At 41.5% G+C, this 55,428-nt stretch carries 40 protein-coding genes and 1 pseudogene; 21 read left to right on the forward strand and 20 right to left on the reverse strand.

All coding sequences use genetic code 11. The annotated features are described in order from the left end of the window. The first annotated feature begins 84 nt into the window (after positions 1 to 84). The 3 genes from IQ274_RS29910 to IQ274_RS29915 all read left to right on the forward strand — a co-directional run bounded on the left by IQ274_RS29910 (position 85) and on the right by IQ274_RS29915 (position 3,647). The gene (locus IQ274_RS29910; RefSeq protein ID WP_194144426.1) at positions 85 to 459 is read left to right on the forward strand and encodes a glycoside hydrolase 100 family protein; all 375 of its coding nucleotides are present in this window, start codon (positions 85 to 87) and stop codon (positions 457 to 459) included. A gap of 504 nt (positions 460 to 963) precedes the next feature. Beyond that, a complete protein-coding gene (locus IQ274_RS37540; RefSeq protein ID WP_265578581.1) occupies positions 964 to 1,092 on the forward strand; it encodes a hypothetical protein in 129 nt (42 codons plus the stop codon). A 179-nt stretch (positions 1,093 to 1,271) separates the two neighbouring features. After that, positions 1,272 to 3,647, forward strand: a complete 2,376-nt coding sequence (locus tag IQ274_RS29915; protein WP_194144390.1) for a hybrid sensor histidine kinase/response regulator — start codon at positions 1,272 to 1,274, stop codon at positions 3,645 to 3,647. Between the two features lie 255 nt (positions 3,648 to 3,902). Here the strand turns inward: IQ274_RS29915 and IQ274_RS29920 are convergent, their stop codons facing one another. Next, a complete protein-coding gene (locus tag IQ274_RS29920) occupies positions 3,903 to 4,169 on the reverse strand; it encodes a hypothetical protein (RefSeq protein ID WP_194144391.1) in 267 nt (88 codons plus the stop codon). Positions 4,170 to 4,512: 343 nt separating this feature from the next. Between IQ274_RS29920 and IQ274_RS29925 the strand changes: the two genes are divergently transcribed. Beyond that, on the forward strand, positions 4,513 to 7,209 hold the full coding sequence (locus tag IQ274_RS29925; RefSeq protein ID WP_194144392.1) for a PAS domain S-box protein: 2,697 nt from the start codon (positions 4,513 to 4,515) through the stop codon (positions 7,207 to 7,209). A gap of 90 nt (positions 7,210 to 7,299) precedes the next feature. After that, positions 7,300 to 7,977 carry a CRISPR-associated endonuclease Cas1 gene (gene cas1 / locus IQ274_RS29930; protein WP_228058445.1) on the forward strand — a complete coding sequence of 226 codons (678 nt, stop codon included), beginning with the start codon at positions 7,300 to 7,302 and terminating at the stop codon, positions 7,975 to 7,977. A gap of 159 nt (positions 7,978 to 8,136) precedes the next feature. Here the strand turns inward: cas1 and IQ274_RS29935 are convergent, their stop codons facing one another. After that, positions 8,137 to 8,658: a hypothetical protein gene (locus IQ274_RS29935; RefSeq protein ID WP_194144394.1), complete on the reverse strand. Its 522-nt coding sequence runs from the start codon at positions 8,656 to 8,658 to the stop codon at positions 8,137 to 8,139. 2,810 nt (positions 8,659 to 11,468) lie between these two features. Here IQ274_RS29935 and IQ274_RS29940 point away from each other — a divergent pair. The 13 genes from IQ274_RS29940 (at position 11,469) to IQ274_RS30000 (ending at position 38,318) form a co-directional block, all read left to right on the forward strand. Next, entirely contained in the window at positions 11,469 to 13,325 is a 1,857-nt protein-coding gene (locus IQ274_RS29940; RefSeq protein ID WP_194144395.1) for a fatty acyl-AMP ligase, read from the forward strand. Positions 13,326 to 13,467: 142 nt separating this feature from the next. After that, positions 13,468 to 13,785 (forward strand): acyl carrier protein, encoded by a 318-nt coding sequence (locus tag IQ274_RS29945; protein WP_194144396.1) that lies wholly within the window; start codon positions 13,468 to 13,470, stop codon positions 13,783 to 13,785. Positions 13,786 to 13,848: 63 nt separating this feature from the next. Then, the gene (locus IQ274_RS29950) at positions 13,849 to 15,213 is read left to right on the forward strand and encodes a hypothetical protein (protein WP_322745370.1); all 1,365 of its coding nucleotides are present in this window, start codon (positions 13,849 to 13,851) and stop codon (positions 15,211 to 15,213) included. Between the two features lie 79 nt (positions 15,214 to 15,292). Then, a complete protein-coding gene (locus tag IQ274_RS29955; protein WP_194144397.1) occupies positions 15,293 to 20,176 on the forward strand; it encodes a type I polyketide synthase in 4,884 nt (1,627 codons plus the stop codon). 1 nt (position 20,177) lies between these two features. Further along, the gene (locus IQ274_RS29960) at positions 20,178 to 24,869 is read left to right on the forward strand and encodes a type I polyketide synthase (protein WP_194144398.1); all 4,692 of its coding nucleotides are present in this window, start codon (positions 20,178 to 20,180) and stop codon (positions 24,867 to 24,869) included. 5 nt (positions 24,870 to 24,874) lie between these two features. Then, positions 24,875 to 27,880: a type I polyketide synthase gene (locus IQ274_RS29965; protein WP_194144399.1), complete on the forward strand. Its 3,006-nt coding sequence runs from the start codon at positions 24,875 to 24,877 to the stop codon at positions 27,878 to 27,880. Between the two features lie 49 nt (positions 27,881 to 27,929). Then, complete coding sequence (locus IQ274_RS29970) at positions 27,930 to 29,798, forward strand: hypothetical protein (RefSeq protein ID WP_194144400.1); 1,869 nt, start codon at positions 27,930 to 27,932, stop codon at positions 29,796 to 29,798. Positions 29,799 to 29,836: 38 nt separating this feature from the next. Continuing rightward, positions 29,837 to 30,724 carry an SDR family NAD(P)-dependent oxidoreductase gene (locus IQ274_RS29975; RefSeq protein ID WP_194144401.1) on the forward strand — a complete coding sequence of 296 codons (888 nt, stop codon included), beginning with the start codon at positions 29,837 to 29,839 and terminating at the stop codon, positions 30,722 to 30,724. A gap of 50 nt (positions 30,725 to 30,774) precedes the next feature. Beyond that, a complete protein-coding gene (locus IQ274_RS29980; protein ID WP_194144402.1) occupies positions 30,775 to 31,944 on the forward strand; it encodes an MGDG synthase family glycosyltransferase in 1,170 nt (389 codons plus the stop codon). Positions 31,945 to 31,991: 47 nt separating this feature from the next. Continuing rightward, positions 31,992 to 33,146: a UDP-galactopyranose mutase gene (glf, locus tag IQ274_RS29985; RefSeq protein ID WP_194144403.1), complete on the forward strand. Its 1,155-nt coding sequence runs from the start codon at positions 31,992 to 31,994 to the stop codon at positions 33,144 to 33,146. Between the two features lie 97 nt (positions 33,147 to 33,243). Then, positions 33,244 to 34,467 (forward strand): glycosyltransferase, encoded by a 1,224-nt coding sequence (locus IQ274_RS29990; protein WP_194144404.1) that lies wholly within the window; start codon positions 33,244 to 33,246, stop codon positions 34,465 to 34,467. 8 nt (positions 34,468 to 34,475) lie between these two features. After that, positions 34,476 to 36,050, forward strand: a complete 1,575-nt coding sequence (locus IQ274_RS29995; RefSeq protein ID WP_194144405.1) for an MFS transporter — start codon at positions 34,476 to 34,478, stop codon at positions 36,048 to 36,050. Between the two features lie 51 nt (positions 36,051 to 36,101). Then, positions 36,102 to 38,318 (forward strand): SBBP repeat-containing protein, encoded by a 2,217-nt coding sequence (locus IQ274_RS30000; protein ID WP_194144406.1) that lies wholly within the window; start codon positions 36,102 to 36,104, stop codon positions 38,316 to 38,318. Positions 38,319 to 38,511: 193 nt separating this feature from the next. On the opposite strand, the gene IQ274_RS30005 is transcribed toward IQ274_RS30000, so the two are convergent. From IQ274_RS30005 to IQ274_RS30065, 13 genes are all read right to left on the reverse strand, one after another. Continuing rightward, on the reverse strand, positions 38,512 to 39,072 hold the full coding sequence (locus IQ274_RS30005; protein ID WP_194144407.1) for a WGR domain-containing protein: 561 nt from the start codon (positions 39,070 to 39,072) through the stop codon (positions 38,512 to 38,514). Positions 39,073 to 39,085: 13 nt separating this feature from the next. Then, positions 39,086 to 39,433 carry a hypothetical protein gene (locus IQ274_RS30010; RefSeq protein WP_194144408.1) on the reverse strand — a complete coding sequence of 116 codons (348 nt, stop codon included), beginning with the start codon at positions 39,431 to 39,433 and terminating at the stop codon, positions 39,086 to 39,088. A 123-nt stretch (positions 39,434 to 39,556) separates the two neighbouring features. Next, on the reverse strand, positions 39,557 to 41,179 hold the full coding sequence (locus IQ274_RS30015) for an AAA family ATPase (protein ID WP_194144409.1): 1,623 nt from the start codon (positions 41,177 to 41,179) through the stop codon (positions 39,557 to 39,559). A gap of 313 nt (positions 41,180 to 41,492) precedes the next feature. After that, the gene (locus IQ274_RS30020) at positions 41,493 to 41,699 is read right to left on the reverse strand and encodes a DUF2997 domain-containing protein (RefSeq protein WP_194144410.1); all 207 of its coding nucleotides are present in this window, start codon (positions 41,697 to 41,699) and stop codon (positions 41,493 to 41,495) included. A gap of 2 nt (positions 41,700 to 41,701) precedes the next feature. Further along, positions 41,702 to 42,151 (reverse strand): DUF1257 domain-containing protein, encoded by a 450-nt coding sequence (locus tag IQ274_RS30025; protein WP_194144411.1) that lies wholly within the window; start codon positions 42,149 to 42,151, stop codon positions 41,702 to 41,704. A gap of 114 nt (positions 42,152 to 42,265) precedes the next feature. Continuing rightward, positions 42,266 to 43,339 carry a hypothetical protein gene (locus IQ274_RS30030; protein WP_194144412.1) on the reverse strand — a complete coding sequence of 358 codons (1,074 nt, stop codon included), beginning with the start codon at positions 43,337 to 43,339 and terminating at the stop codon, positions 42,266 to 42,268. Positions 43,340 to 43,496: 157 nt separating this feature from the next. Next, positions 43,497 to 43,766: a hypothetical protein gene (locus tag IQ274_RS30035; RefSeq protein ID WP_194144413.1), complete on the reverse strand. Its 270-nt coding sequence runs from the start codon at positions 43,764 to 43,766 to the stop codon at positions 43,497 to 43,499. Positions 43,767 to 43,884: 118 nt separating this feature from the next. Next, the gene (locus IQ274_RS30040) at positions 43,885 to 44,301 is read right to left on the reverse strand and encodes a hypothetical protein (RefSeq protein ID WP_194144414.1); all 417 of its coding nucleotides are present in this window, start codon (positions 44,299 to 44,301) and stop codon (positions 43,885 to 43,887) included. Between the two features lie 44 nt (positions 44,302 to 44,345). Next, a complete protein-coding gene (locus IQ274_RS30045) occupies positions 44,346 to 44,618 on the reverse strand; it encodes a hypothetical protein (RefSeq protein ID WP_194144415.1) in 273 nt (90 codons plus the stop codon). Between the two features lie 345 nt (positions 44,619 to 44,963). Next, positions 44,964 to 45,941 carry a DUF5895 domain-containing protein gene (locus tag IQ274_RS30050; RefSeq protein WP_194144416.1) on the reverse strand — a complete coding sequence of 326 codons (978 nt, stop codon included), beginning with the start codon at positions 45,939 to 45,941 and terminating at the stop codon, positions 44,964 to 44,966. A 236-nt stretch (positions 45,942 to 46,177) separates the two neighbouring features. Beyond that, on the reverse strand, positions 46,178 to 47,086 hold the full coding sequence (locus tag IQ274_RS30055) for a hypothetical protein (RefSeq protein ID WP_190938477.1): 909 nt from the start codon (positions 47,084 to 47,086) through the stop codon (positions 46,178 to 46,180). 80 nt (positions 47,087 to 47,166) lie between these two features. Continuing rightward, positions 47,167 to 47,964 (reverse strand): hypothetical protein, encoded by a 798-nt coding sequence (locus IQ274_RS30060; RefSeq protein WP_194144417.1) that lies wholly within the window; start codon positions 47,962 to 47,964, stop codon positions 47,167 to 47,169. 418 nt (positions 47,965 to 48,382) lie between these two features. Next, positions 48,383 to 48,646, reverse strand: coding sequence for a helix-turn-helix transcriptional regulator (locus IQ274_RS30065; protein ID WP_228058446.1), 264 nt, complete (start codon positions 48,644 to 48,646; stop codon positions 48,383 to 48,385). A 945-nt stretch (positions 48,647 to 49,591) separates the two neighbouring features. On the opposite strand from IQ274_RS30065, the gene IQ274_RS30070 reads away from it, so the two are divergent. The 3 genes from IQ274_RS30070 to IQ274_RS30080 all read left to right on the forward strand — a co-directional run bounded on the left by IQ274_RS30070 (position 49,592) and on the right by IQ274_RS30080 (position 52,262). Beyond that, entirely contained in the window at positions 49,592 to 50,569 is a 978-nt protein-coding gene (locus tag IQ274_RS30070; protein WP_194144419.1) for an ABC transporter ATP-binding protein, read from the forward strand. Then, the gene (locus IQ274_RS30075; RefSeq protein WP_194144420.1) at positions 50,566 to 51,363 is read left to right on the forward strand and encodes an ABC transporter permease; all 798 of its coding nucleotides are present in this window, start codon (positions 50,566 to 50,568) and stop codon (positions 51,361 to 51,363) included. The genes IQ274_RS30070 and IQ274_RS30075 overlap by 4 nt, the downstream gene beginning before the upstream one ends. 77 nt (positions 51,364 to 51,440) lie before the next feature. Continuing rightward, positions 51,441 to 52,262, forward strand: a complete 822-nt coding sequence (locus IQ274_RS30080) for an ABC transporter permease (RefSeq protein ID WP_228058447.1) — start codon at positions 51,441 to 51,443, stop codon at positions 52,260 to 52,262. A gap of 323 nt (positions 52,263 to 52,585) precedes the next feature. Here IQ274_RS30080 and IQ274_RS38135 read toward each other — a convergent pair whose 3' ends face one another. The 5 genes and pseudogenes from IQ274_RS38135 to IQ274_RS30110 form a co-directional block, all read right to left on the reverse strand. Further along, on the reverse strand, positions 52,586 to 52,819 hold the full coding sequence (locus IQ274_RS38135; RefSeq protein ID WP_228058449.1) for a Ycf66 family protein: 234 nt from the start codon (positions 52,817 to 52,819) through the stop codon (positions 52,586 to 52,588). 95 nt (positions 52,820 to 52,914) lie between these two features. Beyond that, complete coding sequence (locus IQ274_RS30090; protein ID WP_228058450.1) at positions 52,915 to 53,484, reverse strand: IS630 family transposase; 570 nt, start codon at positions 53,482 to 53,484, stop codon at positions 52,915 to 52,917. Further along, entirely contained in the window at positions 53,481 to 53,987 is a 507-nt protein-coding gene (locus tag IQ274_RS30095) for a helix-turn-helix domain-containing protein (RefSeq protein WP_194144424.1), read from the reverse strand. Before IQ274_RS30095 ends, IQ274_RS30090 begins: the two co-directional genes overlap by 4 nt. Before the next feature lie 144 nt (positions 53,988 to 54,131). Beyond that, positions 54,132 to 54,821 carry a thermonuclease family protein gene (locus IQ274_RS30100; protein ID WP_228058448.1) on the reverse strand — a complete coding sequence of 230 codons (690 nt, stop codon included), beginning with the start codon at positions 54,819 to 54,821 and terminating at the stop codon, positions 54,132 to 54,134. 294 nt (positions 54,822 to 55,115) lie between these two features. Beyond that, a pseudogene (locus IQ274_RS30110) lies at positions 55,116 to 55,219 on the reverse strand (HU family DNA-binding protein); the annotation flags it as partial. Between the last annotated feature and the right edge of the window lie 209 nt (positions 55,220 to 55,428).

Below are 55,428 nucleotides of genomic sequence, written 5' to 3' on the forward strand. Positions count from 1 at the left end.
TTTCATTTTTAGAAATCTTTCAGGATGCTATAAGCATTATTTATAGTTTTAGTATTATATAGCACCTTAAAATACGTAAACTAAATTAGCGATCACTCTTTGGGAAAAACTTTTTGGTTTACTGTTACTGGCTCAGATCCCAAAAATCGACCCTGGTCTTACCATAATGGTGGTCATTGGCCAGTTTTGCTTTGGTTTTTGGTGGCTGCGGCTATTAAAACAGATCGCTTAGAACTCGCGAGTAAAGCTCTCGAACTCGCTCAAAGCCGTCTCCCCAAAGACCAATGGCCTGAATACTATGACAGTAGGAACGGTCGATTAATAGGCAAAGAAGCTAGAAGATACCAAACTTGGACGGTCTGCGGTTTTTTAATGGCGAAAGAATTAATCGCCAACCCAGATCATTTAAGCTTGATTAGTTTTGAGAAAGAACCTCAAGTGATTCACTGTGTTAGTTAAAGCCCTAGCCTCAAAATCTTAATTCAAATTCATTGTTCAATACCTTCACCAATTTACGAGGGTCAAGAAGAAGTATGTAGGGGGTAGGGGCTATTTCTTCCTGACAGGTGTAGGTTTTTTATTTGTGCATGAGTGGGCACTCTCAAACAGAGTTCTAAACGTGGTTCAAATAACGAAATTTCGTTCTTGGGTGGGAAATCAGAAATTAATATTTGAGTTCTCAACCAACGGAAAAACCCTATTTCAGTCACATTTGTTAAATACCTACACCTGTGAGAGCTTCAGCCTATAGAATTCCGAGTCTATTCACTGTGGGCAGATAGGGAGTCACTTGTCTCTTCAAGGGTAGGGTTTGCTTTTCTAGCATACTTAGCTCACCTACATCGAAAGAACAGTTATACATTTTGAAAGTGTCTTTCAAAATAGACCTTGCTCATACCCCTCTAGAGACTAGAGGGGTATGAGCAAGAACGAATTGCACCACCCGCCAATCATCCTGCATTTATGCAACGCCGGAATTTTTATCAAAGTGAGGCAATGGCTATAATGTATCCAGCAATTCTTCGTCGCATCGTGCAGTCCATTGCCACAGGTAACTCTTCCTCCTTTTCTTCCACACCCTCGATAGTCTGAAGCGACGCGCCTCTAAAGAGGCATCATCTGTCTCATCACTATGCAAAGTTTGTATGGAACACAATTAGTTTGAAAAGCTGCCCAACTAATTCAGCCCAAAAGATAACTAACTGGTATTATTTGGATTAGGTTAAATTGCTCAAAAACAATTTTTGCGAGCAGCACTTTTGGGAAGACTTATGGAAAGCGAAGAAAACTCTATTTCTTCAGAACAGATAGAACTAATAAATAAAGTCTTGGCAGCTTCCACAGATCATATATATATTAGTGATCGCCAGCAACGCTATCTTTATGCCAGTCCAGCAGCACTAGCAGCTTTAGGATTACAACAAGATCAATTGCTAGGTAAAACTTGGCAAGAGTTAGGATTTCCGGTTGACATCATGGAAGTATATGATGCTCAACGCAAATGGGTATTTCAGATGGGAAAATCTCTTAGAAGTGAAATGAGTTTCCCAACAGTGAATGGTATCAGGTACTACGAATACGTAGTTGCCCCTATCTGGGGAAATGATGGAGAAATTGGGGCAGTCATCAATACTGGTAGAGACATTACTGAACGCAAGCAGGCTCAAGAGGCATTGCGTTTGCTGACGGAGGAACTGGAAGCTAGAGTAGCGGCAAGAACTCAGGAGTTAACTGATCTTAACCAATCTCTGCGTCTAGAAATTGCACAACGCCAACAAGCACAACAGGCATTAGAAGAAAGCGAAATGCGATTTCAGACTTTGGTGGATGCCATGTTTGAAGGCATTGTTATTCAGGAACAGGGGAAAATTATTGATGCCAATCCTGGATTTGCTAGAATGCTTGGTTATACTTTAGAGGAAGTGATTGGCAAATCAGCAGTCGATTTTCTTACGCCCGAATCGCTAGCAACTTTTGTGCATCACATTGAGAATGAATATGAATTGCCTTATGAAATAACTGGCAAAAAAAAAGATGGCTCGTTGATTTCATTAGAGGTAGTGGGTAAGCAAAGCATTTATCAAGGACGAAGTGTACGAGTCTCGGCAGCAAGAGATATTACAGAACGCAAACAAGCACAAGAAAAGATTCACGAACAGGCTGCCTTAATTGATGTTTCTACCGATGCCATTTTTGTCTGTGATTTGAAAAAGCATATTCTTTTTTGGAATCAAGGGGCTGAGAATTTGTATGGTTGGACAGCAGATGAAAATTCTGGGAAAAAAGCCGATGAAATATTTTATAGAGAAAGGTTATCCCAACTCGATCTAGGTCTTGCCGCTACTATCGAACATGGTTTTTGGCAAGGTGAGTTAAAGCAATTTACCAAAACGGGCAAAGAAATTATTGTTGCTAGTCGCTGGACACTGGTACAAAATCAATTTGGACAAACCCAATCTATCCTCATAGTTAACACCGATATTACGGAGAAAAAACAGCTAGAGCAACAATTTCTCCGCGCTCAACGATTGGAAAGTATTGGAACATTAGCTAGTGGAATCGCTCATGACCTAAACAATCTTCTCTCACCCATATTAATGTCCTTAGAATTGTTAGAGAAGAAATTTTCCGATCCGCAAACTCAGCCATTGCTCAAGATGTTATATACTAATGTTCAGCGTGGGGCTGATTTAATTAAACAAGTATTATCTTTTGCTAAAGGTGTATCGAGCAAGCGCATCATTTTCCAGCTCAAGCACATAGTCGCTGAAATTCAGTACATTATCCAACAGACATTTCCCAAGTCAATTGAATTTACTACTGAATTCCCTCTAGATTTATGGTCTGTCTATGCAGACCCCACCCAATTACAACAAGTACTGATGAATTTGTGCATTAACGCTCGTGATGCTATGCCTTATGGCGGTTCTTTGAAAATTTCTGCTGCCAATCAGTTTATTGACGAATTCTCTGCTCAAAAGTATTTTGAGGCAAAAGTTGGTTATTATGTTACGGTTTCCGTTATCGATACTGGTATTGGAATTGCCCCCGAAGTATTAGAACGAATTTTTGAGCCATTTTTTACAACTAAAGAAATTGGTAAAGGAACAGGTTTAGGGCTGTCAACAGTTATGGGAATTGTCAAAACTTATGGCGGATTCATAAATGTTGAAAGCTCAGTGGGTCAAGGTAGCAGATTTCAAATATATTTTCCAGCATTCACAGATACACAACAGCAACAACCATTAACAGAGGATTATGAACTACTTAAGGGGAATGGAGAGGTTGTTTTAGTTGTAGATGATGAACTCTCACTTCAACAAATTATTCAAACATCGCTTTTAAATTATAACTATCAAATGTTAAGTGCTAATAATGGTGTTGAGGCAATCTCAGTATATGTTGAACATAAAAATAAAATTAGTGCAGCGTTAATAGATTTAATGATGCCTGATATGGATGGCATCATAACTATTTGCACTTTACAAAAAATTAATCCACATCTCAAAATTATTGCTATGAGTGGCCTAGCTACCAATGAAAAAATAGCTGAGGCTACTAGCGCTGGTATCAAAGCGTTTTTACCGAAACCCTTTACATTATCAGAGTTGTTAAGAACTTTATCTTTGCTATTAAATCAAGATTGAATTAGACGTGTCCAAAAACTCCAAAGCCAGAGTGTTCAAAGCTTTGAGACAAAACTTTGATATTTTTGCAAAAACGTAGTTATAAGGGTTTGAGATAGTTAGTGATAGTTTAGAAACATAAAAATAAACTCCTTATTTTTTAAAGCTAGGATTATTGCTAGCATCTAATTTCTGGACTTTAGACTAAGAAGCACAAAATGACTCAGGGAAGCTGAGTTGAGAAGAAGCAAAGTAAAAAAGTAGAAAAATTACAAATCAAGCAGATTTCGGCTTGGCTTGAGGTGAAGATGAAGTACGTTTTTTAACAATTGGATAGCTAGTTCTACGTTGGCGAGACAGTCCAGTCTTCCAGCCTGGAGATTTACCTCGTGGTTTGGGCGGAATGGATGGAGTAGAAACTCTGACCATAATCCCTGGCATCGCTTGTGCAACCCGTCCAGGCGTAAATTGAGTCATTTGTTTCTGCCAAGGAAGCGGGTTGTCATTGACAATATCACAAGCCAGCCATAATTCCCAAGTCATGAGGTTTAAAGAATTGATGCTGTTAAGCAACAGATAGTACCTTTACGTAACACTTCTTATCTCTAATTCAAAATATAAATGTTTACTTTACACCTTTTTTGGGAAACCTTTGTTTAGTAGGGAATTAAGTTAAAACTAGCTTTTTCAGTAAAAACTAGTAGACAGTTATTGCCTTTACTATTAAGTTGATTACGTATTTACTCGTAAATTAAACAGGCTTTTTAGGAGCTGATATTAAACAGTTTTTAGCTCGTTAATATCCTATTAAGACAGTTATTAAATTTGTGAAAAATACATTAACTTATTTTACCTTTAACAAAAAAGATTTATACCAAAATATCTGATGAAATTAGTAGAATCTGGGTACAACCAATCTGAAGAAAAATACTCTCGATTTTTCTCCCTTTCTATAGATTTATTGTGTATTGCTAACTTTGACGGTTATTTTAAGTATTTAAACCCAAAATGGACACAAACATTAGGTTGGTCAGATGAAGAACTTATTAGCAAACCCTTTATCGAATTTGTTCACTGTGAAGACCGTGAATCCACTATAATTGCAGCCCAAAAAATTACACAATCTGTAGATGCAATCAGCTTTGAAAATCGGTATCTTTGTCGGGATGGTTCTTACAAATGGCTATCGTGGAATGCAACTGGCTTCAGTGAAGAAAACTTGATTTATGCAGTAGCTCGTGACATTACTCTTAATAAACAGAATGAGATAGAGTTACAGAAGTCTATCCAAGAGCTAGAAGCTTTTAAATTTGCCTTAAATGCCCATTCACTGGTAGCTATAACTGATAGTAGTGGAAGAATAACTTATGTTAATAACCAATTTTGTGAAATTTCTAAATATTCTAGAGAAGAACTTTTAGGGCAAGATCATCGTATTATCAATTCTGGACATCATACAAAAGAATTTTTTGCAATTTTATGGAAAACTATTGTTCAAGGAAAAATATGGAAAGGAGAAATTAAAAATAAAGCCAAGGATGGCAGTTTTTATTGGGTAGATACTTTGATTGCCCCAATGTTGAACCCAAATGGAAAATCCTATCAATATGTGTCTATTCGTACAGATATTACACAGCGCAAGCTTTCAGAGTTAGCTTTATTGGAGCGATCACGCTTGTCAGTTTTGAGTGCAGAAGTCAGTTTAGCTTTATCTCAAAGTGGCGCACTTCCAGAAATTCTGCAAAACTGTACAAATGCTATTTGCCAACATCTTGATATAGCCTTTGTTTGTATCTGGACATTTGAAAGACAGACAAACCAGCTACAATTGCAGGCTGGTGTTCATTGTACAGATGTCGCTTGTAGTGCTTTGAGCGATACCCAAGATTTCCCAAATCACATGGTTTTAGCTAATAACATTATTGGCTTAATGAATCAGAACCATCAAGCTATCTTTAATGAAGAACTATCAATTAATAACTCAGAAAACCTTCTTAATTCTACATTTTCAATTGTTCGATTTTCTGCTTATCCCTTGATAGTAGAGCAGCAATTAATCGGTATGATAGCTTTATTTAGCAAGCAGTTATTTACCGAGCCAACTCATAATTTATTAAATTGGATCGCCAACAATATTGCTGTGGCTATTGACCGCATCTTGGCACGAGAAGAACTCCTCAGTCGTCGGGAAGCCTTATTACTGCGTCTAGCTAGTCAAATCCGCAGTTCTCTTAACCTAGATATGATCCTAGAAACTGCTGTTAATGAAATTCGCAGCTTATTACAAATTGATCGTTGCTACTTTCTTTGTTACTTACCGCACCCATCTCAACCAAGCTTGACTATTACCTATGAAGCACGAAATCTTAACTTACCAACGATGTTAGGCAGCCTTTCACTGCAAAAAAATACTTTTTTAACAAAAATACTTCTTTCTCAAGAGCTAATTTGTATCGACAATATTAATAGCAATTCATATCTTGATTATGATATCCAAGAATTTTTAATTGAGTTTGGCATTACATCTCAATTACTGCTACCAGTTAAAAGTAATTCCGGAGAGATTGGGGCAATTGTGTGTAGTCATTGCAGTGGCGATCGCATTTGGACTAACAGTGAAATTAGCCTGCTACAAGCTGTTTGCGATCAACTAGCGATCGCCATCGATCATGCACAGCTTTATACCCAAAGTCGCTCTGCTACCTTAGCTGCTCAAACTCAAGCCACAAAACTCACTGAAACCTTGCATAAATTGCAGCAAACTCAATCTCAACTGATCCAGAATGAAAAAATGTCCAGCTTAGGACAATTAGTAGCTGGAGTTGCCCATGAAATTAACAATCCAGTTAACTTTATTCATGGCAACTTAACTTATGCTAACGAATACTTTCAAGAGATGTTAACCCTATTGCACCTTTATCAGCAATACTATCCCAACCCCCAGGCAGAAATTCACGATTTTGCTGAAAAAATTGATCTAGGATTTATTACCGATGACCTTTCTAAACTTCTGTATTCAATGAATATGGGTACTAATCGTATCCGTGAAATTGTTCTAGGATTGCGGAATTTTTCCCGTCACGATGAAGCAGAGAAAAAACTAGTTGACATTCATGAAGGAATCGAAAATACACTATTAATTTTGCATCATCGCTGGAAAAACAATGGTATTGGATTGGATATATCTATTGTTAAAGAGTATGGAGATTTACCCTTACTTGATTGTTATCCTGGGCAGCTTAATCAAGTATTTATGAATGTTTTGACTAATGCAATCGATGCTTTAGAAGAATCAATGAGCAATTTAAAAACAACTGATAAACAACCACAAATTATAATTCGCACTGAAATTTTAGATAAAAAACTTGTTGTGATCCGAATTGCTGATAACGGATTAGGGATGGAGGAAGACGTTAGAAAACGGTTATTTGATCCCTTTTTCACAACAAAACAGGTGGGTAAGGGAACAGGGCTAGGACTGTCAATTAGCTACCAAATTGTAGTAGAAAGACATGGTGGAATTTTGAATTGCTTATCAGAGCCAGGAAAAGGCACAGAGTTTTGGATTGAAATTCCAATTTAAACAGGATTGAATAAGCCAATCAGAAAAATTCTGGCAACTTTACTTTCATTGTTTTAGACTTTGAACCTCTAAAAATGCGATAGCGATGCCATGAGAATCAAGATTATGCAAGGTGCAGCTTGGGGTCGCCTCCGGCGGTTTCTACAACGCTCTGGGCGTGATGGTGCTGTAGAAATTAGTCAAGCTTCTAAAGATATTTTACATCTTAGTAATTGCATTACAAACCATGATTCCATTGCCTCATTGCAAGGGTTAATTGGGCAGGCAATGCTGATATTTTATCGTATACTTCCCCAGTGCATAAACCCGGATTGGAGATTTACTTCGCGGCATGATAATTCCCCTGTTTGTCGAATGCTTGACTTTAGCGAGAAGCTTTTGGAAGAATCAATCAAAAATGCTATTTTCTCAGTGGGGCTAAACCCTAATCTTGGTTACTGGCATCAAACCCATCACCAAACCAAGGGACTAATCACGGATCTAACTACAGAATTCCAAATCTTAGCGATCGCCTGCGTGAAGACTGTTTTGAATCGTGGCTATGTCACACCGAAGGATTTTAATAAATGCTGGGATGAAAACACACTGCCGCTCGTTGCAGCCCAAGCAATTACCCGTGCTTACCAAGTCAAGATGGCTACGGAAATCAGCTACCCCCAAATCAAAATTAAATGCACTTATGAAGACCTGTTTTACATCCAAGCAAAACAATTAATCTTGTATTTACAAGGGCAGATTCAAGAATATTACTCTCCTGACTTAAAATAATTAAAGATTATTTAGATCAGATGATAGCTCTAACTCTCACAAACTCTAAACGTCAAGCAGTCTCTACCAACATTAAAAATTACACTGTCTCAGAATAGCGTGCAGCTAAAGCGATTGCTGCCTGACGGTGTTTATCTACTTTTGTGCAGAAGGTGTAGATCAAGATTCCCTTGCATTGATACCGCGCAACGACGAATTACTTTCTGAAAACGGGGACGCATAATCTGCGACTCGATTCCATCCCCACTTATAAGCAGTGTCAACTAAAATTTCTTTACCATTTCGGAATTTAATAAATTCCTGCCCGTGGTCGTAAAATATATCTGCAACTAGTTGATTACGCTCGTCGTAACCCCACTTATCCACTGCTGCCCTCCACCAGCGCTTTCCGGGTGAGAGCAACTGTTCAAGTTCTAGATACTCCGGCTTCCAGTACTTGGTACGCCATTGATTTGCCAGTGCCTCAATTAGTATTGCAGTCGGGTAGATTGGCTTCAGGTTTTCTTCGAGCCAGAGTATATAAACGATTGCGCTCCTGAAAGCATCTTCTAAACCATAGCTTGCTGCTTCTAGAGTGTCTTGGAGTTGCTCGTCATTAAAATTTACGCCGAGCGATCGCAGGGCTGGAGCGTACAAATCAAATAATTCTTGTTCTACTGAATCGGCAGACCAGAACCACATAAGAAAAAGAAAACTCCTGCTGGGTGGCTAAATAAAATTTAGCATTTAGCGTGGGAAGTGTTGATGTAGGGACAAGTAGCGATCGCTAATCAAACACAGAGGCAAGTAGAACAGGATCACTCTGCTATGTTGTTGGTTCAAATTCAGCTTTAGGTGGAGAAATGAAAGCGGATCATGAAGGCGAAGGTTCCCCCGTGCCCGTGCCACAGCCTGAAAAATGGTCGCATGAGGCGATTGTTGCGAGGTCGAATCTGCGACCGGAGCGTATGCAGAAACTCAAGCTTGCAGGTAATTCAGCAGAATCCGGGGTTTGACTTTTTGCAGGAGTGTTGGAATGATGACCCTGCTTTGCAAATTGTGATTGTTTGCGAGAAATTCGCTTAGGTTTTGCCCTACCTATCTACTTACCCGCTTTGTTAAAGTACATCAAACATTGCTGTTTCTGTATTATTTATTACTTATAAGTTTAATATATTTTATACCTTTAGTTATAAAAGCAAACCTAACTTTGTACGTCTATAGATAGATAAATAAAATAATAATAGAAGTGTAGATATGTTAAAGATCAAAATAAGCTTGTGAAATATTGATGACACGCCCTAGATTTATCTTCTTACAACCTGTTCTGTATAACGTACTATTTGTCAACACTGAGAGGGCTGCTTTTTCAACTTTAGTAACCTCACTTAAGAGGTGTTGCATTAAGCGTTAAATAACTGTATATTTGAAGGTAGGTTTTCTAAAGGGCACTAACAATATATACGTAAGTAATAAGGATGGAAAATGATATCGCTTAATTAATCAATAGTACTAAATTGCGCTTTCCCAAATTCTCTTTTACGCATAAGTACTTGATTTACCTAATGTGCTGATTTTATGTGACCAAAGGTATTTATTCAGAGGTAGTCCTTATCAATCATGACATGCTATCCATAGATAGGATTTTTTGAATTTACAGAATATCCTTAGATAGAATTGTTGTAATCTTTACTCAAGATTAATAGCTTTGCTTCACAAATCAACTAAAAGCCATAGTAAATCTAGATTTCCCTTAAACATACAAAATGCTTACAAGGTAAAAGATGAGTTATGACTTAAACCAGGAATTTTCCCCCTAGAGTCTGAAAATACTAGAGGGATAATCCTAGTTTTAGTTGTTTATCAGGCTACTAACAAACTAACCTTTGCGGGTTAACTTGTTATTTATTTTTCTGCAAAATCTCGGGCAAGAGAAATTCAGAATTCAGCTGCTGCACTTTGTGCAACGGCTCTTTCCCATGAAATACAACTTACTTCAATTATGGCACATAAACTTTCTCAAAATCAAGCTGTAATCAAGCAATCATTTGTAGGCTACAACACTTGCAACAGCGATTTTCTGCCAAATAAAGCACTAAAACTACAATTTTGGCTTAATAACCAAAATTTGGGCTTAATATATAAATTTCTTTCTCTGTTAGTTAGAAAGTTGCAAATTCGCAAAAAAATTGGTCTCGTCAAATCCTAACATGCCAAGCTCATTTTATAGCTAAGGTAAGTTGCTAGCTACAATCTTTAAAACCTCAAAAATTGTTTATTTTGGGTTTTAATAGGCAAAATACGCCAATGTAAATTTTTATTTGGCAACATAATTTTGCTAAAAACGCGGAATGCAATAACTAGCTGCTTAGGTTTCCTAATTTGAATTCTGCAAATTATTGATAGCCTATGCACCTCCAATCAAGAGAAATAGGGACATGTGGGAATTGCTTGTTCAGCATTGATAGTTTCTTTTGAGTTAAAGTTGCATTCTAAGCAACATAGGTGCATAGAAAGCAGAAGCCAGGGATCAAATTTTTAATTCTGTAGCCCGTTTTTGAAGATGAGCAGGTACTATCTATATTTTCCAAGTATCAATCTATTCACGATCGCTTATTCCTTCGCTGAACTTTGGGATTTATTGCTGGCTTATTGTGGTAGTCCATGTCAGTATCCGATAGATAACTGTACCAAGTCTTTGCAATCATGATTTGTGATCCCAGACTGGTTTCCCATTCCAAGGCTTTACCAATATAGTCAAGACTGTAACATCGCCACAATGGATATTATTCACAAACTCGGATATCACTATTGTTCACTTCCAAATCCGCCTTAAGTTGATTGCAACCACTGCAATAAACCAGCACTTGTGGCTAATAAACCATTAAATCACAAACGAGCAAGTATAAATTGTCCTATGCTATAGGTGAAAATTTTGAGCTAAAAGAATATATCTTAAAAACAGCAAGCTATTTTAAATTCATCATTTAAGAGTAAATTTTATAATGGTGAGTAAAGCATGTTATTTAAATAGATTTTTAGCAAAATTCAAGAGTGATCCTATAGCAATTTTAAGTCAGAACTCAAAAATCAAAATAGGCTTTGTATATGGCTTTCAATGTGTAGAATGTTTTTGTCTGCTAAGTTTTAATCCCGAGTAAATTGATTAAATTACATTGAAGCATGACAGCATAAATTATTTGTACGCATATTTTATGCTGCAATTTTTTATTTTCTAATCAATGCAAAAAAAGTTTTCTTTAAAATATCTCAATACTTTAAAAATGTGTTGACTTATAAGAAAAATAACAGTAACCTAAATTTAGAAAACAAAAAACAAGTCTTGTAAAGAACATCTATAGATTAAACAAAATTTACAAAGTAAGATTAATTAAGTTACTGATCCAATTAATTTAAAAGTTGCTAAAGACACTGTAAAAACCCAGATTTTTAACACACATTTAATATGTCCACTTTGCAATGACATCTGTAATAGTGTAGAGGTACATTGAATGAGTAATTATTCCAATAGCTTGATAACCCATCACCATTTTTTAACGTTAGTTGAATTGCTGAGTTACAGAGCAGAAAATCAATCTGATCAAAAAGCTTATACTTTTTTACAAAGTACAGAGACAGAAGCAGTATCGTTGACTTATAAAGAGCTACATCTGCAAGCGCAAGCGATCGCAGCTAGTCTACAATCTTTAAATCTAGTTGGTGAACGTGCTTTGCTCCTATATCAACCGGGTATAGAGTTTATTGCTGCTTTCTTTGGATGTTTATATGCCGGCGTTGTTGCTATTCCTGCATATCCACCTAGACGAAATCAAAAGTTGTCCAGGTTGCAGGCTATAGCGGCAGATGCCCAAGCCAAGGTTGTACTTACTTCTCAACCTCTTTTGCGTAGCCTGCAAACCAGCTTCAATGAAGAGGATTTAGAGCTTTCTGGATTGCATTGGCTAGCTACCGATGACTTGAGTAACGATCTAGCTCAAGCATGGCAACCACCGGAACTGAACGGTAATACCTTAGCTTTCCTCCAATACACATCTGGCTCTACAGGAATACCAAAAGGCGTGATGATCACTCATGGGAATCTGCTACATAACGAGCGGATGATCGAGAAAGCCTTTGGACATACAGACAAAACTATTGTTGTTGGTTGGTTGCCTGTTTTCCATGACATGGGACTCATTGGAAATGTGTTGCAGCCCATATATTTAGGGGTTCCTTGCATTCTGATGTCTCCAGTTGAGTTTCTCCAAAAACCAATTCGCTGGTTGCAAGCAATATCCCGCTACAAAGCTACAACTAGTGGTGGGCCAAACTTTGCTTATGATCTTTGCATTCGCAAGGTGACACCCGAACAGTTAGCGACTCTCGATCTCAGCAGTTGGGAAGTAGCCTTTACTGGCGCTGAACCTGTCCGGGCTGAGACTTTGGAGCAGTTTGCTTCTACTTTTGCACCTTGTGGCTTCCGCAAGGAAGCATTTTATCCCTGCTACGGTATGGCAGAAACCACTCTGATAGTAACCGGGGGTGAGAAAACAGCTTTACCAATCACTTGCAACGTTGAAAAAGCAGCATTAGAGCAAAATCGAATTGTCAAGCAGCCCGATGGCCGCAAAGATAGCCAGACGATAGTAGGTTGTGGGCAAAGTCCTTCTGATCAGAAGGTGGTTATTGTTGATCCCCAATCATTAACCCTCTGTGCTCCTGAGCAAGTCGGAGAAATCTGGGTAGCAGGGCCGAGTGTTGCTCAAGGTTATTGGAATCAACCTGAAGAGACAGAAAAAACTTTCAATGCATACTTAGCAGATACAAATGTTAACAATAGTGCAGCGTCAGTCCCATTTCTTCGCACTGGAGACTTAGGATTTTTGCAAGATGGGGAGTTGTTTATCACAGGGCGGCTTAAAGATGTAATTATCGTCAGAGGGCAAAATCATTATCCCCAAGACATTGAACTGACTGTTGAAAAAAGTCATCCATCTCTGCGAGCCGGTTGTGGAGCAGCATTTGCTATTGATTTCAAGAATTCTGAACGACTAGTTGTTGTTCAAGAAGTAGAACGGAGTTATCTACGAAAGTTAAATGTTCAAGAAGTCATCGGACAACTTAGACAAGCAGTAGCCGCACATCACGGTTTAGAAGTTTTCGCTAGCGTACTCGTCAAGACTGGAAGTATTCCCAAAACCTCTAGTGGCAAGATTCGCCGCCAAGCTTGTCGGAGTGCATTTCTTTCTGGAACTTTAGACGTTGTAGAGGACTGGAGTGAGAATCCTCAGAATAAATCTAAGTTTATCAATCTCCAAGCTGATGTTGATTCTATCTTAGGGCAACTAACAGCTGGTAAACAGCTATGAACAAACTTACATCTTCACAAGTTCAGTTTTTAGGAACTCATATCAAAGGCTGAAAGTGGGAAATAAGTTACTTAATTCAACTTGTAACAATATTAATTGTACAAAGCATACATCCTCATCAATAGATAGAAAGGACTAAACAATGGAAACGCAAAATCTTCAGGTGAACACCATGCCTAGAGTTTCAGAGATTAACAAAGCTGATGTACCCAAACAGATACGGACAGCAGCAGAGATTCAAGCTTGGACAATCTCTTATCTAGGTGAACTGCTAGAAGTTGATCCCGAAGAAGTTGATATTACGATTCCCTTTGATCGCTATGGTTTAGATTCTTCAGCAGCAATTGGTTTAACTGGTGACTTAGAAGATTGGTTAGGATCTGAGGTTGATCCCACCCTCCTTTACGATTACCCAACTATCGAAGGTCTTGTTCAGCACTTGAGTGCCAATTTGAATTGAAGACTTGGAAATCTATCTTGCTTGATCTACTTGAAAGTACCTGATTTAAGAGGAAGGAAAATTGTGACTACAGCTAATCTATTGAATGAGAAACCCAAAGTTGTAAATGTCCCAGTGGACAAACAAAAGAAGCATTTTCAAGTCATCGATAAAACGTACCAGAACAATACAGAATCTGATTACACCGAGAAAATAGAATCTTTGGGCAAAAACTTTGACTATAGGCGCAACGGTGATCATTTATGGGGCGATCGCCAGCTTTCTACTCTATATGGGACTCCTCTCTACGAACAAGCTTCTCACGCCCAAAAACTAGCTCTTAACCACCTTTACTGGGTGGGACAGTATCAACATACTGCATCTTCTGAAGCAAACACCATGCTCTACAACCAAATTACATCTGGTGTTTTTGCTCACGTTGGCGGATATGAAACTCTTTGCCAAGAGCTAGACTTTGAAACCAGTCAAGAACGTTACCACATCAACACGTTCCATAAAATTGGTTATAAGACGAAGATTGCTTTACTGGGTAAAGAATCCCTTGGCAATCCTCTCCATAAAAAGTTGAATAATCAGACTAACAAAAATCTACTGCCAAAATTACCAGAACTTCCCAATAAAGAAGCACTTCAGAATTCCACCTTTCGCTTTCTCACCAAACTGATGCATCCAGGTAAGGGAGGCTACTATTCACAGTACTTGAACGAAAAAGGTGACACAATTCCGACAACCACTGGTGGACTGGCTGGACTCACTGCATCTCCATCGGCGTTTAAATACCTGAGTTTAAATTGGGGTAGCTCTCCCTTCTTAGCCGCTCAATATTACTCGGTGCGGATGGTTGCAAATATGTCGTTAAAAACATACGAGTACAACTACTACAAACAGTTTAGGGATTTAGATAAAAAAGGTGAGTTCATCCCAGATCCGATCGCTGTATCTTATTATCACTTGTTGGATGAAGCCTTCCACACCACAATGTCTCAAACCATTGCCCAAGAGGTGTATAAGGATTTTCCGAAGCCAACAGTATACGAGAAGTTGCTGTCTAACGCGGTTATCTTTTTGTTACAACGGGGACTTTTGAATGGACTGTCTGCGGCACTACCAGCCACATTCCGGGATGATGTAAATTTCATGCCTTCGTATTATCGCCTGCTGACATCTCCTCTATTTAATAAAATGTCCCAAGAAGACGCACTCCATTGGATGGAAAAGTGTTTGTGTCAAGAACACGAAGGTTTCCATGTCAATCTCAAGTATCAGCAAACTCTGCTGAATGATTTGAAACGCTTCTTCGGTCATCTTGAATACCTGTGGCCTGTTAACCGCGAAATGCGCGTGATGGCTGAGGGTGGATCGATAGAAAAGGCAATCAAACGCAATCAAATAGCCTTTAAGCAATTCGCTAGCTCTGTTGCTGCATAGAGCGATGGCTACGCCTGCCAAAGGCATCGCACCTTTAAGCATATAAAGCAGCAATACATCAGTATTGAGGACTTAATTAGTGGAACCCATTGCTATTGTCGGTATTGGCTGTCGCTTTCCTGGCGCTAGCAGTCCAGAGGCTTTCTGGCATCTTTTGCATCATGGTATTGATGCTATATCCGAAGTCCCTATGGAACGATGGGACATAGATAGTTTATACGATCCCGAACCTGCTACGCCGGGAAAAATGAGTACTCGTTATGGCGGATTTATCGAAGGCGTAGATAGTTTTGATCCGAGCTTTTTCGGTATTTCACCCCGCGAGGCAGAGCGGATAGATCCCCAACAGAGAGTGGTTCTGAAAGTTGCTTGGGAGGCTTTGGAAAATGCAGGAATTGCACCTTCGAGTCTCTCTGGTACTCAGGCAGGAGTCTTTATTGGAATTGGGAACTATGATTATGGAATTGTGGTTTCTAAGGATTTAGAACACATCAATGCTTATGATGGCACTGGTAATACACTTGGTATTGCTGCAAATCGCTTGTCTTATCTGCTCAATCTGCGGGGACCAAGTTTAGCGATTGAAACTTCCTGTTCTTCGTCTTTGGTAGCAATACATCTAGCCTGTCGCAGTCTGCAAAATGCAGAGTCCGATTTATGCTTGGTGGGAGCAGTTAGCTTAATGTTGTCGCCACAACAGACAATTATCTACTCCCAAGCTCGGATGATGGCATTGGATGGTCGTTGTAAGACCTTTGATGCTAGTGCTGATGGTTATGTTCGCGGCGAAGGATGCGGTATTGTTGTGCTGAAGCGTCTTAGCGATGCAATTAGAGATGGCGATCGCATTCAAGCTGTCATCCGAGGTTCGGCAATTAATCAAGATGGACTCAGTAATGGATTGACTGCTCCCAACGGCCCTTCCCAACAGGCTGTAATTCGTCAAGCTCTCGAAAATGCCGGAGTAGAGCCAGCGCAAATTAGTTATATTGAGGCTCACGGAACTGGTACATCCTTGGGAGATCCGATTGAAGTTAGATCCCTAAAAGCAGTATTGGCAGAGGGACGCAGCACCGATCAACCTTGTCTAATTGGCTCAGTCAAAACAAATATCGGTCATCTGGAAGCTGCGGCTGGGATGGCTAGCTTACTCAAAGTAGTACTGGCGTTACAGCACAAAGAAATTCCAGCACATCTGCATCTTAAGCAGTTGAATCCATATATTTCCTTAAGTGGCACATCTTTTGCGATTCCCACGGAACCTCAACCTTGGAATGTGAGTACAGAGCCTCGTTTGGCAGGCATTAGTTCCTTTGGTTTTGGTGGTACCAATGGCCATATCATTGTCGAGGAAGCACCCTTACAAATTCAAAATTCAAAAGATGGTATTGAAAGCAAAGGGGCAAATGACATTTCCCCTTTCTCCCTGCCTCTTGCTCCCTTGCCTCTTGTTGAGCGTCCTTTACACTTGTTGAGCCTTTCGGCAAAAAGTGAGCAGGCTTTGCAAGATTTAGCCCAGCGCTATGAAGCAAATCTGGCAACGCACTCAGAATTGTCTCTGGCAGATATTTGCTTTACTGCTAGTACAGGGCGATCGCATTTTGATCATCGCCTTGCTGTTACTGTTGAATCTAGGGAGCAATTACAACAGCAGTTGAGTGCTTTCGTTGCAGGGCAGCAGCCTCATGGATTAGTAACTCGTCAAGTTATCAATCGCAAACAACCGAAGATAGGCTTCTTGTTCACTGGGCAAGGTTCTCAATACGTGGACATGGGACGCGAGTTATACGAAACGCAGCCCACTTTCCGCCAAACTCTCCAGAAGTGTGATGAGATTCTACGTCCCCATCTCAAAAAATCACTCTTAAAAGTGATTTATCCCAGCAATAAAAATGCAGGTGTCTTAGTAGATGAAACTGCCTACACTCAACCAGCACTATTTGCTCTGGAATATGCCTTGTATAAACTGTGGCAATCTTGGGGCATTAAACCTGCTGTGTTGATGGGACATAGCGTTGGCGAATACGTTGCTGCTTGTGTGGCAGGCGTGTTTAGCCTAGAAGACGGATTGAAATTGATTACTGCACGGGGACGGCTGATGCAAGCCCTACCTGCCAATGGGATGATGGCGGCAGTCATGGCTAGCCCTGAACAAGTAGCAGAAAAGATTGCACCCTACTGTGCCGATAATTCGTTAGCAAAACGGGACACAGTAGTATCCATAGCCGCTATCAATGGCCCCCAGAGCGTCGTAATTTCTGGAAAGCGCAAGATGGTTGAGGCAATATGCCAATCCTTAACAGCATCTGGAGTGAAGACAAAACCATTAACGGTGTCTCACGCTTTCCACTCACCATTAATGGCCCCGATGATGGAAGAGTTTGCAGCAGTTGCCAAGACTGTCAGCTATTCCCTTCCTCAAATTAAGTTAATTTCTAATGTCACCGGGAAACTAGTTAGTGAAGAAGTAGCCAATCCTGATTATTGGTGTAATCATGTGCTACAACCTGTGCTATTTGCTGAGGGAATGCAGACTTTAGCACAGCAGAAGTGTGACGTATTACTAGAAATTGGCCCAAAACCAACACTGTTGGGTATGGGCAGACAGTGCTTGTCTGAAGCACAAATAAAACAACTCCTATGGTTGCCCAGTTTGCGCCCAGGCCAATCTGATTGGCAGCAATTACTCCAAAGTTTGGCAGAACTATATGTGCAAGGGGTTGCAATTGACTGGAAAGGATTTGACCGAGATTACATCCGTAAGCGTGTAGCACTACCGACTTATCCCTTTCAGGAACAACGCTACTGGGTTGAACTTGCTGATAATCAGTCTGCCCAGACAGAAATCCCTGCTGTGAATATTGCAGAGACTCCCATGTTGCATCTGTTACAGCAAGGAGAGATTCAACAGCTAACAGAACAAGTTACTAAAACGGCGAGTCTATCTACTGAGGAGCAAAAATTCCTTCCGAAGCTGTTAGAAGCATTGGTGAAGCAGCATAAACAGCAATCAATAGCTGCCTCAATTCAAGATTGGTTCCACAGTATTGAGTGGCAATCTAAGGCAAGAGAAATAACCGGAGTTGACAAAAAGCCACAAATCGGTACTTGGTTGATTCTGGCTGACATTGGAGGAGTAGGAAAGGCTCTCGTTGAAGACCTGCAAAAACAAGGTAACTCTTGTATTTTGGTTTATCCAGGAGATTTTTATCAGTCAAAAGGAGGCTCTACTTGGGTTATCAATCCTGCAAGTACAGCAGATTTTGAGAGGTTGCTGAATGAAATTCAAACAGTTACTCAAAGCCAGTTACAAGGTGTGATTCACCTGTGGAATTTAAATACAGCTAAATCTGAGGTAACAGTAGCAGAGTTAGAGAAGTCTCAGGTGTTGGGCTGTGGCAGCGTCCTATCTCTGGTGCAGGCTCTTGCTCGTCACAGTAATATTGATTTACCTCGGCTGTGGTTAGTGACTAGAGGCGCACAGCCAGTGCAAACTTTACCAGAAGTTACCCAAGCATCATTATGGGGTATGGGTAAGGTAGTAGCACTTGAGCATCCAGAACTATTCGGTGGCATGGTGGATTTATCTCCTGAGCCAACATTAGAAGAAATATCTTTGCTATTGTCAGATATTGCAGATGCTCAAGGTGAAGACCATTTTGCATATCGTGGCGGACAGCGTTATGTAGCTCGTTTGGTACGTAAACAACTACCAGCCAATGTTGAAAGTTGCTCAATATCCGCAAACAGCACTTATCTGATTACAGGTGGACTAGGTGCGTTAGGGCTGAAAGTAGCAGAATGGTTGGTGGGACAGGGAGCCAGACAACTGGTGCTAACTGGACGTAAACAACCTACTGCTGAAGCACAAACTGCGATCGCTCACCTAGAAAAAATGGGCGCTACAATCCTAGCAGCCCAGGCTGATGTCACCCAAGAGCAAGATTTATTGCAACTATTACATAAAGTACGGGCGACAATGCCACCTCTAGGTGGGATCATCCATGCAGCAGGAATTGTGGGATATGAAACATTGCAATCTCTGCAATGGGAGTCGCTAGAGGCAGTATTGCGTCCCAAAGCGATCGGCACTTGGCTTTTACACCAACTCACCCAGGATATAAAACTGGATTTCTTTGTTGTCTTCTCTTCTATTGCCTCAGTTTGGGGTTCTCGCGGACAAGCTCATTACGCGGCTGCCAATGCTTTCTTAGATAGTTTTGCTCACTATCGGCAAGGGCAAGGAATGCCTACCTTAAGTGTGAACTGGGGGCCGTGGGCTGATGGTGGCATGGCTTCTGATGAAGCTCAAACTTGGCTGGCTCAAATGGGAATTGGCATATTGCAGCCAGAACAAGCGCTCACGGCTTTGGGTTTGTTACTTGGTTCCAATACAGTGCAGGCGACTGTAGCTCAAGTTGACTGGGCGCTGTTCAAGGGGTTATACGAGGCCAGAGGACGGCGAACCTTACTTGAGGAAATGTCAGTTCAACCGTCCAATGACAACCAGCCGCAGTCAACTGCTACATCAGCACTGGTGGCAGAGTTAGAAGCAGCCCCAGTTAGCGATCGCCCAGCCATGTTAACTGCTTATCTCCAGTCAGAAGTCGGTAAAGTACTAGGCTTTGAACCATCACAACTACCTAACCCTGAGCAAGGCTTTTTTGATTTGGGTATGGATTCGCTGATGGCAATTGATTTAAAGAGCCGGCTAGATAAGAGACTAGGAACAACATTACCCTCAACAATTACATTTGAGTATCCCACAATTGCCGATTTGGTCAAATATTTGGGTCGAGAGGTATTTTTCTGGGACAGCACTGCCAGCGATGTCACAACTTCGCCAGATGAAGAGGAACGGGCTGCAACACTGGAAATAATTCAGCAACTATCAGAAACTGCACTTGAAGCCTCAATTGCAGAGGAACTGGCAGGGTTAGAATCTTTACTGCAAAGGACTTAACATGGGTGAGCATTCTCCAAAAGTAGACCAGTTAAATTCATCGCAGCGCTTGCTTTTGGCGTTAAAGGAAGCGCGGGCTAAACTTGAGGCGGTGGAGCGCTCCAAAGCGGAGCCGATCGCTATCATTGGCACGGCTTGCCGATTTCCAGGTGGGGCTAATGATCCAGAGGCATTTTGGCAACTGCTGACAAACGGAGTAGATGCGATCGCAAAGACACCCAGCGATCGCTGGGATGTTGATGCGTATTATGACCCCAATCCCGATACTCCAGGGAAAATGTATACCCGGTATGGGGGATTTTTACAGCAAGTAGATCAATTTGACGCTCAATTCTTTGGCATTTCTCCCCGCGAAGCTGTGAGAATTGATCCCCAGCAACGCTTGTTGTTAGAGGTGACTTGGGAAGCTCTGGAGAATGCAGGTTTAGTTAATAACAAGCAAGCAGCCAGTGAAACGGGGGTTTTTGTCGGAGTAACGACAAATGACTACGCACGCCTGTTGATGCCCTACGGGGATCTAAGCCAAATGGATGCTTATTACTTAACAGGTAATCCCCTAAATGCGATCGCTGGACGTTTGTCATACACTTTGGGGCTACAAGGCCCTTGTATGGCGATCGATACAGCTTGTTCATCGTCTCTAGTAGCCATTCACACGGCTTGCCAAAGTCTGCGGAATGAAGAATGCACCCATGCTCTAGCAGGTGGAGTCAACCTAATTCTCTCACCAGAAAACAATGTGGCGCTCTCCAAAGCCAAAATTCTTTCTGCTGACGGTCGCTGTAAAACTTTCGATGCCTCAGCTGATGGTATCGTCAGAGGTGAGGGTTGCGGAATCATAGTATTAAAGCGTCTGAGTGATGCGATCGCTGATGGAGATAATATTCTCGCTTTGATTCGAGGATCAGCAGTTAATCAAGATGGTGCTAGTAGTGGTTTTACAGTTCCCAATAAAGCGGCTCAGGAAATTTTGCTCCGCCAAGCCTTGGCAAGGGCAAGGGTAGAACCGTCAGAGGTGGACTATGTAGAAGCTCATGGCACAGGTACACCACTGGGAGATCCAATTGAAATTAGAGCATTGGCTGCTGTGTTTGGTGAAGGGCGATCGCTAGAAAACCCCCTGAAAGTTGGTTCAGTAAAAACCAATATAGGACACTTAGAATCAGCCGCCGGAGTCGCCAGTGTAATTAAAGTTGTATTATCTCTGCAACATCAGCAAATTCCTCAGCAGTTACACTTACAGCAACTCAATCCCTACGTTGACTGGAACGAATTGCCAATATCTGTAACAACAAATCTAACGGCTTGGACTGCAACCCAAAAGCGACGGATTGCTGGAGTCAGCGCTTTTGGAGCTAGTGGTACTAATGCTCATGTAGTCTTAGAAGAAGCGCCTTTATTACAGCCAAAGACAGAAACAACAACGCAGCGATCACTAAATTTATTAACTCTCTCAGCTAAGACAAACGAAGCTCTCAAGCAATTAGCAGCTAGTTATGAAACACATCTAGCTGCCAATCCTATAGCTTTAGAAGATATCTGCTTTAGTGCTAATACTGGACGCGGTGATTTCAAACATCGCCTAGCTGTGCTAGTATCTTCAACCACAGAAGCTTCTCAAAAGCTGTCTGCCTTTGCTCAAGGGCAAGAAGTTGCAGGAATTATTCAAGATCAGGTGGAAGCTGCAACTGTCCCAAGAATAGCTTTTCTATTCACCGGTCAGGGATCGCAGTATGTCGGTATGGGGCGGCAACTCTACGAAACCCAACCAACTTTTCGTGCAGCACTCGATCTCTGCGATGAAATATTGCGATCGCAATTCGATTTGCCTTTGCTGAAAGTTCTTTATCCGCAAACAGAAGATGCAGATAATTCCCACACTTTAGATGAGACAGCTTATACTCAACCCGCCTTATTTGCCTTAGAGTATGCCCTTTTCCAATTATGGAAATCCTGGGGTATAGAGCCAGCAGTCGTAATGGGGCATAGTGTCGGAGAATACGTTGCTGCTTGCGTAGCCGGAGTTTTTAGCTTAGAAGATGCTTTAAAGCTGATTGCTACACGGGGACGATTGATGCAAGCTTTGCCTCAAGATGGGGCAATGGTGGCGGTGCTAGCAAATCCAGAGCTAGTAAAGGCTGCTCTAGAACCTTTTAGCCAGCAGGTATCAATTGCTGCATTTAACGGACCTAAGAGTGTGGTGATTTCTGGTAAACGGGAAGCTGTAAAATCAGTTTGCGCTGTTTTGCAAGAGCAAAGAGCAAAAACAAAAGAACTGCAAGTTTCTCATGCTTTCCACTCGCCTCTGATGCAGCCAATGCTGGCAGAGTTTCGGCAGGTAGCAAACGAGGTTACTTTCTCGACTCCGCAATTGAAACTTATTTCCAATCTGACTGGAGAACTGATAACAGATGAAATAACTACTTCTGAGTATTGGTGCAATCATATTCTCAGTCCTGTGCAATTTGCAGCTAGCATGAAAACGCTGTTGCAGGAATATGAAGTATTTCTGGAAATCGGTTCCAAACCAACATTATTGGGAATGGGTCGCCAGTGTGCATCAGAGGAGGGACAAGTATGGCTGCCAAGTTTACGTCCTGGACAAGACGATTGGCAACAACTCCTGCAAAGCTTAGGAGAATTGTATGTCCGGGGAGTATCAGTAGACTGGAAGGTTTTTAATCAAGATTATCAGCCTCGCCGGGTATTATTACCAACCTACCCATTTCAACGGGAGCGATTTTGGGTAGAAACAGTTAATAAGGCAATAGAGGTAAAATTCCTCCCATCAAAAGAACAAAATACAGATTGGTTGTACGAAATCGCTTGGCAATCCAAAACCCTCAACTCTGTCCAAGCTGAAAAACCAGGTAGTTGGTTTATCTTTGCCGATCAAGGCGGGATGGGGCTAAAGCTAGCTCATCTGCTGGAGTCACAGGGTGAGTATTGTATCATCGTTACTGCCGGTTCAAGTTACGAAAGGTTACAAGAGGAGCATTATCAGATTGATCCGTCGAATCCTGAAGATTTCCAACGTTTGCTCCAGGAGAGTATAAGCCAATATCAACCGCTCTGCCGTGGTGTTGTCCATCTATGGAGTTTAAATAATCAACCATCAGCATTAGAAGTTTCCCAGGGAGAACACTGTGGTAACGTGTTGCACCTGCTGCAATCCCTGACTCAAACTGAATGGACTGAATCGCCCCGGTTGTGGTTGGTAACTCAGGGCGCACAAGCAGTAGACACATTAACACCACTGCAAGTGCAACAGTCTCCTTTGTGGGGTTTGGGACGGGTGATTGCTCTGGAGCATCCAGAATTGCGCTGTTCTCGGTTGGATTTAGATCCATCCGCAGCACAAGAACAAGTCTCAAATTTATTGGCGGAACTGTTAGCACAAGATGCAGAAGACCAAGTAGCATATCGTCAAGGCGATCGCTATGTTGCCCGCTTAATACAACATACCTCCACCATATCTGCAATTAAACAAAGAAAGGTCATCCGCGAGAATAACAGCTATCTGATTACTGGCGGTTTAGGAGCATTAGGATTGAAGGTAGCTCACTGGCTGGTGGAGCATGGAGCGCAGCACCTCGTGCTTACAGGACGGCGTGGAGCTTCTGAAGCAATGCAGCAAGAAATTAACAAGTTAGAGCAGGCGGGAGCGCAAGTACTGGTTATTCTAGCCGACATCTCAAATCGAGATGATGTTAGTAGATTGTTAGCAGATGTGAAAAATTCCATGCCTTCCTTGCGGGGTATTATCCATGCTGCTGGAGTATTACAGGATGGAATGCTGCTAGGGCAAACTATGGAAAGTTTTAGCAAGGTGATGGCTCCTAAAGTAGCTGGAGCATGGAATTTACACACCTTGACTCAAGATTTAGAGCTAGACTTTTTCGTTTGCTTCTCATCTGTATCTGCCTTACTCGGTTCCCCTGGACAAGGAAACTATGCTGCTGCCAATGCTTTCATGGACGCATTAGCGCATCACCGCCGCGCACTAGGATTACCCGCAGTCAGCATCAACTGGGGCCCCTGGAGAGATGCAGGCATGGTAGATGCTTTAAGCAGTCGAGAACAAGCACGTTGGGCAGAGCAGGGTATAAGTACAATTGGGCTAGAGCCAGGATTGCAGATATTGGAGGATATTCTAACTCAGGATGTCGCTCAGGTAGGTGTGCTACCAGTTGACTGGTCTAAATTCTTGGGACAACTGCCACAAAATTTAGAATTTCCTTTCCTTGAGGTATTTGCTTCACAGGTAGAACCAACACAAACTGCAAAATCTGAGTTTCTCGAACAATTAGAAGCAGCTCCTGCTAAAGAAAAGCGATCGCTATTATTAACTCACGTTCGCTCCCTAATTGCCAAAGTCTTAAATTTGAAATCACCTGAAGAAATAGACATATACCAAGGTTTTACAGACCTGGGTATGGATTCGCTCATGGCTGTGGAGTTAAAAAATCGCCTCCAAACCAGCTTGGAATATTCGATTCCTGCATCCTTAGTTTTTGACTATCCCACAGTGGCAGCATTAGTTGACTATTTAGCTGGGGAAATGTTGGCAACATCTGATGCCATTGAGAGCGAAGTTGTAGAGCAAATTATCCTTGAATCAAATTTTGACGATTTATCCGATAGTGAGGCTGAAGCGTTACTACTTACCAAATTGGCAAGCATGAGGTATTAAAAGCAATGAGTGTAAATTCCGTTCAAGCACAGTCTCCATCTCCAATCAAGCAGGCGCTTCGAGCTATAGAAAGCTTGCAAGCCCAGCTTGACGCGCTCAAGTACGCCCAACAGGAACCAATTGCGATCGTTGGCACAGGTTGCCGATTTCCCGGAGGAGCAGAAAATCCAGAGGCTTTCTGGCGGCTGTTGCTCGACGGAGTTGATGCCATTACTGAGGTTCCTGCTGACCGATGGAATCTGGAAAAATACTACAATCCAGAACCGGATATGCCTGGTAAAGTGTGTACCCGCGAAGGGGGATTTTTGGCAGGAGTTGATACTTTTAACCCTGAGTTTTTCGGGATTTCAGCGCGGGAAGCAGTAAGCATAGATCCTCAGCAACGGCTTTTGCTAGAGGTTAGCTGGGAGGCTTTAGAAAATGCTAATCAAGTACCAGAGCATTTGTATAACACAGCTACAGGGACTTTTATCGGTATTTACTTAAATGACTACAGCAAAGTCATGTCATCGTTAGGAGATGTATCCCAGATTGATGCTTTTTCTGCGATCGGTAACTCTTTAAGTGTAGCTGCTGGGCGCTTATCCTATTTTTTAGGACTAAAAGGCCCTAGTATGGCTGTCGATTCGTCCTGTTCTTCCTCTTTAGTATCAGTACATTTGGCTTGTCAGAGTTTGCGCTTAGGAGAGTGCAATCTAGCTTTAGCTGGCGGAGTTGGGTTAAATCTCGTCCCAGACACGAGCATTGCTCTTTCCAGAACCCGGATGCTCAACCCTGATGGGCGCTGCAAAACATTCGATGCTGCTGCCAATGGCTTTGTCAAAGGAGAAGGGTGTGGCATTGTTGTCCTCAAGCGCCTCTCAGATGCTTTAGCTGACGGGGACAAAGTTTTAGCCTTGATTCGGGGTTCTGCGGTTAACCATAATGGACGTAGTAGTAGTTTAATTTCCCCTAACGGACTATCTCAGCAAGCCGTGATTCGCCAAGCTTTAGAGAATGGCGGCGTGGAACCAGCTCAAGTAGACTATGTAGAGGTTCAAGGCACAAGCACATCTGTAGGAGAACCGATTGAGGTAGCAGCTTTAGAGGCAGTGTATGGCAAGAACCGTCACCAAGACAAACCTTTGGTTATTGGTTCGGTAAAAACCAACATTGGTCATTTAGAACCAGCTTCTGGTATTGCAAGTTTAATTAAGGTGGTGCTTGCCTTACAACATGGGGAAATTCCAGCCCATCTGCACTTCAAACAACCGAATCCTCATATTAACTGGAATAAATTGCCCCTGAAAGTTCCAGCACAGCGTATGCCTTGGCCGATAACAGAAAAGCGGCGGTTGGCGGGAGTAAGTGCTTTTGGCTTTAGTGGTACTAACGCCCACGTAGTTCTACAAGAAGCTCCGGTTTCAAAGCCAGTAGAAAGAACAGTGGAACGTCCCCTGCACCTGCTGACTTTATCAGCTAAAACAGACGAGGCGCTTGTGCAGTTAGCTGAACGTTACGAGAAGCATTTAGCGAATAATCCAGATTTAGCTATAGGAGATATTTGCTTTACTGCTAATACCGGGCGATCGCACTTTCAGCATCGCTTAAGTGTGGTAGCATCTTCATCTACCGAACTCTGTGACAAACTAACTGCCTTCAGTGCGGGACAGGAAACAGTAGGATTATTCCAGGGAAAAGTTACAGATTCCCCCAAAATCGCCTTCCTTTTCCCCGATACAGGTTCAGAATATGTCGGAATGGGTCGTCAACTCTATGAAACCCAACCAAAATTTCGGCAAGTTTTCGACCGTTGCAATGAGATTCTGCGTTTTTATTTAAAATGCTCCTTGGTTGAGATTCTGTATCCCGAATCAGGAACAAGTTCCTTTCTCAAAGAAGCTGCTTACAGCCAACCTGCCTTATTTTCCCTCGAATACGCCTTATCCCAGTTATGGAAATCTTGGGGTATAGAACCTGCCGCAGTCATGGGCTATGGTGTTGGGGAATATGTTGCAGCCTGTGTTGCTGAAGTGTTCAGCTTGGAAGATAGCTTGAAGTTGGTTGCTGAACGTGGGCGCTTAATGCAAGCATTACCCGAAGTTTTTACTTTTGAAAACCAAGCCATCCTCAAAGAAGTAACCTACTCTCAACCACAAATTCCTTTAGTTTCTCATCTGACTGGTGAACTAACTACTAGTGAAATAACTACCCCTTTATATTGGAGCCGTCAAGTACAACAACCCCTAGAATTTGCCACCAGTATAAACACCTTAGCTCAACAAGGTTACGAAATATTTGTGGAAGTTGGGCCAAAGCCGACTCTAGTTGATGGCTTACCTAATATTGAAAAAGTTTGGCTTTCGACTCTGAATCCTGGTAAAGATGATTGGCAACAAATACTTGAGAGTTTAGGTTCTTTATATGCGCGTGGGGTAAAAGTAGACTGGTTAGGTTTTGACCAAAATTACTCACATCAATATGTAGAACTACCCACTTACCCCTGGCAGCGAAAGCGTTACTGGTTTGAGCCTAATAACAATGGACATAAAAAAGTTGAGATTTCCTCTCAGAATCAGGACTTTCTCGCTCAGATAGATAACCAACAACTGATCGAGCAGTTAGAAATGACCGGAGAACTTTCAAAAGAGGAATTAAATTTGCTGCCTAAACTGCTTGGGTTGTTGGTAAAGCATCCTCAGCAGCATGATAAACCAAAAGAGGAAAAGCAAACAGATATAGCACAAGCGATTAATGCTCAATTTCTGACAGTGGGAGATATTCAAATTTGGCTAACTAATCAAATTGCTAATGATTTAGGAGTCAAGCCTGATGAGATAAATATTCGAGTACCTTTCGACAGCTACGGATTGGATTCTGTGCTAGCGATCGCGATCGCTAGCGCTGGTAAACAATTCCTGGGAATTGATATGTCTCCCTTGCTGCTAGCGCATTATCCCACCATTGAGTTGCTCTCACAGCACTTAGCCCAAGAATTAGAAGCTTCTGACTCAGAAATTTTTGAAATTTAATTGCAAAACTTGTTTAAAACAATTACAAATTAACGGAGATTAAGAATCTATGAACGTATCCGAACTTTTAGAAGACTTAACTCAAAAAGGCGTTCAGTTGTGGACTGACAATGGTAAACTAAAAGTCAATTCTCCAAAGGGATTGCTATCAGCAGAACAACGCACTGAATTAGCTCAACGCAAGACAGAAATTCTGGCCTTTTTGCAAAGAAGTAACGAAACTACTAATGATAATCCTGGAACTAAAACTCAAGACCTCAGCTTACAAACAATTGGTCGTTTAATTGGAGGTTTTTGCCGTAAAATTGCAGGCTTTACCCCTCCCATTATTGATCCAAAGGCGATGGCTAAAAAGCTAAAAGTTGCTTTTAGACCTTTGCCAGATGGATACAATGAAGAAACAATTTTGAAATTTCGAGAAGAATTAGAAGATAAGCTCCGGGGCAATGGAGTTCAAATTCTAACTTGGGAAGAAGCAACTAAACAGGTTGATTACGAAATTACTATTCCTTTCATTAATTGGAAAAAGAACATTACCACAAATGTCATTAAAACAGGCGTTAGTGCTGTTGTTGATGTGGATAAACACCCTTCTTTACTTGGAAAAATGAAGATATTCGTGGTAGAGTTACTTTATAAATTCTATTCTCGATTTATTTTAAAAGACCGACAGCTATCTGCTTCAAAAATTATGCAGTTTATTAGTTGGGCAGAAGAGAATATCCTACCCCTTGAAGACCCAACAAATACTCAAGTTATTATGTTGACGAAGCTTAATAAAGAGTTTGTTGATCCAAGTATTCCATATCAGAAAAAAATTCCTATTGGTGTAAATACTCTAATTAGAACATTTTCTGAAATTGTAATTGGAGTTTCAAATGAGAAGATTTCCATCTTAAATATGAACTTATCAGACTCTGTATTCCCTGCTGAGTCAGTTGATCAATTCGTTTGTAACTCTTTAATTCCTAAAATTTATGTCCCAATTCTGCCACTGTCTCTGAGCCGATTTGAGATTGGTGAGTATGATCCGGAAGAATCTATTTATGCAAAACAATTAGTCAGATTAGGTAAAGAGTTAGCATCAACAGGTTTACTACCTTCTGGTTTTAAAATTGACGATGTGATTAAAAGAAAGTCTCACCGAGATATTGTAGATTGGATGGCTAATGGTAGAACAGGCGTTTCTTATGGTTTTGTTGCCTACGCCGAGCCGCCACAATATATAGGTGCTGTAGAAATATCTGAGCAAGAGTGGGAAAACCTATCTTCTATCGAAAGCTTCAGTCGTGATGAACTGCGCCAGAATGAAATCGGTAGGAGATATATCAAAACCAGAATTGGGGGAAAAGAGGTATTTAAACAGCTGCCAGATATCTGGGTTATTAGTTCTCGTTCAGGCGCGAATAAAACAAACTTGAATTTAGAAACTGATGTGTTGAGGTTGGGGCTGCAAGATAGACTATTACTGCAATTACCAAAAGGTATGGATCTAGTAGTGGGTGATATTAAACCTTCTTACGATCTTTATGTCATGGTTGCGATCGCACTGGCTGCGGCTTTGTATGCGCCAGAACTCATTAAAAATGGTACACCAATGGTTCATTTCCACGGGTATCCATCAACTCAGTGGTTTGAGCCAGATAATGAGTATTACACTGGAGTACACAATCCCTCAGTTCCTTGTGGAACCTATGAATCAGGAGTTTTCAATTTCTTAGGGATACACGATTTAGTCAACAAATATGGCAGCGATATTGCCCTAGCCAGCCTGATTGAACCAGATCATGGCACAAATATCATTGCCTCTGATTGGGAGCATTTAATTGCCAGAATCAAAACTGGGGTTGAAAAGGGACAAATTGATTTGGGCGGTAAGCATTTCCCTTCTCTCAAAGAAGCCATCACTACTCGCTGAACTGGGTTGGTACTAATGAATGAGGATATTAAGCAATCATGTCAATAATTGCAGGTCAGACAGTACTTTTAACAGGTGCATCACGTGGAATTGGAACCTTTATTGCTTGCGGTTTGGCAAAAGAAAATGCAACTATAGTTGGTGTGGCGCGATCGCAAGAGGGACTGGATCAGTTATCTGCCGAAGTCAAAGCTTTAGGTGGTCACTGGTTAGGCATTAAATATGACCTCAGTAACCTAGAAGATATGCCAAATCTGGTTGAGCAAATCAATAAGCTTGCAGGCCCCATTGACATTTTAGTTAACAACGCAGGTATCGAGATATACAAAAACTTTCAAGATTACTCTGCCTCAGAACTACAGTCAGTATTGACAATTAACCTGCTGTCTGCGATGGAATTATCCCGTTTGTTACTGCCAACAATGTTACGCCAGAAGAGGGGCCACATTATTAATATCGCTTCTCTATCTGCTAAAAAGGGAAATCCCTACAACAGTATTTATTGTGCCAGTAAAGCTGGTTTGTTCATGTGGAGCGATTCTCTAAGACAAGAATTGGCAGGTACTGGTGTAAATGTTTCGGTGATTTGTCCGGGATATGTTTCTGGTCAAGGGATGTTTGCTGATACTGGTATACCTGCGCCAAGTTTAGCAGGTACATCGAAGCCAACAGATGTAGCGATCGCAGTAATCCAGGCTATTAAGCAAAATCAGGCAGAAGTGATTGTTAATCAAGACTTGATGACAGCAAATTTTACAAAACTATTACTGTCATTATGGCAAATTTTTCCCCGATTTGGAGATAAATTTTATCAGTGGATTGGGGTAAACAAACTCAACCAAAAACGTGCTGAAAATCAAATGCAAGTTGCGTTTAAAGCTGATGAAAATAGAACAATAGTCGGCGCAACACCAGATTTTAAATAAGTCTGTTGGCTTGATAGCGGTCGCTAATATAAACCTCATAAAAAAAAGCGATGAAAAAAGTATATTTGATGATTTATGATGCTGGCGCAGGCCATCGCAGCACTGCCAAGGCTTTGCAAAAAGTTATCGAGGAGCGAAAATTGCCTTGGGAAATCCATTTAGTCGAGGCTTTTAAAGAAATTCTTGGAACCTCTGCATCGCAGGATTTTTATAATAAGTTCGTACTCCAAAAAACATGGGCAAAACTTATTAACGAACCCTTATTGGTTCCCTTATTCAAGCTACAAATCCGCCTTCAACATTCTGCTTGGTTAGCACGTTTGAAAAAATACTGGCAGCAGCATCAGCCTGATATGGTAGTTTCAGTGCAACCATATATTAATAGGGTGCTTTGTGAAAGTTTGCAAGCAGCATCTCCAGGTCTACCATTCGTCACATTTATCACCGACCATGCCGATTGTCCGCCCCACTTTTGGATTGAAAAGCAAGAGCAATTCTTAATTTGTCCGACTGAAAAGGCAGTTGAACAAGCAAAAAACTTTGGTTATACACAAGATAAAATTTTCCGCACATCAGGAGTAATCATTCAGCCTCGTTTCTATGAACCCGTTTTGTGCGATCGCCAAATTGAAAGAAAACGCTTAGGACTAGACCCAAATTTACCTACTGCTTTAATCACTTTTGGCAGTCAGGGTTCAAACGTGATGCTAGAAATTGCCGATTCTCTGGAAAAATCACAATTAAACCTGCAACTAATTTTCATTTGTGGACGCAATGAAGAATTAGCAGTAACCTTGCGCCGTCAACAAAGCCGTTTACCAAGGTTTGTAGAAACCTTTACCAGCGAGATTCCTTACTATATGCATCTGTCTGATTTCTTCGTTGGTAAATCTGGCTCTGTAGGTGTTAGCGAAGCTGTGGCGATGAACTTGCCAGTAATTACAGATTGCAATGCCTTGAGCTTATTTCAAGAACGTCCCTCAGCTGAGTGGATTGCAGATAATGAAATTGGAATTGTAGTCCGCAATTTTCGAGACATTGACCAAGCTGTAGCGAAGTTAATCGAGCCGGAAACTCTGGCTCGTTACCATGCAAATGCTGCCGCCATTAATAATAAAGCAGTGTTTGAAGTTGTAGATATTTTATCCGGAATCTTGGAACAACCACAGTTAGAAATACACCGAGAAGGCGATCGCACTCCTAATCTTCGTTATGCATAAAAGAAACTTTGAGGTTCTGAGCAAAAAATAACTGAGGGGTGAAATAAATGATATTTGATTGGCTAATCGTCGGGGCGGGATATTCAGCCTGTGTAACGGCGGAACGGATTGCAACACAATTAGGACAGAGAGTGCTGATTGTAGAGCAGCGAGATCACATTGGTGGGAATGCTTATGATTACTACAACGAGCATGGTATTTTAGTTCATAAATACGGGCCTCACATCTTTCACACCAAGTCTAAGAAAGTCTGGGATTACCTCTCCCAATTTACAGAATGGAGACACTATTATCATCATGTGCTAGGAGTTGTAGAAGGGAAGAAAGTTCCGATTCCTTTTAATCTGAATTCTCTTTATGCCCTTTTTCCTCCCCACTACGCACAAAAGCTAGAAAACTTACTTTTAGAAAACTTCGGTTTTGGGGTTAAAGTACCTATTTTAAAACTGCGTGAGAGTGCCAGCGGAGACTTAGCTTTTTTAGCTAATTATATTTATGAAAATGTCTTCCTTCGCTACACCATGAAGCAATGGGGAGTGAAACCAGAGGAACTTGATAAGGGAGTAACCGGAAGGGTTCCAGTTTACATCAGTCGAGATAACCGTTACTTTCAAGATCCTTACCAAGCTATGCCTAAGCTTGGCTACACCGAAATGTTCCGCCGAATGCTGGCTCATCCTAACATTAAGGTGCTTTTAAATACAGATTACCGAGAAATTATCAAGGACGTTAAGTTTAACCGGATACTCCACACCGGATCGATTGATACTTTCTTTGATTATATGTATGGCGAGTTGCCATATCGTAGCTTGCGCTTCCAGTTTGAGACTTTGGATCAGGAATTATACCAAGAAGTTGGTACAGTTAATTACCCCAACGACTACGATATCACCCGCATCACCGAGCAAAAGTATTTATCGGGGCAAACTTCTCCTAAAACTACCTTAGTGATGGAATATCCCCAGGCTTATGTACCGGGAAAAAACGACCCTTATTATCCCATTCTCAATGAGGATAATCGCGATCGCTTAAATCTTTATCTCAAAGAGGTAGAAAAACTCAACGGTACAGCGCTATTTGCAGGACGACTTGGAGATTACAAGTACTACGACATGGATCATGCAGTGCTGCGAGCATTAGGTTTGTTTGAGAAAGAGATAGCTAATTCAACATCTGAACGACAAACTGTTTTTGCAAGATGAAAGAAATGCAGCAATATCTCTTTCCTAATATTTCTGTAGTTGTGAATTTCTTTCTTGATTGCAGTTCAACAAATAACTACCGTTCAAAATTGTATTTATGAAAACAACGCAATTATCATCTCCAAAAAAAGAGTTTTTGATTAACGTTCTCACTTCCCAAGGTGGTGGCGGGCATTACGCTATGTACAATGCACTACGCGCAGTTGTTGAGCAGCAACAACTACCTTGGCGTTTTAGTGTAACCGATATAGACGAAATAGCGGATAGTTTAGCAGAGCAAAAAAAGATAGTCAGTGCTTACAAGCTATTTGGATTTTCTGGGCATGACTTGTACAACCTGATGTTGAAAAGCGGCTGGACATGGCTTTGGCCGCTGAAGATGCGCCTAAATAAACTACTTGTCAAACTAAATCACGATGTCGGTGTCAAAATTTTTGAGGAATATTGGCGTGAGCAACAGCCAGATTTAGTAGTTTCCGTAGTCCCAATGTATAGCAAAGGGTTATGGGAAAGTGTACAAAAGGCAAAACCAGGAACCCCTGTAGTAACTATTATTGGAGATTACGCTGATTCTCCGCCTGCATTTTGGATAGAACCAGAAACAGGAATTAATTTTGTCTGTGGAACTGAGAAAACAGTAGAACAAGCTCGTTCTATGGGAGTAAAAGAGGAACTAATTATTAAAACTTCGGGAACAATTGTTCATCCTCGCTTTTATGAACCCATTGTGTGCGATCGCCGTGCCGAAAGGCAACGTTTAGGTTTAGATCCAGACTGTCTCACTGGACTTGTGTTATTCGGTGCTAATGGTTCTAAAGTAATGTTAGAAATTGCCAAGCGTTTAGAGAGTTTTGGACAAAAACTACAACTCATCTTTATTTGCGGACGCAATGAAGAACTAGCCCAAGAACTACGCGAAAGCCAAGGTATTCAAAAGCGGTTTGTCACCAGTTTTACCAAAGAGATTCCTTACTATATGCATCTTTCGGATTTTTTAATCAATAAACCAGGTGCTTGTAGTATCAGTGAGGCTCTGGTTATGAAGCTGCCAATGATTACGGAACGTAACTTTTCTACTCTCATCCACGAACGCTACAACGCTGATTGGGTCGAACAGAAACAAGTGGGACTAGTTGTCCATGATTTTCGTAATATCGATAAGGCAGCGAAGAAGTTTCTAGAGCCAGAAAATTTTGCTCGCTACCGTGCAAATATTGCTGCTGTAAACAATCAAGCGGTATTTGAAATTTGTGAGAACTTGCAAAAAATTCTCACTGATAGGTACAAAACAACAGAGACAGCATCACTTGAGTATAGGTAACAGCAGACATGAATCAAGCGCGTGTTAAAGCGATGACGCTGGCGGCAATGTGTTTCGCCCTCTTCATGTCTAATACCGACGATACTTCCTTGAATGTAGCACTTCCCAGTATTCAGGCTAGTTTTGGTTCTCATGTATCAGGGTTGCAATGGATTATTAATGCCAATACTCTACCTGCGGTTAGTTTAGCGTTACCGAGTGGTGCGTTAGGAGATATTTTTGGGCGTAAGCGAGTCTTTCTGACAGCATTGGTAATCTATACTTTCGCCTCTATACTCTGTGGTTTTGCTCCTAGTTTAGGTATTTTGATTAGTGGGCGATTTCTTCAAGGAATTGGTGCTGCTGCTTTAGTCCCGACTTCTTTATCTATCCTCGGAGATACATTCCCTGATCCGAAGGAGAAAGCTAAAGCTATTGGTATTTGGTCTGCGGTATCAGGAATTGCCCTCATTACTGGCCCTGCCCTTGGCGGAGTATTTGTAGATATTTGGGGATGGCAGAGTATATTCTTTTTTAATGTACCGGTCGGCGCGATCGCCTTTGTTTTGACTTGCCGTGTTGTTAGAGAAAGTAAAAATTTAACGCAGCAGCGTCTTGATGTACCTGGTCTGCTATTCAGTATAATTTTTTTGGCTTCGCTCACCTACGCCATAATTGAGAGCAACAACCTAGTGTGGCACTCACCGATGATTGTCTTGCTGTTGGCTATTGCTGGGTTCAGCCTTATAGCATTTTTGGTTGTGGAATCCCGCAGTAGCCACCCAATGCTGCCACTACAGTTGTTTAAAAATCAAACCTTTGCTGTAGTCAATTTTGTTTCGGTTTTAGTATTCTTTACTTTTTTGAGCTTGCTGTTCATCTTCAGCTTATTTTTACAACAAGTGCAAAGCTATTCAGCAACAATGGCGGGTTTGTGCTTTGTGCCATTGAATGGAGCTTTTGTCATCGCATCGCTGGCTTCGGGATGGTTGACTGCTCGGTTTGGGTGGCGCTATGTAATCGCGGCAGGATTGACTATGGGAAGCGTAACTACTCTGTCGTTCATCCGAGCCAATGCAGATACAGAGTATGTAACAGTTATGTGGAACCTTGTTTTATGTGGCTTTGGTAGTGGCTTGGCAGTCTCGCCTCTAGCAGCAGCAGCTATAAGTTCTGCACCTCTAGCTAAGGGGGGGATTGCTTCAGCGATACTTAATAGCAGTAATCTGCTCGGTGGTATTTTAGGAATTGCTTTAATGGGAACCATTCTTGCCCAACAGTTAACTTCAGATTTGGCGCGATCGCTTTCTGCCTGGGGTGTACCTGAAAATATCCAAAAAACGTTGATTGCTGATGCTTTGCACGGTGGAGTTAATATTCCTAATGACCTTCCCGCCAACATTTCTGAGCTTGCTGTGCGTCAAACGATTAGTAACGGGTTTGTCTCAGGTCTACACACAGCTGTACTCATAGCTAGTGTTGCCCTACTAACTGGAGCATTTTTAATTCTGGCGTTTGTTCAGCAAACTTTAAAACCAGTTGCCAATGATTCCCTGCTTTCTGTAAGTGAACCTCAAAGTGATAAAGGGATTTACAAGAGGTAGTAATAAATCCATTAGCAAACATCTAAATTCTTGAAAGAAAGGAATAAAAAAATGAGTGATTTTAAACTGAACGTCTCCTTATATACACCTGGTGGCGATATCATTCTAGGGGGTTTTTCAAATTATGAAGCCCTTTTCGGTCGCGGGGGAAATGATATTTTCTATGGTGAAGCTTCTGGTTCCAGCACCAGTCCAACAGAAAATATCGATTTTTGGTTTGGGGACGTATTTGATAACTCGCCCCAAGAGTATGAAATTATCCTGAATATTCAGCAAGGTAATCCATTACTGATCTTAGACAGGGATATCCCATCAGTGGGAGCAGACAAATTTATTCTTGGAGATGAATATCAGCCTTACTATACAAATAGCGGTACTCCAGATGCCTTATTGACGACTAACTTTCTCGGTTTGAACGAGTACGTCGTCATTTATGATTTTAACTCCACTAATGATCTCATTCGCCTCAACGGTACAGCCGAAGACTATCGATTAGTAGAAGTTAATGGATTAAAGGTTGAAGGAGTCGAACAACTTTTTTATGGCAAGGCTATATTTTCAGTACAACAGGGATTACCAGATTTGGTTGCTTATGTAATTTCCAAACCAGAAGTGGAGTTAGATTTAAAGGGAGAATATTTCGATTTTATCGGTAAAAAACCAGCAAAGAAACCAGAGTCAAAGAAGCTTGCTCAGTTAGGAACTACAGGTATTGACTTTAGTACTGCTGCTGATACAGACGCTGCTGGAAATGTTTACATTACAGGATATACTACAGGCCCAATGGCAGGAACTAATCAGGGTTCTACAGATATTTGGGTAGCTAAGTATGATAACATTGGCAACCAATTGTGGATGAAACAATTTGGTTCTTCCAATTCAGATCAGGCTTATTCTGTGGTTACAGACAAAGAAGGTAACTTTTACCTAGCAGGAGACACAGGCGGTAGCTTATTTTCAGCCAAGCAATCAACAGAACTTGATATTTGGGTGGCTAAATATGATAGCAATGGCAACCAATTGTGGGGTAAGCAGTTTGGCGTTGATGTAACAGATGGTTATTCTAATAGCTCCTTTGGACTGGATGTAGATTCTTCCGGCGATGTCTATTTATCGGGCTTATCAATTAAAGAAAATACTAGAAGAGATATTTTCGATTTCTCGATTCAGGATGATTCTTGGATCACTAAATTTGATAATCAGGGCAACCAGCAGTGGTTTACACAGCTAGGAAAAGATACACCAATAGGGAATTTTGTTTTTGATGAAACTTATGATGTAACTGTTGACAAAGATGGTAACAGTTACGCTACCGGATGGACTCAAGGTTTAGTTAAAGAATCAGACCCATCAAGAGATTTATTGAAGTATGATGCTTGGCTAACGAAGGTCAAGCCCAACGGTGAGGTAGAATGGGTTAAACAATTTGGCAGTACAAATGAAGGTGTTGAGGTGGGCTGGGCTGTTGACACCGACAGCAAAGGTAATATCTACGCTACAGGATGGACTTCTGGTGATATAGGCACAGATCCCACAAAGGTTAAAACAGTAGAGAATAGCGATATTTGGCTGACTAAATTTCGTCCTGATGGTACTCAAGAGTGGACTAAACAGTTCGGCACAACTGGTAATGATGGCACTTACTTAGCTGATATCGAGATTGATGCCAAAGACAACATCTTTATCACCGGAAATTCTATCCCGAAGACAGACACAGAAACTGCTAAACAAACTACTAATGCCTTTATCGCCAAATTCGACACGAGCGGTACAAATCAGTGGTTTCAGGAACTTGGTAGTAAAACAAAAGTTACTTACGCTTCAGGTCTGACTGCTGACGATACTGGCAAGCTGTTCGTGACGGGATTTACTGATGCATTTTTAGGTACTAGCTCTACTGGCAGTGATGGTACATCTGTGGACGCTTGGCTAGCTATTCTTGATCCTCAAAAGGGAGATGTGCTAAAGTTTGACGGGCTGGCCAAGGATGTCCTCGGCACAACCAATCCTGGCTCAATTTCCACCATTGATATCACTAGTAATATTGTGGTTAACGAACTGTTGCCCAATGGTGATAATATTATTAACCCAGATGCGGGGCTGGATAGAAACTATAATCCATTCAGCTATGGGCAATTTACTTCTGAGCTTGGCGACATATTCAGTCCTACTACCCAAAACTCTTTTGCTTCAGCCTTGTCTGCGGGAGTTAATAGTGGTAATGCTCCCTTCCTCAGTAATGATGATTTGAACTTTTTGCAAGGATAAGTTTTTCGCTGTTCAAATTATTCCGTTTTCATGACGGAATAATTTGAAAAGATAGAATTTACTTTTTCCCTCCAGCAGTTTTATAAACATATTTATGTTTCCTACTTGCACTGTATGAATATGTGGATGCCAGAAAGAGGCATCATTTGGAAAAAGAGCATAAATAGTGAAAAGCTGTTTACGCTTTCTAGAATTACAAATGTCGCCAGAAGTTCTTGCTGATAGTCTTGAGGCTGACAACCTTGGGTTCTGCTGTTGCTTTAGGGGCATGACCAACAGCCACAGCAGCAACTTGTGGTGCAGGTGTCGCTAACAGAGAATTGAGTAATTCTTGTTGATAGTCTATATCTGCTACTGTGCGGTAAACTCTGTGATAATTTATCTGCATCCCCAAAGGTGTTGGGACAATTTTCAGATATTCATTAAGAGCAGATATGTAGGTATCACCAAAATTCTGGAGAGCAACAGCCGGACGGATAATATTCAACAATTGAATAGCTCGTCTAATGTCTGCAACACTGCGGCTAGCATCAATCTCTGGCTGACTTTCGCTATAGCCTTTAGCTTTCTTTTCTGCTACTAAATTATGAAATTTAGCAATGGCTTTCTGATGATTGCCTAATGTCTGGACTTTAGTCTGTGCTTGATAGCCGACTCTACCCCACTGGACTGTTAAATTACCATCTTCGACAATGGCCGCCCAGAATTTATTGCTGTTCTGGATAGCATCAACAAAAACTAAATAGATTTCCATGTTTTTAACCCAGTCAACTCGCTAACTTCTGGGCATTGCCCCATCTAATTTGATGTTGTAGTGCTTCAAGGATTGTTTCCGCTTCGTGTGTTGTTAACCCATTTAATTGTGAGCAAATATCTACCAAAAGTTGTGGCATATCCATACCAAGAAATGTGACAAAAAGTGCATCCCTAGAAGCTTCTATTAGTGTGTAACTGCTCGGCTCATGCCTTGATTGCATAAATACATAATTTGTTAACACCGTCCGAAGCAACAATTTACTTTCTCTGTCTAATTTCTCCAAATATGCGCCATAATTCTCAACCAGTTGGTCAATGATTGGAGTCTGCCCGTAATAAGTAACTAAGTCTGTTGTCATATTTCTTCGCCTTATTAACTATGTTAATTAGCTGCTATCAATTACTAAAAGAAAAAGCGATGGCGTACCCGCTATGAATCGGTGGCGATCGCCCCATAGAATCAGGAGGCAATCGCTTTCTCATCAGTTCATATTCCGAAACTTAGCAGCACGCAAAGATTGAGTTTTCGCCGCAACCACAGCACTACTAGCCCGTCGTGCGGTAGATGCCCATGCCTGCATTCGCTCGACTGCCGCAGCGTCCTGAATCGCAAGCGGGGTAATGGTTTGACGACAAGCTTCGAGATCAGCAAGTGTTACCTGCTGCGGTCTATCCTCATCGAATGCCAGCAGAGCAGCTTCTGAAGCAAGGGTTTCCAGTTCTGCCCCTGAAAATTTCGCGGTGTTGGCAGCGATCGCTTCGAGGTACTCCGATTCCAGATGAATGCCAAAACGTTGTAGATGAATCGCCAGAATCTGTACACGCTCCGGTTCTGTAGGAAGATCAACAAAGAAAGATTCGTCAAATCTTCCTTTCCTCTTAAATTCACTTGGTAGTGCTGATGGGTCATTGCAGGTTGCAACTATAAACACCCCAGCAGTGCATTCAGCCATGAACGTAAGCAAAGTACCCAAGATGCGTTGAGAAACACCGCTTGTATCGCCTTGACCTGAAAGTGCTTTTTCGACCTCATCAATAAACAAGACACAAGGTGCGATCACTTCTGCTGTTTTCAATGCGCGTTTAACATTACCTTCGGATTCGCCAACAAGTGAACCTAAAAGGGACGCAATGTCGAGTTGTAGAAGTGGTAGATTAAGTATGCTAGCGATGTTTTTGGCACAGTGAGATTTTCCTGTTCCGGGTGGGCCAGCCAGCAACACACCTTTTGGTTGGGGTAAGCTAAGACTTCGTGCCTCTTGTGTAAATAGACGGCGGCGACGAGTCAGCCATTCGCGCAGTAAATCCAAACCGCCGAACGGGATTATTGCAGGTTTCCCTAGTTCGATACCCATCTGCGCCAGTAGCCGAGTTTTGTACTCAACGGCTTTGGGGATAAAATCAGCGTCAACGATAACACCATGATTAGTTAAGTTTTCTTTGACTGTTAACCGAAGGAAATCACTAATTTCTTCTAAAGTTAAACCCAACGCTGCACGAGAAAGAGTTTCAAATTCAGCATTTTCTAGCGTAACAGTGAAAGTTAATTCTTGCTCCCTAGCAGACTGTTGTAAGTCATGCAAATAAGAAGTTATATGTTCAAGTATTTGGTCAATACTAGGTAAAGGAACTTCATAATAAGGAATCAATCTGACTAAGGATTCGTGTAATTGTATGTTCTGACCCAACAATACAATGCGTTTATCTGTGGGTTTTAACCTGTGGTAAAGGTTTTTTACCTTGCTTAAAATCTCCCATGATAATTGGGGTGAATTCTTAGCAATAAAGGGGTGAATATCTCCGAGGATAAATACACCATTCCCACTAAAGTTAGCGATGTAGTCGAATACAAATAGTAGTGGGTCAGCCTGTGGAGGTCTTTTGTACTCTGGCACTGGCTTAAACACCAATCCCCCATCTGCTGCAATTAAACATTGTTCCAAGGTTGATACTCCCAAATTCCAGAAGAACACTGGACTTGATAGCTTGTTAAATGCCTCTATAGTCAGCCACTGAATGATAGTTGCCTCATCGGGCGACAGCACATCAACTGCCACGATGGGAATTTGTGAATCGAGTGTGGAGAGAAGATTTGAGAGTTTCATGTCAATTATTCAAATATTTCACTTATGAAATGGCGAAGCCTTTATGATCAGTAGTTACCAGCCAAGTTAAGACTGGTAACTGATGACCATTTAATGAAATTCAAAATTCAAAATTCAAAATTCAAAATGAAGAATAGAATAATTTTGAATTAATTATCCTTCGAGTCAAAGCCCCCACTGAATTCTTCTCTACGAGACGCTGCGCGAATGAATCAGTGGTCTACAATCAGTGGCAGGTTTTAAGCCCCCACTGATTGTCTTTAATTTTGAATTGATAATTTTGAATTTTGAATTCCCCGAAGGGGTTGACTGATTACTGACGCAAACGTGTTTGATTACTATTCGTAGTCCGAAGTTGTTGGGTTTGAGCTTCATCTTTAAACGTGCGATCACCTACAACTCCAAGTGCTTCTTCAAATGGTTGCGTAGCCGATAAACAACTCACCCCCTCAAATCCTTCTGCTTCCACTCGAACTTCACCTGTAGCGCTGTCGAAATGAATCAGTATTGAGCGTTCCATAATTATCTCCGTACAAATTGTTTGACTTCTTGATGTCCGGCAAAGGTTAGGCGTAGGGTTTGCATACTTCCGTTGGTTTCTTCGGCAATACTGCATTCTCCAAACTGCTCTTGTAACTCGGTAGCTTTAGCGCGAATCAAACGCTTACCGTAAGCCAGCATCAACTTGTTACTAAAGAAGTCTTGCCCCAGGCGGGGAACTGTTTCGTAACTATCGTGTATGACCTCGTACACACCGCTTGACTGATTCCACTTAAATCCGATGTCTGCACGGGCTTTTATGGTAAGACCAGATACGATGATTTCAGCACTTTGTCCTTGAGAACCACCGTAGTATCCTTTTAATGGCTGCGCTTCTTCATGAACTTGCGGTGATAGGTTTAGATCCGTGAGTGCAAAAATAAGACATTCACGGTTAGCAAGTTTAGTTTTAACTGTTGAGAAATGTGACATGAGAATCTTGTTCCTATAGCGGTAGAAGTGCGGTATTCTTTTGAGGTGTATATGCATATTCTTGTTTAAGATGCTAGTCTTGAGCGAATGCACCCTCGCCCAAGACTGGTTTCTTTACCTGAATTTGAACGCGCTGACTGTAGCTTTTGATAAGCCCACGTCGTCAGTCGCAAGTGATTGTAGATTGCGTTGTTCATCTAACAACTTGATGCGGATCTCTTGCATTTTTTGCTGCAAAAGACTTTGCGTATCTGAACCCAGATTCTTCGACTCAATCGCTGGATCGTTAACGATAGAATCTAAGTGCGCCATCATCGCCTCCAAGCTACTGCCTGCCTCTGGTGATGCGTTTGCCAGTAGTACTTGAACCTTCATTAGGTGACGCTCCATTTTCCTTTTAAACTGTATGGGTTTCCTCCCTGGCTCCCAATCAGCCAACTCTTCAAGCAACTGTGCGGCGAGTTGTTCACCACCAGCGATCGCAGATTCCCGTAGCTTTTGCTCCAGATTTTGGTCATACTGTTGGATGAACTTGGTAATCTGGTCAAGACATTCGGCTTGCTGCTGATTGAGTTGCTCAGAGAGGGCAGGGATAATCACCGGACGACCTATAACGACTTGCAAATAGTCTTCAAGATCGGTCAGAGTTGGGAATGCTCTTAGCAAGTTGGCTTTGACTGACTCTTGCTTATCCTGTGCTAATTCCCAGGTGTTAAGTGAAAGGAACTGATCAATGCGCTCTTGATAATCAAGAAGTCCCGCTTCGTAATCAGCTTTTAATTGATTACGCAGTCCTGGGGCGATATTATCTCTGATATTGATTAACTGATTCCATACCAGGGGAGCTAAATCAATTGGACAAACCCAGTCACCAGTATCAGCAGACATCCACTCTTGAACCGAAGCAATTTCTTGCCTTAATTGGGCAGCAGCTTCATCCAACTTCTTGAATACCTTAATACCCCGCAAACCGACTTCAGAATTTGTGACTTTAACGAGGTCTGATTCAATTTCAGAAACTTCAGCTTTTAGCACATCCGCCCATTTAGGTGCGGCAGACTTTGTACTTTTCTTCAACTGAATACGAAAGCGAATACGAGTTTTATTTAATTGTGAGAAATTGTGGCGCTCGACTACTGCATCAGTTAGGAAATTTGCAGCAACAGGATTGTCGATTGCTTGTACCATGATTATTCACCTCAATCACTATTTTTCACTTTCAATTCAGCGAAGCTTTCTTTGTGGCTATTTGAATGTCTTTAGTAGCCCTATAGATTACTTTTGTAGAGCTTTTTTGTAACCTAATGTGTCTTTTTATGACTGGTGGTTTATGTATAGACATGGCTCAAAATAGCTGAAGTTGCTGTGAATTATCCTGTACCACAGGCTTTTGATAAACCATACCTTCGACTTCATAACAGCGAGTCATGAGTTTGTTTCGATTTAGCCGAAAGCTGACTTTTTTTCTTTGATTTGGCAGAGGTAGAAATAGATACTGTGGATGTTGGATAGTACCTTCATCACCCAAGTATCGTGAAAGCGTACCGTCGATTTGGTAAACTTTCGATGAACTTAACAGTGTCGCGTCATACACTTCAATCAAATTTGTTTCCATCTGATTAGTATTGAAGTAGAGTGTGTGATAATCTTTTGTGGAATCGATTTTTCTCTACAGTCAGACTGATTGAATCTGACTGTAGAGTTTTTAATGTAGATAGACGATCCACTTCTTCTCAAGCAGCAACTTTTTCTTGTTGCGGTTTAGACAATCTAGAAGCGCTCCCAGAAGTACGTTTAGTTGTTAAAATCGGTGGGTTAACTTGACCGAATGGAGTCTGAATTTTTAGGTCAGCCTTTAGCTCGGATTGCAGCAATACAAGCTGAGTCAGATAGTAATCAACTTCTTCTAGGATTTCAGCTTCTACTTCTGTCGGTGAGAGTGGTGTAATCTGATCTGATTCCAGATATTTAACTTCTTCGGTATAGCGAGAAGTCATGACGATATAGCGATAGCCACTACCGCAATTCTCAGCTAATACGCTATCGTGTGGTAATACTTCGATACCAATGACTTTGCCTTGTTGAGTACGTTGCCCAACATTAAACTTTGGAATTCCGTAGCCACATGGAAGTGTGATTGTTGGTTGCATTTTTCTTACCTTCGCGTTAATTATTGATTGAGAGTGCCATTTGATTACAGATAGAAATGCTCAAAAATCTGATTGAGTTTTTCTTTTAATTCATCTGACAGAGCATTAAAATCAAACTCGTCTGATTCCCAAACTTGATCCAAGCTTGTAGATTCATCAATAATGTTTGCAATCAAACAAGATTCATCGCCGTAGTTCCAACCATTTGCTAGAAGCCACGGCAGAATTCCCTCAGATTGCAATAGTTTCTCAATATCGAACGAGTCAGAAAACTGCTGTAAGTTTTCGATACTAGGGTGAACGATTATTGTTGTCATGGGGGTATTTTAAATGATTGATATACAGCCCAATAAAAAGAGAAAGAAAGGGATTCAAGAATTATTAAGTGACTCTCACAAGAAAAACTTTTTCTCTTTCCTTCTCTTTGTTAGCTGTAGACAAGACTTGAGAACTGATTGAAGAAGAATTCAGCTATTCTGAATCCAGGAGTCAGAATGAATGAGTGGGGGATTCAGACCCACGACTCGCACAGAATTCAATTCTGAATTCTGGCTCCTGACTCCTGAATTCTGTTCGTTAAATATGCTTCCCTACTTGAAGGTAAATAGGGAAGCATAAAGGCGAACACAATTGCTGCAATCACCTCAACAAGTATTTGGCTATTAAGAAGGCACATCTTCCCAGTAACCAACTTCATCATCATAATTTGCTTGCATAGACTGCAATTTGTTGACGAAGTTAGCAAATTCTTCGTTAGTTAGTGACTGCCTTCCTTTTTTTCCATAGTTCTCTATGAGAAACTGTTTGCCCTTTTCCTCGCCCCAACCTAAAGCTTCAATTAATCGTTGCGACTCCATCATCAATTGATTGCGATCAAGTGCATGAGACGTATGCTTTGGTAAGTTATTGTTAGGCAATCCTTTTTTCCACCAATCGCAGATGGAATTATGTACAAGGGCAATTTCTTGAGCTATTGGCTTCTTGCCAATACAATAATTTTCCCAGTCGGGCGCAGTTGGCTTTTCGTATCCGCTACATACACAGGCATTGGAAGTTTGCCCCCCTTTCTCACGTTTCTCTGTTTTCAATATGGGACAAAATACCCACATCGAATGCCAAAGTAAATTCTTTGGTTGCTGATGTTTGCCTTGAAAACTTGCATAAGCTTGTTCGCAGGTTTCACGGAATGCCATTAGTTGTTGATCAAACGACACTTGAAACACTCCCCAAGCAGTTATTTGTACTGGTGCGATATGAAGAGGTTGATTTTGGGCATCGACGAAAATCACCATATACCGCCTACCGAATTTGTAGGCGTTCTTGTCCAAACCATCACTGCTACGCCAAACTCCAATCACCTTTCTATCGTTTCCGTATAGCAGAGGCGATCGCCCAATCACAAGTATTCGTGGTTGTCTATAAAGAGCGCCAGGAATGCCTATCTTTTCATCATTTTCGTCCAATTTGTTAGTAAGAACTTTATACTCTTTCCCACCTTCTAGTTCTTTATTTTCGTACCATCCTGCTAATTGTTGATTTTCGTAAGCAATCCAAATGCCTGCGGGTGAAGGAATGCTTTTGGCTGCTGGGGTCTTTTCGTATAGCTTGTGTTCAGCAGAATCAAAGTCAAAAGCTGTCATAGTAGCTGCTGCCTTTCTTTAATGTTAGTTTTCGCAAAAAATAAGCGAAGCTCTAATTCTGAGTGGGTAATTCTGCACTATTTTCTTGATAGGTCATTGTTGAATATCAATAGATTTCACTCTCTTATTGGCGAAGCCGTTGATTTCAGATATATTTATCAACTACAGAGCCAATAAAAGAGCGCTCTTGTTACTACAAAAGCGCTTTTTATTACTAATTATTTGCCCTGTACAGATTATTGATGTGAATTAAATCTTGCTAGCAAATCTTCACGAGATAAACTAGACAATTCCAGTAAAAATCTTGCAAAGTCATCTGGTGCTAACTGCAACAAATTATCGACCACTCTCGCTAATTCTTCATCCACAGAACCAAACCGGAATCTCAACAAGTTTTCTACAACCTGACGGCGTTCTTGCTCCACTCCCTCCTGTACCGCTTGCGCTCTTGCTTCTTGGTAAGCTTCTGTTAAATTCATAATTAACTCCTGGTCATCTTCAGTTAAATCTGTTTGTGTCATTACACTGATACGCCACCTGTAAACCATTTCAAGAACATTACGGCGAACAAGATTCTCTGGTGGAAGGGCAACCAGTTCACTTACTGCTTGCTGTTGTACTGTCCCTCGTCCCAAAAGCCTGAACCAGAGCGTTTCAGGAGTTACTGGTAACTCGTTAATTGCTAGTATCGCCCCTCTAAAACATTTTTGAAAAAAGTAAACTCCAGTCATCCACTTTTCTAAGTCTAGCTTAACCTCTAAATCTGCTAACAGAGAGGCTGAAGCGCTAGGTGTCAAAATCCACAAACGAGCTAAATCATCCTCGCTAATGGTAGTTTCTTCTCTTTTGGCTTTGCGCTGAGAATCCGCAATCACAGTGAACAACTTCATGAAACAGTTACGTACTTCCGTCCTGCTGGGCTGATTCCGAAATGGTTCCAGTAGCGTTGTATTGAGTAGAGCAATTCTTCCCAGCAATCCTAGATTTTCCGCTTGGGCTTGTGGGGAAGGTAAAAATAATACATCTACAAATCTTGTTGCATCTGTTACTTCCCTGTTAATTTTCACTTCACCCAAAGGAGCCAGTAGCTCTTCTAAAAATTCCTTGGCAAATTTGTCGTGAGGTTGGTGAGGTTGTTGGGTCATTTTGTCCCTGGCGAACTGTGTTTTATTTTACAAGGGTTGAGAAAAGCTTGTGTGGTGGGTATGAGAACCCACCATCTCACTTACGCCGCGACCAACTCCTGACGAACTTGCGGCAGTTCAATCGGAGCAGTTACCCTGGACAGTGCTTCTACAGCCTCTCTGACGCTCCAATACCTTACTCCATCCCCACAGCGCCAGTAATAAGTCTTGGGGTCGTTTTCCCAGACTTCATTGGGGTTTCGGACTTTAAAGAGTATGCCCAAGAATTCACCATCTAGATATACATTGTGAGCCGTCTGAAGGTCAGTGCATCCTACATAAGTCAGTCGGTAGTTGTCCACTGGTTCGCACAAGTCTTCTGCACGAGTCCCGCGATACCCACAGTTACCGCAGCCGTGACCACCACAGTCTGGGCAGATAGCAGCAGGCATATTCCACTTCGGCAGGGTGAAATCCCATTCAGCCGGTGGGGTTAGTATTCGAGCTTTGTGAGATATATAACAACCAGCATGACCGATTACTTTATCAGAATGGTATTGGACGCTTAACGATAGCCAATCACAATCACCTAACAAGCCAATTTTCTCAGAAGCTTGTTTTAATTCCTTTTCTTCCTTGTGATTGCGCCTTACTGGAGCAGAAAGACTCGCTTTTACCTCTGCAACAGCACGTTTGAATGATTGTTTATGGTATCGAGCATAGCCGTGAGTCATTTTTACCCAGACGATATCATCCGAGTTTATCCAGATAGTCACTACATCTTCGGGCTTGCACTCTTTTGAGTAGTCTGACTGATTGACGATAGTTGCGATGATTTGGCGATCGCGTGTGGTTAACGGATCTTTTGTTGGCGCAGGGGCTGAAACTTGTGTAATCATTAGAAATACCTCTTGTTTGGGGTAAAAAGGCGATCGCACAGTTTTCCCGACGGGGCGATCGTCCTATTTTTATTGGTAAGTTTGTTGTGCTTTCAGCACAACACTCTCAATCTAGAATTGGCGAAGCCTAATATTTTCTTGCTCCTAGCCAGTGACCGGAGCTTGCTACAGCAGCATATCTCTTGATCGGGCGATAGTCAGCAACGAGCTTCAGAGCGACTATCGTACTGCTGTGGCAACTTTTTATTCAGCGCAAATCGATTTCCCTTCCTGTTCCCGTCGCTTTCTCTGGTTGCGCCAGTGCTTCAGTTACTCTCCCAGGTGGATTAATAAATTTACTATTTTCAAGGTTCAATGGTGAGCGCCTCTTTATTTTTCTAGGAGGCTGGCGCTTTGTTCCTCTATGATTATTAATTTACTACACCATGTTGACATTAGTCAAGAGACTAGAGCAAATTTTTTGAAGATTATCTACGTCTAATGCAAGTGCTGGATATAATTGCCAAATAGGTATTTCAAGTGCCTGACAGATGGCAAGTGCATCTTTCTTATCAATTGACTCTGGTCTATTTGCTGCATTTCCCCATTCAAGATTGTGGATAAAAGACCTACTACAACCTGCTTTTACCGCTAATGCATCACGGCTCATTTTCCCACGCATCTCTCTTAGGCGCTTTGCCATTTGTTCGTTCCACGCAAAGCGAGATATGTAAGATATGTCCACTAGCACCACCTCTTTAGCCATTCAATTACTCATTTATTTTATCAACGCCGTGTTGACAAAGTGAATCTTTTGTCTACATTAAGTAGTACACCACATAAAAGCAAAAGCGATCGCTTGCTTGTTAGCAATGCGATTATTTAAACCCACACATACTGGAGAAACACAGCTATTAAAACAAAATCACCCCTACTGGCGAACGCTTACGCTCTTGAGCAATGCCAGAGCAATCGCATACGCTTGTACACGATTGCTGATCGGGGCAATGCCTTTGTGTGAACGCCTTGATTTTGGAACGATTGAAGTTTTTTTGCAACCAGTTTTCAGACTTGGTTAGATCATCGGGATCTCCCCGGTAGCTCCAGCATTAGAAGTTTACTTCCGGCCACTCCGGGTTAGCTCCGGCTACTTTCCTCAGTGGCACTTCAGTTTTGATTTAGTTGCTCTCGGATTTCGTGTTTTGGAGAAAGTAGGTTGCTCTCCTTAGCGGATAACTTCGTTAAGCTACCCTAATGGCAAAATTAAATTAATTGCAGCGCGATCTCCCGCAAATATACAACCTCAGTTAACAAGTGCAGCACTTGTAAGGAATTAGTTGCTGGAACAACTCTGCAACCCTTGCAAATCATATACAGTGACTAATTAAATGACGTTGAGACAAATTCGTATCATCAATTTAAACCCTTACCGAATTTAGGCTTGCAACTATTAGTGTTGATATAGCTTGTAAGTTCCCTGTGCTACTTTTAGACTTAACGCTCTTTGAGTACAAGGTTTATATCCTCAATGACATTAATTTGGCACAGCGATAAATAAAAAATCACTGTACATTTTCCCTTTCTGTTGACTAATGGCTATGAGCTAATGTAGTATGCATGTAATACAAGTTTTAGGAGTTCATCGGTCATGGGAGCCGTCGAACTGGAAAATTTACGTAAGACGTTTACGTTGACTCAAGGTTGGGGGAGAAGCCGCAAGCAAACTGAAGTTGTGGCAGTGGATGATATTACGCTGAGTATTCCCGATGGGCAGGCGATCGCATTCATTGGCCCAAATGGTGCTGGTAAATCCACTACAATCAAGATGCTGACGGGTATTTTATATCCCACCTCTGGTTATGCTTCGTTGTTAGGGCTGAACCCGTGGAAAAATCGGCGGAAATTGGCTTATCAGATAGGGGTAGTATTTGGACAGCGATCGCAATTATGGTATCACCTACCTCCCCGCGATACTCTAGAATTATTAGCACGCATTTACAACATAGACCGCCAAGAATATCTCAAACGTCGTGATGTCTTAGTTGAGCGTTTTGACCTCAGACCCTTCTGGCATACCCCAGTGCGTAAGCTATCCTTGGGACAAAGGATGCGGGCAGAAGTTGCAGCTAGTTTACTTCACGCACCACGATTATTATTTTTGGATGAACCGACAATTGGTTTAGATGTAATTGCCCGTCAAGAATTGCGCGGCCTTATTCGTGAGTGGAACCGCAACGAAGGTATCACCGTATTTCTTACTAGCCACGACGCAGGCGACATCGAACAGGTAGCCCAACGAGTAGTGGTAATTAACCACGGTAGAGTTGTGCTTGATGATAAAATTTCTGCCATACGCCGGGACTATCTGGGTGCAAAAGTCCTCAGTGTCAGATTTCATGACACAACAGGGCAAATCATTCTCCCTGGTGTGACGGAACTCAAGAAAACAGAATATGCCCTGAAGTTAGAAGTGAATACTCGCATCACTCCTATTGAAAAGGTGATGAGTCACATTCTCCAAGCAGGTTCCGTGGCTGATATTGCCATTGAAGACCCACCATTAGAAGAAGTCATCGCTCACATATATTCCCAAGCAGCCCCCAGCCAAGGAGTGCAAACAGGATGAACCATATAACCAAATATATCTGGATTGGCTGGACTTCGGCACGTTCTAACCTAGCTTACTTAGGGGAAGTTGCTTCACGGGGTGTTTTTCTGTTTGTGATTCTTTATATCTTCCTACAACTGTGGCGTGTTACTTATGCAGAAACCAACGCCAAAGAGTTAGGAAACTTAAGTTTGACGCAAATGCTTTGGTATTTAGGCATAACTGAGTCAATTGTGCTTTCAGCCCCGATAATTGCCCAAGAAGTAGACGAGGATGTACGCACCGGAACGTTAGCTGTGCAATTAATTCGTCCCTTATCTTATCCTTTATATCGCTTGTGGACAACATTAGGGGAACGAGCCGTCCGCTTTGGGCTAAATCTCACAGTATCTATAGTCATAGCATTACTATTCGTTGGTTTAATTCCCTTGAGTTTGCCAGGTATTTTCTTATTTCTCCTATCCTTACCATTAGCCTTTGTTCTAGATTTTTTAGCAACATTTTTGGTTGGTTTGGGAGCTTTCTGGTTGGAAAATACCACAGGTTTAATGTTGATATATTCGCGTATCACCATGATTTTGGGAGGGATGCTGATACCGTTGGATCTTTTTCCTGAACAATGGCAACCAGTCTTAAAAAATCTCCCCTTTGCCAGCATTGTATATGGGCCAGCGCGTTTGTTCGTGCAACCCGACTTAGTATTTGCTGGGGAATTACTCTTACGTCAAGCAGTAGCTATAGGCGTACTTAGTTTACTGGTAGCTTGGGTTTATAGCACAGCAGTTCAACGCATCCATGCAAATGGGGGATGAGCATGAAAAAAAGTGCTGAATTCCTATTGTTGAATTGACAGACAGTCCACAAACAGCTTTTATCCAGTACATCGGTAATGAGTCAAAACTCAAAAAATATTATGTTACAGCGTATAGTTTCCTACTTTAATTTAGCTGCGGCGTATGTCCAACTGAACTTGAAGGCGCATTTAGAATACCGTGGGGCATTTATCACCCAAGTAGTAGCAATGGTACTAAATAACCTTGTTTGGGTGACGTTTTGGGCGCTATTCTTCCAACGCTTTCCCGTACTGCGTGGTTGGAATGTGCAGGATGTAATTACTCTGTGGGCATTAGCAGCGGCAGGTTTTGGTTTAGCTCATGCTGTCTGTGGTAATGCTTTACGCCTGAGTGGTTTAATAATTCGGGGACAGTTAGATGTGTGGATGCTGTATCCGCGTACTCTTCTATCCCACTTACTGCTGGGACAAATGAGTGCGACAGCTTGGGGTGACTTGTTATTTGGTTATGGGGTGTATTTATTTTTCGTAAAACCAGATTTCGTTCATTTGCTCATGTTCACAGCATTAACTATTTCCTCATCTGTGGTGTACATCGGCTTTAATGTGTTGACTGGAAGTTTGAGTTTTTACCTTGGTAATTCTGAAGGACTAACGCAGCAATGGCGCAACGCTCTGCTTACCTTCAGTACTTATCCAGCAACTTTGTTTGAGGGTTGGGTGAAGTTGCTATTGTACACGGCAATTCCGGCTGGGTTCGTTACTTATTTACCTATCGAAGCGTTACGACAGTTATCTTTAATACATACTTTACTAGCTATCGCTGGTGGAATCTCAGTATTATTAATAGGTACAGGTGTGTTTTATTACGGATTACGGCGTTATGCTTCAGGTAACTTGATGGAGATGCGCGGATAAGTTAATAGTAAAAAACCGGGGTATACCCGGCGTTAATTATTACGATTTAACTTGAATCGTTATGAGGACGGTAGCTGTAAGATGATTATGAGGTCGCCAAGATAAAAACGATCGCCGCAGTAGAGAATAGATAATCGCTCCTACGGAAAGTATAGAAATTATTGCCGCGATTAAACCTTACAGACGCACTGTTAGAGTTGGCGGTAAACAGGAGCATTACTGTAAAAACTAGCGGCTTTCCACGAGCCAGCAGGGAAGGAGGGCACAAAGTAGAGGCGTATAATTGCTAGGTAACTATACAAAAGCGCAATTGGACTCTTACCTTACCAATTTCTCGAAATAAAGTTAATTATTATATCTTTAAAACTCAAATAAATAATTAATAATAACACAAGAAACTGCTCAAATTGAATAAGCGGATCTAATCGCCAACCTTGCATAATTAATATGATTCCACACAAAAATAGACAAATTGGCGCTAATACTCCTTGGATAATGTAAATTGTTAAAATAGGAATTGTTAATGTATTTTTCCTTTGACTTAACCAGCCGAGCATTAAAGTTACATAAATAACTGCTAAAACTAGATAAAGAGTTCCAATTAATTTGATTTCAATCAATCCAGTTGGTCTAACTCCGAAATTATACCAATTCAAAAAATGTTTGCGACAGATAGGGCATTCAAAATGAAATCATAGCTAGTCAAGGAAGCAGCCACTTCAGAGGTAAGTTGAGCTAGAAGTTCAGCAACCTTAGTTCGTAAATGTTCCAGATTCTCGAATAGCTCCCACTTCAAATCTTGTTTAAGATGTTCCCAAACTCGTTCTATAGGATTTAGTTCTGGAGAATAAGGTGGTTGAAACAATAAAATAATATTTTCTGGAACTTGCAATTTCTTTGCTTTGTGGAATAACCCATTATCAACCTGAATGATGTTGAGACTGTCAGAATTAGAGGCGGCAAATTCGTTCAAAAATTGTTGGTAACATTCGGTATCAACATGAGAAAATTGCCAAAAGAAACTTTCACCGGTCAGAGGCTCAACTGCCCCATAAAGCCAAAAAGCTTTAAATTGCCACTGCCAGTCACCTGTTGGCTTAACGCCTTTAAGGGTAACTCTTCTTCCTTCAATTGTTTTTAGTCCAAAGCGACTTTCATCCTGCACAAAATAACGGATATTTTGATAAGTTGGTAATACAATAGCCGCGTATTGAGAAATCAGTTGTAAGTCATCGCCAAGGTTTTTTTAAAAGCTTCTAGCTTTTGTGTATCTTGCTTACGATTGCGCGGGCGTGGAACTTTTAATTTGGCTTTGAGCTGATAACGTACTAAATGATGTACAGTGGCATATTCGGCTTCTATCCCTAAAACACTACCAAGCCAATTCTGAATTTCCTTATACCCAGCAAATCCAATTTCGGGCTGCTCTAGTTGTTTCTTGAGACTTTCAACCGCCCAATTCGGTATTACTCGTGTTCGACCTGGACTTATACCAAATTCAAGCATCGTCCCGATTCCAGTTTCACGATAATCCGCTAACCACCTCTGTACCGTGCTTCGATGCTTTCCAAGTATTTTAGCGATCGCACTCACGCTAATACCTTGATTTTTAATCAAGTAAAGCGCTTGTAACCGTTCTTTGAGTCGTACATTATTCTGTTGACGTACCAACGCCTCGAGTTCTTCGACACTTTCTTGGATATCGATATGTGTAACCCCTGCCATTACCCACCTTCAATGCTATCTACATAATACATTTACCATCTGTCGCATTCTTTTTTCAAATTGGTATTAACTTGAGATAAAGTGAACATTTGTAGAAAACCCTAATTCTTTATCAAGTTTTAGACTTGCACTACTCAAAGTTTTTTATTTTTCACATCCAATGCCATCACCATCTCGGTCAAACCCATGAGGATCAGGTGGCAGCACTTTAAACCTTCGTTGGCTAATATTTCGGCAATCTAAGTCTGGTGAATTCTTTGGAATGCAAAAATCTGGGTAAGAGGGATCGCAGTTATTCTGTTGCTGCGGTTGAATCCCCTGTGAAGTTGTCTTTTGGGTAGCTCTGTGGCGGAAGTCCCAAGGCATCACAGGATTAGCCTGACTCCAAAATGCTAAACGTTGTTGTTTGGCGGTGTTTTCACCCTGCAACAAACTATCTTTAGATTGTGGGCAACCTTTGAGGTACTGACGATAGACCACAGCCTGTCCCTCTTGCACCATACTCACGTTGACACTGCGATTACCAACAAACACCTCTGCAACTAAGCGCTTATATTTGTCAGTTTCAACGGAGCGTAGAGTAATGGCTTGTCCTACTGGTAGGAGTTGTTTGAGTCTTGCTGATGATTGCTGTCCCCAAGGGTTTTGCTTCATCTCTGGTGCATCAATGCAAGCGAGGCGGACAGTCACAGTTTTGTTACCCGTTCTCACCCGTATGGTGTCACCGTCACCTACGCTTACAACTGTAGCGGTAAGATTGTTAGCAAATACGGGTAACGACATTTGAGCTACAAGCAGAACGCTAATTGCAACAAAGGGAATTTTCTGAAGCATCTGTAGTAATAATCACTATATAATACTTATGATGCCCAGACAACTAATTAAAAGTAACTAATAAAACCAGTAACGTTAGATTAATAACCCAACTTGTTAGTTAACTTGGGGCTGCTCTTTTGTGCTGTGGACGCAACAGCAAGCGATCGCCTACGGCGGGCGGTTACGCCATCGCACTTGTGTAACATCTGCAATTCAACACTCACGTTTCCTCTATATTGCCATACTCTGTCTTTATAAGAGCGAGCGCTACAGCTTTACAGTGATTGGATTGCCAGTGGTAAAGGCATTCATCTATGGCGCTACTCTTTCTTTAAACTGTAACAAGCAGAAAATGCAGGCACTCTAGTGGCTGGAATTGTCATTAACTCCTGGGTTTTGGGATTACGCCCTTCACGCTAGTAGCGATGACTACGGCGGCAAGCTATGCGTCGCTCGAATGGGCCAAACCCTATAATTCCAGAGGCGTTACGCTTGATGTAAGGAAATAAACTTAGTTAAGATCCCAAAATGTCCTCACCACAAATCCAATCCTACGGTTGTAACAACTCTCTAGACCAGCCTTTATCCACTCTGCCGTCGTGGAAAATCAAACTGCTGTATGACG

Source organism: Nostoc sp. LEGE 12447 (genome assembly GCF_015206985.1).
Lineage (GTDB): Bacteria > Cyanobacteriota > Cyanobacteriia > Cyanobacteriales > Nostocaceae > Nostoc.

Coding starts and splice junctions, on each gene's coding strand:
- IQ274_RS37540 (WP_265578581.1), top strand. CDS start 964: ATGCAACGCCGGAATTTTTATCAAAGTGAGGCAATGGCTATAATGTAT.
- IQ274_RS29915 (WP_194144390.1), top strand. CDS start 1,272: ATGGAAAGCGAAGAAAACTCTATTTCTTCAGAACAGATAGAACTAATA.
- IQ274_RS29920 (WP_194144391.1), bottom strand. CDS start 4,169: ATGACTTGGGAATTATGGCTGGCTTGTGATATTGTCAATGACAACCCG.
- IQ274_RS29925 (WP_194144392.1), top strand. CDS start 4,513: ATGAAATTAGTAGAATCTGGGTACAACCAATCTGAAGAAAAATACTCT.
- cas1 (WP_228058445.1), top strand. CDS start 7,300: ATGAGAATCAAGATTATGCAAGGTGCAGCTTGGGGTCGCCTCCGGCGG.
- IQ274_RS29935 (WP_194144394.1), bottom strand. CDS start 8,658: ATGTGGTTCTGGTCTGCCGATTCAGTAGAACAAGAATTATTTGATTTG.
- IQ274_RS29940 (WP_194144395.1), top strand. CDS start 11,469: ATGAGTAATTATTCCAATAGCTTGATAACCCATCACCATTTTTTAACG.
- IQ274_RS29945 (WP_194144396.1), top strand. CDS start 13,468: ATGGAAACGCAAAATCTTCAGGTGAACACCATGCCTAGAGTTTCAGAG.
- IQ274_RS29960 (WP_194144398.1), top strand. CDS start 20,178: ATGGGTGAGCATTCTCCAAAAGTAGACCAGTTAAATTCATCGCAGCGC.
- IQ274_RS29965 (WP_194144399.1), top strand. CDS start 24,875: ATGAGTGTAAATTCCGTTCAAGCACAGTCTCCATCTCCAATCAAGCAG.
- IQ274_RS29970 (WP_194144400.1), top strand. CDS start 27,930: ATGAACGTATCCGAACTTTTAGAAGACTTAACTCAAAAAGGCGTTCAG.
- IQ274_RS29975 (WP_194144401.1), top strand. CDS start 29,837: ATGTCAATAATTGCAGGTCAGACAGTACTTTTAACAGGTGCATCACGT.
- IQ274_RS29980 (WP_194144402.1), top strand. CDS start 30,775: ATGAAAAAAGTATATTTGATGATTTATGATGCTGGCGCAGGCCATCGC.
- glf (WP_194144403.1), top strand. CDS start 31,992: ATGATATTTGATTGGCTAATCGTCGGGGCGGGATATTCAGCCTGTGTA.
- IQ274_RS29990 (WP_194144404.1), top strand. CDS start 33,244: ATGAAAACAACGCAATTATCATCTCCAAAAAAAGAGTTTTTGATTAAC.
- IQ274_RS29995 (WP_194144405.1), top strand. CDS start 34,476: ATGAATCAAGCGCGTGTTAAAGCGATGACGCTGGCGGCAATGTGTTTC.
- IQ274_RS30000 (WP_194144406.1), top strand. CDS start 36,102: ATGAGTGATTTTAAACTGAACGTCTCCTTATATACACCTGGTGGCGAT.
- IQ274_RS30005 (WP_194144407.1), bottom strand. CDS start 39,072: ATGGAAATCTATTTAGTTTTTGTTGATGCTATCCAGAACAGCAATAAA.
- IQ274_RS30010 (WP_194144408.1), bottom strand. CDS start 39,433: ATGACAACAGACTTAGTTACTTATTACGGGCAGACTCCAATCATTGAC.
- IQ274_RS30015 (WP_194144409.1), bottom strand. CDS start 41,179: ATGAAACTCTCAAATCTTCTCTCCACACTCGATTCACAAATTCCCATC.
- IQ274_RS30020 (WP_194144410.1), bottom strand. CDS start 41,699: ATGGAACGCTCAATACTGATTCATTTCGACAGCGCTACAGGTGAAGTT.
- IQ274_RS30025 (WP_194144411.1), bottom strand. CDS start 42,151: ATGTCACATTTCTCAACAGTTAAAACTAAACTTGCTAACCGTGAATGT.
- IQ274_RS30030 (WP_194144412.1), bottom strand. CDS start 43,339: ATGGTACAAGCAATCGACAATCCTGTTGCTGCAAATTTCCTAACTGAT.
- IQ274_RS30035 (WP_194144413.1), bottom strand. CDS start 43,766: ATGGAAACAAATTTGATTGAAGTGTATGACGCGACACTGTTAAGTTCA.
- IQ274_RS30040 (WP_194144414.1), bottom strand. CDS start 44,301: ATGCAACCAACAATCACACTTCCATGTGGCTACGGAATTCCAAAGTTT.
- IQ274_RS30045 (WP_194144415.1), bottom strand. CDS start 44,618: ATGACAACAATAATCGTTCACCCTAGTATCGAAAACTTACAGCAGTTT.
- IQ274_RS30050 (WP_194144416.1), bottom strand. CDS start 45,941: ATGACAGCTTTTGACTTTGATTCTGCTGAACACAAGCTATACGAAAAG.
- IQ274_RS30055 (WP_190938477.1), bottom strand. CDS start 47,086: ATGACCCAACAACCTCACCAACCTCACGACAAATTTGCCAAGGAATTT.
- IQ274_RS30060 (WP_194144417.1), bottom strand. CDS start 47,964: ATGATTACACAAGTTTCAGCCCCTGCGCCAACAAAAGATCCGTTAACC.
- IQ274_RS30065 (WP_228058446.1), bottom strand. CDS start 48,646: ATGGCAAAGCGCCTAAGAGAGATGCGTGGGAAAATGAGCCGTGATGCA.
- IQ274_RS30070 (WP_194144419.1), top strand. CDS start 49,592: ATGGGAGCCGTCGAACTGGAAAATTTACGTAAGACGTTTACGTTGACT.
- IQ274_RS30075 (WP_194144420.1), top strand. CDS start 50,566: ATGAACCATATAACCAAATATATCTGGATTGGCTGGACTTCGGCACGT.
- IQ274_RS30080 (WP_228058447.1), top strand. CDS start 51,441: ATGAGTCAAAACTCAAAAAATATTATGTTACAGCGTATAGTTTCCTAC.
- IQ274_RS38135 (WP_228058449.1), bottom strand. CDS start 52,819: ATGCTCGGCTGGTTAAGTCAAAGGAAAAATACATTAACAATTCCTATT.
- IQ274_RS30095 (WP_194144424.1), bottom strand. CDS start 53,987: ATGGCAGGGGTTACACATATCGATATCCAAGAAAGTGTCGAAGAACTC.
- IQ274_RS30100 (WP_228058448.1), bottom strand. CDS start 54,821: ATGCTTCAGAAAATTCCCTTTGTTGCAATTAGCGTTCTGCTTGTAGCT.